This is a genomic window from Amycolatopsis sp. NPDC104863 (assembly GCF_055582965.1).
The window spans coordinates 439,735-497,405 of record NZ_JBVJOW010000010.1 but is presented as its reverse complement, the minus strand read 5'-3'; the positions used below and the strand labels follow the sequence as shown (position 1 = coordinate 497,405).

46 protein-coding genes and 2 tRNA genes (1 of these 48 running past the window's edge) are annotated in these 57,671 nt (G+C 71.1%); 33 read left to right on the top strand and 15 right to left on the bottom strand.

The genetic code is table 11. The features are described from left to right. The 7 genes from gatA to ACZ63J_RS43600 form a co-directional block, all read left to right on the top strand. On the top strand, positions 1 to 654 hold the 3' portion of the coding sequence (gene gatA / locus ACZ63J_RS43630; RefSeq protein WP_465408073.1) for an Asp-tRNA(Asn)/Glu-tRNA(Gln) amidotransferase subunit GatA. It extends 864 nt beyond the left edge of the window; only the last 654 of its 1,518 coding nucleotides appear in the window; the start codon falls outside the window, past its left edge; its stop codon occupies positions 652 to 654. Next, positions 651 to 2,156, top strand: a complete 1,506-nt coding sequence (gene gatB, locus ACZ63J_RS43625; protein WP_465408075.1) for an Asp-tRNA(Asn)/Glu-tRNA(Gln) amidotransferase subunit GatB — start codon at positions 651 to 653, stop codon at positions 2,154 to 2,156. The genes gatA and gatB overlap by 4 nt, the downstream gene beginning before the upstream one ends. A 2-nt stretch (positions 2,157 to 2,158) precedes the next feature. Further along, positions 2,159 to 2,692, top strand: a complete 534-nt coding sequence (locus tag ACZ63J_RS43620) for a hypothetical protein (protein ID WP_465408077.1) — start codon at positions 2,159 to 2,161, stop codon at positions 2,690 to 2,692. 354 nt (positions 2,693 to 3,046) lie between these two features. Next, positions 3,047 to 4,102, top strand: coding sequence for a Gfo/Idh/MocA family protein (locus ACZ63J_RS43615; protein ID WP_465408079.1), 1,056 nt, complete (start codon positions 3,047 to 3,049; stop codon positions 4,100 to 4,102). Continuing rightward, positions 4,099 to 5,016 carry a DUF6807 domain-containing protein gene (locus tag ACZ63J_RS43610; protein WP_465408081.1) on the top strand — a complete coding sequence of 306 codons (918 nt, stop codon included), beginning with the start codon at positions 4,099 to 4,101 and terminating at the stop codon, positions 5,014 to 5,016. The genes ACZ63J_RS43615 and ACZ63J_RS43610 overlap by 4 nt, the downstream gene beginning before the upstream one ends. 10 nt (positions 5,017 to 5,026) lie before the next feature. Then, positions 5,027 to 5,725 carry a cupin gene (locus tag ACZ63J_RS43605; RefSeq protein ID WP_465408082.1) on the top strand — a complete coding sequence of 233 codons (699 nt, stop codon included), beginning with the start codon at positions 5,027 to 5,029 and terminating at the stop codon, positions 5,723 to 5,725. Positions 5,726 to 5,752: 27 nt separating this feature from the next. Further along, the gene (locus tag ACZ63J_RS43600) at positions 5,753 to 6,889 is read left to right on the top strand and encodes a Gfo/Idh/MocA family protein (protein WP_465310256.1); all 1,137 of its coding nucleotides are present in this window, start codon (positions 5,753 to 5,755) and stop codon (positions 6,887 to 6,889) included. Here ACZ63J_RS43600 and ACZ63J_RS43595 read toward each other — a convergent pair whose 3' ends face one another. After that, positions 6,890 to 7,345, bottom strand: a complete 456-nt coding sequence (locus ACZ63J_RS43595; RefSeq protein WP_465408084.1) for a hypothetical protein — start codon at positions 7,343 to 7,345, stop codon at positions 6,890 to 6,892. Positions 7,346 to 7,349: 4 nt separating this feature from the next. Beyond that, positions 7,350 to 8,558, bottom strand: coding sequence for a PQQ-dependent sugar dehydrogenase (locus tag ACZ63J_RS43590; RefSeq protein WP_465408086.1), 1,209 nt, complete (start codon positions 8,556 to 8,558; stop codon positions 7,350 to 7,352). A gap of 65 nt (positions 8,559 to 8,623) precedes the next feature. Between ACZ63J_RS43590 and ACZ63J_RS43585 the strand changes: the two genes are divergently transcribed. Together ACZ63J_RS43585 and ACZ63J_RS43580 are read left to right on the top strand one after the other, a co-directional pair. After that, entirely contained in the window at positions 8,624 to 9,532 is a 909-nt protein-coding gene (locus tag ACZ63J_RS43585) for a 2-hydroxyacid dehydrogenase (protein WP_465408087.1), read from the top strand. A 44-nt stretch (positions 9,533 to 9,576) separates the two neighbouring features. After that, on the top strand, positions 9,577 to 10,152 hold the full coding sequence (locus ACZ63J_RS43580) for a DoxX family membrane protein (protein ID WP_465310259.1): 576 nt from the start codon (positions 9,577 to 9,579) through the stop codon (positions 10,150 to 10,152). Positions 10,153 to 10,441: 289 nt separating this feature from the next. On the opposite strand, the gene ilvD is transcribed toward ACZ63J_RS43580, so the two are convergent. Both ilvD and ACZ63J_RS43570 read right to left on the bottom strand, forming a co-directional pair. Continuing rightward, a complete protein-coding gene (gene ilvD / locus ACZ63J_RS43575) occupies positions 10,442 to 12,286 on the bottom strand; it encodes a dihydroxy-acid dehydratase (protein ID WP_465408089.1) in 1,845 nt (614 codons plus the stop codon). Positions 12,287 to 12,378: 92 nt separating this feature from the next. Next, complete coding sequence (locus tag ACZ63J_RS43570) at positions 12,379 to 12,825, bottom strand: PH domain-containing protein (protein WP_465310261.1); 447 nt, start codon at positions 12,823 to 12,825, stop codon at positions 12,379 to 12,381. Between the two features lie 414 nt (positions 12,826 to 13,239). Here ACZ63J_RS43570 and ACZ63J_RS43565 point away from each other — a divergent pair, with 414 nt between their 5' ends. The 4 genes from ACZ63J_RS43565 (at position 13,240) to ACZ63J_RS43550 (ending at position 16,955) form a co-directional block, all read left to right on the top strand. Next, positions 13,240 to 15,036: an acetolactate synthase large subunit gene (locus ACZ63J_RS43565; protein WP_465408090.1), complete on the top strand. Its 1,797-nt coding sequence runs from the start codon at positions 13,240 to 13,242 to the stop codon at positions 15,034 to 15,036. Between the two features lies 1 nt (position 15,037). Next, positions 15,038 to 15,544 carry an acetolactate synthase small subunit gene (gene ilvN, locus ACZ63J_RS43560; protein ID WP_003080760.1) on the top strand — a complete coding sequence of 169 codons (507 nt, stop codon included), beginning with the start codon at positions 15,038 to 15,040 and terminating at the stop codon, positions 15,542 to 15,544. Positions 15,545 to 15,577: 33 nt separating this feature from the next. Further along, entirely contained in the window at positions 15,578 to 16,591 is a 1,014-nt protein-coding gene (gene ilvC / locus ACZ63J_RS43555; RefSeq protein ID WP_013223583.1) for a ketol-acid reductoisomerase, read from the top strand. A gap of 85 nt (positions 16,592 to 16,676) precedes the next feature. Then, on the top strand, positions 16,677 to 16,955 hold the full coding sequence (locus tag ACZ63J_RS43550; RefSeq protein WP_410671181.1) for a DUF397 domain-containing protein: 279 nt from the start codon (positions 16,677 to 16,679) through the stop codon (positions 16,953 to 16,955). On the opposite strand, the gene ACZ63J_RS43545 is transcribed toward ACZ63J_RS43550, so the two are convergent. The 4 genes from ACZ63J_RS43545 to ACZ63J_RS43530 form a co-directional block, all read right to left on the bottom strand. Next, positions 16,952 to 17,815: a nuclear transport factor 2 family protein gene (locus ACZ63J_RS43545; RefSeq protein ID WP_465408092.1), complete on the bottom strand. Its 864-nt coding sequence runs from the start codon at positions 17,813 to 17,815 to the stop codon at positions 16,952 to 16,954. The genes ACZ63J_RS43550 and ACZ63J_RS43545 overlap by 4 nt on opposite strands. Before the next feature lie 70 nt (positions 17,816 to 17,885). Beyond that, complete coding sequence (locus ACZ63J_RS43540; protein WP_465408094.1) at positions 17,886 to 19,214, bottom strand: ankyrin repeat domain-containing protein; 1,329 nt, start codon at positions 19,212 to 19,214, stop codon at positions 17,886 to 17,888. A 147-nt stretch (positions 19,215 to 19,361) separates the two neighbouring features. Then, positions 19,362 to 20,174, bottom strand: coding sequence for a TIGR03620 family F420-dependent LLM class oxidoreductase (locus ACZ63J_RS43535; protein ID WP_465408096.1), 813 nt, complete (start codon positions 20,172 to 20,174; stop codon positions 19,362 to 19,364). After that, the gene (locus tag ACZ63J_RS43530) at positions 20,171 to 21,070 is read right to left on the bottom strand and encodes a TIGR03620 family F420-dependent LLM class oxidoreductase (RefSeq protein ID WP_465408098.1); all 900 of its coding nucleotides are present in this window, start codon (positions 21,068 to 21,070) and stop codon (positions 20,171 to 20,173) included. The genes ACZ63J_RS43535 and ACZ63J_RS43530 overlap by 4 nt, the downstream gene beginning before the upstream one ends. Before the next feature lie 86 nt (positions 21,071 to 21,156). Here ACZ63J_RS43530 and ACZ63J_RS43525 point away from each other — a divergent pair, with 86 nt between their 5' ends. The 6 genes from ACZ63J_RS43525 to ACZ63J_RS43500 all read left to right on the top strand — a co-directional run bounded on the left by ACZ63J_RS43525 (position 21,157) and on the right by ACZ63J_RS43500 (position 31,266). After that, a complete protein-coding gene (locus ACZ63J_RS43525; protein WP_465408100.1) occupies positions 21,157 to 21,720 on the top strand; it encodes a TetR/AcrR family transcriptional regulator in 564 nt (187 codons plus the stop codon). Positions 21,721 to 21,845: 125 nt separating this feature from the next. Continuing rightward, the gene (gene serA, locus ACZ63J_RS43520; RefSeq protein ID WP_465408102.1) at positions 21,846 to 23,444 is read left to right on the top strand and encodes a phosphoglycerate dehydrogenase; all 1,599 of its coding nucleotides are present in this window, start codon (positions 21,846 to 21,848) and stop codon (positions 23,442 to 23,444) included. Between the two features lie 228 nt (positions 23,445 to 23,672). Then, the gene (locus ACZ63J_RS43515) at positions 23,673 to 27,023 is read left to right on the top strand and encodes a S8 family peptidase (RefSeq protein ID WP_465408103.1); all 3,351 of its coding nucleotides are present in this window, start codon (positions 23,673 to 23,675) and stop codon (positions 27,021 to 27,023) included. 228 nt (positions 27,024 to 27,251) lie between these two features. Further along, positions 27,252 to 28,292 carry a 3-isopropylmalate dehydrogenase gene (locus ACZ63J_RS43510; protein ID WP_285484547.1) on the top strand — a complete coding sequence of 347 codons (1,041 nt, stop codon included), beginning with the start codon at positions 27,252 to 27,254 and terminating at the stop codon, positions 28,290 to 28,292. Positions 28,293 to 28,859: 567 nt separating this feature from the next. Further along, positions 28,860 to 30,464 (top strand): citramalate synthase, encoded by a 1,605-nt coding sequence (gene cimA, locus ACZ63J_RS43505; protein WP_465408105.1) that lies wholly within the window; start codon positions 28,860 to 28,862, stop codon positions 30,462 to 30,464. A gap of 31 nt (positions 30,465 to 30,495) precedes the next feature. Beyond that, on the top strand, positions 30,496 to 31,266 hold the full coding sequence (locus tag ACZ63J_RS43500) for a fumarylacetoacetate hydrolase family protein (RefSeq protein ID WP_465341969.1): 771 nt from the start codon (positions 30,496 to 30,498) through the stop codon (positions 31,264 to 31,266). A gap of 96 nt (positions 31,267 to 31,362) precedes the next feature. On the opposite strand, the gene ACZ63J_RS43495 is transcribed toward ACZ63J_RS43500, so the two are convergent. Continuing rightward, positions 31,363 to 32,613, bottom strand: coding sequence for an FAD-dependent oxidoreductase (locus ACZ63J_RS43495; protein WP_465408107.1), 1,251 nt, complete (start codon positions 32,611 to 32,613; stop codon positions 31,363 to 31,365). A gap of 95 nt (positions 32,614 to 32,708) precedes the next feature. Between ACZ63J_RS43495 and gltX the strand changes: the two genes are divergently transcribed. From gltX to ACZ63J_RS43475, 4 genes are all read left to right on the top strand, one after another. Next, positions 32,709 to 34,199, top strand: coding sequence for a glutamate--tRNA ligase (gene gltX / locus ACZ63J_RS43490; protein ID WP_465408109.1), 1,491 nt, complete (start codon positions 32,709 to 32,711; stop codon positions 34,197 to 34,199). Positions 34,200 to 34,389: 190 nt separating this feature from the next. Beyond that, a complete protein-coding gene (locus ACZ63J_RS43485; RefSeq protein ID WP_465408110.1) occupies positions 34,390 to 35,214 on the top strand; it encodes an HAD family hydrolase in 825 nt (274 codons plus the stop codon). Positions 35,215 to 35,273: 59 nt separating this feature from the next. Next, positions 35,274 to 35,345, top strand: a tRNA-Gln gene (locus ACZ63J_RS43480). 102 nt (positions 35,346 to 35,447) lie between these two features. Beyond that, positions 35,448 to 35,523 (top strand) — tRNA-Glu (locus ACZ63J_RS43475). A gap of 411 nt (positions 35,524 to 35,934) precedes the next feature. Here the strand turns inward: ACZ63J_RS43475 and ACZ63J_RS43470 are convergent. Then, positions 35,935 to 36,366 (bottom strand): recombinase zinc ribbon domain-containing protein, encoded by a 432-nt coding sequence (locus tag ACZ63J_RS43470; RefSeq protein ID WP_465408112.1) that lies wholly within the window; start codon positions 36,364 to 36,366, stop codon positions 35,935 to 35,937. Between the two features lie 71 nt (positions 36,367 to 36,437). Between ACZ63J_RS43470 and ACZ63J_RS43465 the strand changes: the two genes are divergently transcribed. Together ACZ63J_RS43465 and ACZ63J_RS43460 are read left to right on the top strand one after the other, a co-directional pair. Continuing rightward, positions 36,438 to 36,911: a hypothetical protein gene (locus ACZ63J_RS43465; RefSeq protein WP_465408114.1), complete on the top strand. Its 474-nt coding sequence runs from the start codon at positions 36,438 to 36,440 to the stop codon at positions 36,909 to 36,911. 232 nt (positions 36,912 to 37,143) lie between these two features. Further along, complete coding sequence (locus ACZ63J_RS43460) at positions 37,144 to 37,545, top strand: VCBS domain-containing protein (protein ID WP_465408116.1); 402 nt, start codon at positions 37,144 to 37,146, stop codon at positions 37,543 to 37,545. Between the two features lie 33 nt (positions 37,546 to 37,578). Here the strand turns inward: ACZ63J_RS43460 and ACZ63J_RS43455 are convergent, their stop codons facing one another. Both ACZ63J_RS43455 and ACZ63J_RS43450 read right to left on the bottom strand, forming a co-directional pair. Then, positions 37,579 to 42,042, bottom strand: coding sequence for a trypsin-like peptidase domain-containing protein (locus tag ACZ63J_RS43455; RefSeq protein ID WP_465408118.1), 4,464 nt, complete (start codon positions 42,040 to 42,042; stop codon positions 37,579 to 37,581). Further along, positions 42,039 to 42,392 carry a CU044_2847 family protein gene (locus ACZ63J_RS43450; RefSeq protein ID WP_465408120.1) on the bottom strand — a complete coding sequence of 118 codons (354 nt, stop codon included), beginning with the start codon at positions 42,390 to 42,392 and terminating at the stop codon, positions 42,039 to 42,041. Before ACZ63J_RS43450 ends, ACZ63J_RS43455 begins: the two co-directional genes overlap by 4 nt. Before the next feature lie 153 nt (positions 42,393 to 42,545). Here ACZ63J_RS43450 and ACZ63J_RS43445 point away from each other — a divergent pair, with 153 nt between their 5' ends. Next, positions 42,546 to 45,617, top strand: coding sequence for a hypothetical protein (locus tag ACZ63J_RS43445; RefSeq protein ID WP_465408122.1), 3,072 nt, complete (start codon positions 42,546 to 42,548; stop codon positions 45,615 to 45,617). A gap of 119 nt (positions 45,618 to 45,736) precedes the next feature. Here ACZ63J_RS43445 and ACZ63J_RS43440 read toward each other — a convergent pair whose 3' ends face one another. Continuing rightward, positions 45,737 to 46,192: a VOC family protein gene (locus ACZ63J_RS43440; RefSeq protein WP_465408123.1), complete on the bottom strand. Its 456-nt coding sequence runs from the start codon at positions 46,190 to 46,192 to the stop codon at positions 45,737 to 45,739. A gap of 84 nt (positions 46,193 to 46,276) precedes the next feature. After that, positions 46,277 to 47,065: an IclR family transcriptional regulator gene (locus tag ACZ63J_RS43435; protein ID WP_465408124.1), complete on the bottom strand. Its 789-nt coding sequence runs from the start codon at positions 47,063 to 47,065 to the stop codon at positions 46,277 to 46,279. A gap of 238 nt (positions 47,066 to 47,303) precedes the next feature. On the opposite strand from ACZ63J_RS43435, the gene fae reads away from it, so the two are divergent. From fae to ACZ63J_RS43405, 6 genes are all read left to right on the top strand, one after another. Then, positions 47,304 to 47,858 carry a formaldehyde-activating enzyme gene (gene fae, locus ACZ63J_RS43430; RefSeq protein ID WP_465408126.1) on the top strand — a complete coding sequence of 185 codons (555 nt, stop codon included), beginning with the start codon at positions 47,304 to 47,306 and terminating at the stop codon, positions 47,856 to 47,858. Then, on the top strand, positions 47,855 to 48,964 hold the full coding sequence (locus tag ACZ63J_RS43425) for a mandelate racemase/muconate lactonizing enzyme family protein (protein ID WP_465408128.1): 1,110 nt from the start codon (positions 47,855 to 47,857) through the stop codon (positions 48,962 to 48,964). Before fae ends, ACZ63J_RS43425 begins: the two co-directional genes overlap by 4 nt. Next, entirely contained in the window at positions 48,952 to 50,442 is a 1,491-nt protein-coding gene (locus tag ACZ63J_RS43420; RefSeq protein ID WP_465408129.1) for an aldehyde dehydrogenase family protein, read from the top strand. The genes ACZ63J_RS43425 and ACZ63J_RS43420 overlap by 13 nt, the downstream gene beginning before the upstream one ends. Before the next feature lies 1 nt (position 50,443). Then, a complete protein-coding gene (locus ACZ63J_RS43415) occupies positions 50,444 to 51,370 on the top strand; it encodes an NAD(P)-dependent oxidoreductase (RefSeq protein WP_465408131.1) in 927 nt (308 codons plus the stop codon). Between the two features lie 14 nt (positions 51,371 to 51,384). After that, positions 51,385 to 52,521: an iron-containing alcohol dehydrogenase family protein gene (locus tag ACZ63J_RS43410; protein ID WP_465408133.1), complete on the top strand. Its 1,137-nt coding sequence runs from the start codon at positions 51,385 to 51,387 to the stop codon at positions 52,519 to 52,521. Between the two features lie 64 nt (positions 52,522 to 52,585). Further along, the gene (locus ACZ63J_RS43405) at positions 52,586 to 53,125 is read left to right on the top strand and encodes a DUF6328 family protein (protein ID WP_465408135.1); all 540 of its coding nucleotides are present in this window, start codon (positions 52,586 to 52,588) and stop codon (positions 53,123 to 53,125) included. Positions 53,126 to 53,138: 13 nt separating this feature from the next. On the opposite strand, the gene ACZ63J_RS43400 is transcribed toward ACZ63J_RS43405, so the two are convergent. After that, positions 53,139 to 55,958 carry a helix-turn-helix transcriptional regulator gene (locus ACZ63J_RS43400; protein ID WP_465408137.1) on the bottom strand — a complete coding sequence of 940 codons (2,820 nt, stop codon included), beginning with the start codon at positions 55,956 to 55,958 and terminating at the stop codon, positions 53,139 to 53,141. Between the two features lie 254 nt (positions 55,959 to 56,212). On the opposite strand from ACZ63J_RS43400, the gene ACZ63J_RS43395 reads away from it, so the two are divergent. Continuing rightward, positions 56,213 to 56,404 (top strand): hypothetical protein, encoded by a 192-nt coding sequence (locus tag ACZ63J_RS43395; protein WP_465310389.1) that lies wholly within the window; start codon positions 56,213 to 56,215, stop codon positions 56,402 to 56,404. The last annotated feature ends 1,267 nt before the right edge of the window (positions 56,405 to 57,671 follow it).

Here is a 57,671-nt window from a genome sequence, read left to right as displayed (position 1 = left end):
GCGGTCGAGCAGCTGCGGGCGCTCGGGGCCGAGGTCGTCGAGGTGTCTTGTCCTCATTTCGTCTACGCGCTGCCCGCGTACTACCTGATCGCGCCGAGCGAGTGCTCGTCGAACCTCGCGCGGTTCGACGCCATGCGCTACGGCCTGCGCGTCGCCGACGACGGCACGCACAGCGCCGAAGAGGTCATGTCGCTCACCCGCGAGAAGGGCTTCGGCGCCGAGGTTAAGCGGCGGATCATGCTGGGCACCTACGCGTTGTCGTCCGGCTACTACGACGCCTACTACGGCTCGGCGCAGAAGGTGCGCACGCTGATCACGCGTGACTTCGCCGCCGCGTTCGAAAAGGTCGATGTCCTCGTTTCGCCCACGACGCCGACCACGGCGTTCAAGATCGGCGAGCGTGTCGACGACCCGATGGCGATGTACCTCGCCGACCTGTGCACGATCCCGTCGAACCTGGCCGGCAACGCCGCGATGAGCGTGCCGAGCGGGCTGTCCGACGAGGACGGGCTGCCGGTCGGCCTGCAGATCATGGCCCCGGCGCTGGCCGACGACCGGCTCTACCGGGTCGGCGCCGCCTACGAGGCCGCTCGCGACGCCGCCGCCGGTGGAGCGCTCATCCACAAGGTCCCGGAGCTGGGAGGAACGAAGTGACTGCCGTGGCCGAGTTGATGGACTACGCCGACGTCATCGAACGCTTCGACCCGGTGCTCGGGCTCGAAGTGCACGTCGAGCTGAACACGAACACGAAGATGTTCTGCGGCTGCCCGAACGAGTTCGGCGGCGAGCCGAACACGAAGGTCTGCCCGACCTGTCTGGGTCTGCCCGGCGCGCTGCCGGCGGTCAACGGGAAGGCCGTCGAGGGTGCGATCCGGATCGGTCTCGCGCTGAACTGCGAGATCGCCGAGTGGTGCCGGTTCGCCCGGAAGAACTACTTCTACCCGGACATGCCGAAGAACTTCCAGACGTCGCAGTACGACGAGCCGATCGCCTTCAACGGCTACCTCGACGTCACGCTCGACGACGGCGAGGTCGTGCGCGTGGAGATCGAGCGCGCGCACATGGAGGAGGACACCGGCAAGTCGCTGCACGTCGGTGGCGCCACCGGCCGGATCCACGGGGCCGAGCACTCGCTGCTCGATTACAACCGGGCCGGCGTGCCGTTGATCGAGATCGTCACGAAGACGATCGAAGGCACCGGCGAGCGGGCTCCCGAGGTGGCGCGGGCGTACGTGTCCGCGCTGCGTGACCTGCTGCGCGCGCTCGACGTGTCGGACGTCCGGATGGACCAGGGTTCGCTGCGGTGCGACGCGAACGTTTCGCTCATGGCGAAGGACGCGACCGAGTTCGGGACGCGCACCGAGACGAAGAACGTCAACTCGCTGCGCAGCGTCGAACGGGCCGTTCGCTACGAGATGACCCGGCAGGCGGCGATCCTGGCCGACGGCGGGTCGATCAAGCAGGAGACCCGGCACTTCCAGGAGGCCGACGGCTCCACGTCGTCCGGCCGGACGAAGGAGACCGCGGAGGACTACCGGTACTTCCCGGAGCCCGACCTGGTCCCGATCGCGCCGTCGCGGGAATGGGTCGAGGAGCTGCGCGGGACGCTTCCGGAGATGCCGTCCGAGCGTCGCAAGCGGATCCAGACGGAGTGGTCACTTTCCGACGAAGCCCTGCGTGACCTGCTGAACGTCGGCGCCGTCGACCTGGTCGCGGCCACGGTCGAGGCCGGCGCGTCGCCGGACGAGGCGCGCGGCTGGTGGGTCAACACCCTCGCCCAGGAGGCGAATGCCCGTGAGGTCGAGCTGGCCGATCTGCCGATCGCGCCGAAGCAGGTGGCCGAGGTCATCGGACTGGTGTCGTCCGGCGAGCTGACGAACAAGCTGGCCAAGGAAGTTGTCCAGGGTGTGCTCGCCGGTGAGGGCGAGCCGCGCGAGGTTGTCGAGAAGCGTGGGCTGAAAGTCGTCTCGGACGACTCGGCGCTGCTCGCCGCGATCGACGAGGCCCTGGCCGGGCAGCCGGACGTCGCGGAGAAGATCCGCGGCGGCAAGGTGGCCGCGGCGGGCGCGATCGTCGGCGCGGTCATGAAGGCGACCAAGGGGCAGGCCGACGCCAAACGGGTCCGCGAGCTGATCATCGAGCGCGTCGGCTCCTGACGTTGTCGTCGTTTTCCGTCAAGAGCGTCACCTGGCGCGAGTGGCTCGGCCTGGCGGCCGGGCTGCTCGCGCTGGGTTCGACGTTCCTGCCGTGGACCACGCTGAGCACCAACAGACCGGACATCGAAGACGTCCTCGCGCAGCTTCAGCACAGTGACGTCGTCCGCGACGCCTGGCACTCGGGATTCTTCGCCTGGTGCCCGCCACTGCCGTTGCTGCTGGCCGGACTGGTCGTGGTCTTTTTCGGGCGAATCCGGACCATGCGGGTCAGCGGCCTGCCGCACCTGTGGCTGGTGGTCGCCGCGGCGGCGCTGCTGCTGATGGTGCTGGGCTGGGTCACGCTCGACTGGCAGTTCGACGCCGACCAGCGCGGCATCTTCGACGCCGCCGGGATCGCCATCAGTCCGGGCTTCGGGCGGTTCCTCGGTTTGTTCGCCGCGCTCGTCTCGGGTGTGGCTGCTTTTCTGGACATGAGGGCGATGCGGGCGGAGACCCGGCAGCCGCGGAAACGCGAGCCCCGCAGCAAGACCCGCTGATCGCCGGGCGGCGCGGACGCGACGCTCCGCGATGCCGGCCTGGCCCACCCGGTCGAGCCACCCGGTCGAGCCACCGGGCGGGAACCCGCCCAAGCAGCTCGGCGGGGTCCGCCGCTCCGCGATCCCTGCCCCGATGGGTGGCTGAGTCGTCCGTTCGGTCGACCGTCCTGGGTGACAACGTTGACAGTTCGACTCGGGCGTTGCGCGAGAAAGCGCTTTCTGAGACGGTCGAAGTGGCGGTCGCGAGCGTCGGACCCCGTGGGGCGACAGAGCCGCGGGATGGGGCGCCGAGATCCGCGGTACGCGGCGGCCGGGTGAAGCCGCGGCGGGAGGTGCTGGGGAGGAGGTCCGGAGTTGGCTCAGGGAAAGCGTTTACGCGTTGCCATCGTCGGGGCGGGAGGCATTGCCGACAGCCATCACGTCGCCTACCGGGCTCATCACGACGACACAGACCTCGTGGCCGTCGCCGACATCGATGAGACCCGGGCCGTCGCCTTCTGCGCCGGGACCGAGCACGCCAAGCCTTATCGCGATCTCGGTACTTTGCTCGTCGAGCAGGAACCCGATCTTGTGTCGATCTGCACGCCGCCCGGGCTGCACGTCGGGCAGACCAAGCTGGCGCTGGAAAGCGGCGCCTGGGTCTGGTGTGAGAAGCCGCCGTGCCGGTCGCTCGCCGAGTACGACGAGATGGCCGGGGTCGAGCGGGATGGCGGGCCGTACGTCTCCTTCGTGTACCAGCAGCGCTCCGGCTCGGGCGCCGGGCACTTCCGGGAGCTGCTCTCCCGGGGCGCGCTGGGCCGTCCGCTCGTCGCGCACTGCCAGACCACCTGGTTCCGCGATGCCGGCTACTACTCCGTGCCGTGGCGGGGGCGGTGGGAGACCGAGGGGGGCGGGCCGGCCATGGGGCACGGCATCCACCAGATGGATCTGCTGCTCCACCTGCTCGGCGACTGGGCCGAGGTGCGGGCCATGGTCGCGCGGCTCGTGCACGACGTCGAGACCGAGGACGTCTCCACCGCGCTCGTCCGGTTCGAGTCGGGGGCGCTGGCGACCGTCGTCAACAGTGTCGTTTCGCCGGACGAAGTGAGCCGGATCCGGATCGACTGCGAGCGGGCCACCGCCGAGCTCACCCACCTCTACGGCCACGGCAACGACGACTGGCGCTATACGCCCGACGTCAGTGCGCCGCCGGCTGACGACGTTCGCAGTTCGCACGCTGCCGCCCTGGCTCCGGTTCTTGCCGCTTTTCGGCAACGGCGGCGGCCTCCCTGCAGCGGGGGTGATGGGCGGCGGGTGCTGGAGTTCGTCGCGGCGTTGTACAAGTCCGCGCACACCGGGGTCGGGGTGCGACGCGGGGAGATCGGGGCCGGGGACGCCTTCTACCGGTCGATGGCGGGGGACCCGCGGTGAGCGCGCCCATCACCGTGACGCACCGGCACGGGGACCACGTGAGCGTCGAGGCGGCCGGGGTGCAGCTGATGTCCTATGTGTACAAGCCCGATCCCGTGGCCTACGAGTCCCGCAAGCCCTACACCCACCCGCTGCGCACCCTGCGCGGCCGGCGCGTCAGCGGGTACCGGCCCGCCGACCACCGCTGGCACAAGGGCTTGCAGATGACGGCGAGCCACCTCTCCGGCCAGAACTTCTGGGGTGGCCACACCTACGTCCCCGGTGACTGGTACCAGGACCTGCCCGACCGGATCGGCTCGATGCGGCACGACGACTTTGCCGCCTTCGCCGTCGACGGGGACCGGCTGAGTGTCTCCGAACGGCTCACCTGGGTGGCCAACGGCGGTGCCGCTTGGGCGCGGGAGCGGCGGGACATCGTCGTTCACTCGGTGGAGCCGGACGAAGGCGCGTGGGCCATCGACTGGGCGATCGAGCTGACCAACGTCCGCGACGCGCCGCTCGTGTTCGGCAGCCCGACCACCGCCGGCCGGGAGCTGGCCGGCTACACCGGGCTGCACTGGCGCGGGCCGCGGGACTTCAGCGGTGGGCGCGTCCTCGGGCCCGGTGAGCTCGGCGGGGATGCCATGATGGGCGCGCAGGCGCCGTGGCTTGCGTTTGTCGGTGAACACGACGACGTCGACGCGCACTCGACGCTGCTCTTCGCCCACGCGCCCGAGAACGACCGGGCGATCCACGAGTCGCACTGGTTCGTCCGTTCCGAGGGCACGCCGACGGTGGCCATCTCGTGGGCGTTCTTCGAAGAGTTCGCCCTGCCGCCGGGGGAGAGTTTCACTTATCGCTACCGGATCGTCGTCGCCGACGGGGCTTGGGACCGCGACCGGGTGACGCGGTACCTCGAGAGTCACGGATTCTGAAGGGCCGGCCATGGACGAATTCCCCCTACCGGGTGGCATCGGGGTCTCGCACCTGCGGGCCTACGACTGGGAAGCCGAGGACGGCGTCTGCGGCGGCAGCCCGCACCTGCACCTCGCCTGCACCGAGGCCTACGTCGTCACCGGCGGCCAGGGCGCGGTCCAGACACTGAGCGTCGGCGGTTACGCCGAGACGCCGCTGGAAGCCGGGGTGATCGCGTGGTTCGCGCCGGGAACCGTGCACCGGATGGTGCAGGGCGGCGGCCTGCGGGTAACCGTGCTCATGCAGAACAGCGGGCTGCCCGAGGCCGGGGACGCCGTGTTCACTTTTCCGCCCGAGGTGCTCGCCGATCCCGTCGCCTACGCCGAGGCGGCGGTGTTGCCGAAAACCGACGACGCGGCACGGCGACGCCGTGACCTGGCAGTTCGTGGCTATCTGCCGTTGCGGGAGGCCCTCCTGGACGGGGACGCCGAGCCGCTCCGGGCGTTCCACCGGGCGGCCGTCGCGCTCGTGTCGCCGAAAATCGGCGACTGGGTTCCGCGCTGGCAGGCGGGGGCGCTCAAGGCCGCCGAGCTGACCGGCGCCCACCTCAAGGCGCTCGCCGACGGCGACGGGAGCCACCTCGAACAGTCGGGGGTGCGGGTCGCGACGCCGTCGAACCCGGACGGCTTCGGCATGTGCGGACGGCGCGCCGAATACGACATCCACTGAGACAGTCCTCGACCAGGAAGGCCGGCCATGAACCAGACCAGTATCGGAGTGCTGCTCAACGGGGTCACCGGCCGGATGGGCTACCGGCAGCACCTGCTCCGGTCGGTGCTGGCCATCCGCGACCAGGGCGGGGTCGAGCTGCCCGACGGCAGCCGCGTGCAGCTCGAGCCGATCCTCGCCGGGCGCAACGCCGCGAAGCTGAAGGACCTCGCCGACCGGCACGGCCTTACGGCGTGGACGACCGACGTCGGCTCGGCGCTGGCCGACGTCCAGATCTACTTCGACGCCCAGCTGACGTCGGCCCGCGAGCCGGCCGTGCGCGCCGCGATCGCCGCGGGCAAACACGTCTACGCCGAGAAACCGCTGGCCGAGACGCTGACGTCCGCGCTGGAGCTCGCCGGGCTCGCGCGGGACGCCGGGATCTGCCACGGCGTCGTGCACGACAAGCTCTTCCTGCCCGGCCTGCGGAAGCTGCGTCGGCTCGTCGAAGGTGGGTTCTTCGGACGAATCCTCTCGGTGCGCGGCGAGTTCGGGTACTGGGTGTTCGAGGGTGACTGGCAGGAGGCGCAGCGGCCGAGCTGGAACTACCGCGCCGAGGACGGCGGCGGCATCGTGCTCGACATGTTCTGCCACTGGAACTACGTGCTGGAGCACCTCTTCGGCCGCGTTTCGGCCGTGACCGCAAAAGCGACCACGCACATCCCGCGCCGGTGGGACGAGCAGGGTGACGCCTACGCGGCGACGGCGGACGACGCCGCGTACGGCATCTTCGAGCTCGAATCGGGGGCCATCGCGCAGATCAACTCGTCGTGGGCCGTGCGGGTCTTCCGCGACGAGCTGGTCGAGTTCCAGGTCGACGGCACCGAGGGCAGCGCGGTCGCGGGCCTGCGGCGCTGCCGCGTCCAGCACCGGTCCGCGACGCCGAAGCCCGTCTGGAACCCGGACCTCCCGGCCACCGAGCCCTTCCGCGACCAGTGGCAGGAAGTGCCGGACAACGCCGAGTTCGACAACGGCTTCAAGGCGCAGTGGGAGGAGTTCGTCCGGGACGTGGTCGCCGGACGGCAACACCGCTACGACTTCTTTTCGGCCGCGCGCGGGCTGCAGCTGGCGGAAGCCGGGCTGACGTCGTCGGCCGAGGGCCGGCGGGTGGAGCTGAAGCCCTAGTCAGACCCGCGGGAACCGGGGCGCTTCAAGGACGCGGTAGTGGAAGCTGTTGCCACCCGCGTGGTCGGTCAGGACGCGGAAGCCGGCCTCGTGGAGAACGCTGCTCAAGGTCCGGACGATGATCTCGCCGACGTTCACCACGTACGGGAACAGGCCGCTGCGCACGTCCTGGGTCAGGACCTTCTCGGTGAACTCGGGCGTGCCGGTGACCGGGGCGACCCAGTCGAGCGTGACGCCGAACGGTTCGACGTGGTTCACCCAGATGTGCGCGCCGTACGGCAGGCCGTGCGGGTCGCCGCTTTCCGGCACCACGGACGTGGTGAACCCCATCCGGGTGAGCTCGGCCCGCGCCTGTTCGGCGAGCTCCCGCCAGCCGGCGACGACGTCGTCCGGGGCCTTGTAGACCGGGCCGTCGTGCAGGTGCTGTTCCCGGTAGAACCGGAAGGGATCGGTCACCGCGTCAGTCCTTGCCGTTTCCGCCACCGGAGGTCGCCGGGGTGATCAGCACGACGCGGTCGTCGCTCGACACCGGGGCGCCGCCGTCCTTGTTGACCGTGCCCGCCACCGCGAGCTGCGGGTTGATCATGCTCATCCCGGCGAGGCGCCCGTAGGTCACCGGCGGTTTGCCGGTCTTGCCGTCCATGACGACCAGGGGCTTCCCGGTGACCGCGCCTTCCTTCGACACCGGGACGTCCTGCAGGTTGCCCGCCAGCGACGTGGCGACCCCGACGTAGCCGGTCGAGTCGACGAAGTCCGCGCAGCCCGCGACGCCCGGTTTCTCCGTCCACGTCCACGCCGGCACCGTGAGCGGCTGCCCGGCCTGCACCCGGTAGAGGGCGTCCTTGTCGGCGAGCCGGTCGGTGACCCAGATCCGGCCGCCGTCGGCGGACGCGCACAGCCCGCCCGGCGCGTGCAGGCCGGCCGCGAGCACGAGCGAGCCGTTCGGGTTGCCCGCGGCGGCCTTGCCGGAGGTGTCGATCCGCAGGATCTTGCCGGCGAGGGAGTTCGGGTCGGCGGCGGCGTTCGGGTTGCCCGCGTCTCCGGTCGCGACCAGCAGCGCGCCCTGGCCGTCGGTGCTGATGGTGCCGCGGTTGCCGGTCGCGCCCTTCGGGATGCCGGTGAGCACCGGCTTGGCCGGCTGGCCCTTCGCGAAGCGCACGACGCGGTTGTCGGCCGCCGTCGTCACATAAGCGAACACGAGCTGGTCCTCGACGTACGACGGCGAAAGTGCGAGGCCGGTCAGGCCGCCGTCACCGGCCGCCTGGACGTCGAGCTTCGCGAAGTCGGTGGCGTCCTTGCCCGCCGTCGCGAGCATCACCCGGCCGCTCTTGCGCTCGCCCGCCAGCGCGCTCGGCGTGGAGCCGTCGCCGGGCAGCCCGGCGACCGCGGCGACGGTGTCCAGGCAGGTCGTGATCACCGCGGGGTCGAAGTCCTTGCAGCCCTGGGGCGGCGGCACGGGGGTGGCCGGCTGGCCGGGACGCGCCTGCTTGCCGTCGCCGCCGGAGTCCGCGCCGGGGCCCTGGACCTCGGGCGGCGACTCGGGGCTGGCGACCGGCGCGGGGCTGAACGTCTGGCCCGCCGCGGTGTCGTCGAACCGCGCGCACCCGGCGGGCAGCAGGGCGCCGCAGGCGAAGATCGCCAGCAGGGCCGTCCGGTAGCGGGTTCGCATGATTCACCAGCCTAGGGCCCGGTGCGTGAACCATGGGTGAGCACTCCTCGATTACGTTGGGGATCATGACGCTGACCGTGCTGGTGCCCGACGACGAGGGCCTGACCGTGCTCGCCGAGGTCCCGCGGGTCCTGCCCGTGCGCTACCAGTGGGGCGAGCCGGTGCCGCCGGAGGCCGCGAAGGCCGAGGTGCTGATCCCCGGCAAGCACCCGCCGGGCGACGAGCTCTGGCGCGCGCTGCCGAACCTGAAGCTGATCCAGCTGCTGGCCGCGGGCGCCGAGGACTGGGTCGGCAAGGTGCCCGACGGCGTCCTGCTCTCCACCTGCCGCGGCGCGCACGGCGGGAGCACCGCCGAGTGGGTCGTCGCCGCGCTGCTGTCGATGTACCGGAAGCTGGACGTCTTCGCCGCCGCGCAGCGCGAGGGCCGCTGGGAGCGGCAGACCGCCGACACGCTGCAGGGCAAGCGCGTGCTGGTCGTCGGCGCCGGTGACCTGGGACAACACCTGCGGCGACGCCTGGAGCCGTTCGACGCGCGCTGCACGATGGTCGGGATGACCGCGCGGGAGGGAGTGCACGGCGTGCGCGAGCTGCCGGGGCTGCTCGGCCTGCACGACGTCGTGGTGCTGATGGTGCCGCTGACCTCGCGCACCCGCGGCATGGTGGACACGGAGTTCCTCGCCGAGATGCGGGACGGCGCGGTGCTGGTCAACGTCGCCCGGGGCGCCGTGGTGGACACCGGTGCCTTGGTCGCCGAACTGACCACGGGCCGGTTGCGTGCCGCTCTCGACGTCACCGACCCCGAGCCGCCGCCCGCCGGGCACCCGCTCTGGACGGCGCCGGGGCTGCTGCTGACGCCGCACGTCGGCGGGGCCGTGCGCGGGGTCCGGGGGCGCTCGTACGCCGTCGCCGCGGCCGAAATCGCGCGGTACGCCGGGGGCGAGCTGCCGGACAACCTCGTGCACGGGGAGTACTAGCGCGGCGGCTCGCCACGCCGATGCGGATCCCCTACCCTTCGCGCGTGAGCAGTGGAGACGATTTTTCGCAGCAGCCCACCAGCCTGCTGTCGGGCGTCGAGGACGACAGCGCCGACGACGGCCCTCGGCAGGGCGGGCTCGGGCTCGGCCTGCTGATCCTGCGGCTGGCGCTCGGCGTGACGATGGGCGCGCACGGCCTGCAGCACCTGTTCGGCCTGTTCGGCGGGCCGGGCATCGGCGGGTTCGCGCGGGTGCTGGAGACGTTCGGCTACCACAAGCAGACGACGCTGCTGGCGTGGATCGCCGGCGTCACCGAGGTCGGCGGCGGGGTGCTGGTGATCGTCGGGCTGTTCACGCCGCTGGCCGCGGCCGGCCTGCTGGGGGTCGCGGCGAACGTCGTCTACGCGAAGTTCCACGGCGGGTTCTTCGAGCAGCAGGGGCAGGGGTTCGAGTTCGAGCTGCTGCTGGGCGCGTCGGCGCTGAGCCTGCTGTTCACCGGCGCCGGGCCGATCTCGCTGGAGCGGAACACCCCGTGGCGGCGACGGCCGTTGCCGCTGGGGCTGGTTTCGCTGCTGCTCGCCGCGGCGGCCGCGGTGGTGGTTATCGTTTTGACGCGGTGACGACGACGGCTGTCTCAGCTGGTGTACACCCGAGGCGGCCAAAGTGGTCTGCGTTCGGGTTTCGGCAAGTGCGGCTTCGGCCAGTTCAGGCCGACTGGCCAGATCTTCGTGCTTTCGGCGGCCTGCGAGACAGCTGCGCCCATCGCGAGCAGGCGATGCCCGCGGCCGCGGTGGTGGTCATCGTCCTGACGCGGTGAGGCTGGGGACAACCCCCGGTTCCCGGCCCGAAACTGTCGGTGCCTGCCGGTAACGTTGAAACCGGGGGTCCCCCTCGCGGCCTGGGCCGGATTTACTTGTTCACGTCGCGGACCGCACCCGTGTCGGCCGAGGTTGCCATGCGGGCATACGCGCGCAGGGCCGCCGTCACCGGGCGCTGGCGCTCCTTCGGCTGCCACGGGCGCTCCGCGGCCTCCATCTTCGAGCGGCGCTCGGCCAGGATCTCCGGGTCGACCAGCAGCTCCAGCCGGCGCTCGTGGATGTCCAGCAGGATCCGGTCGCCGTTCTCCACCAGGGCGATCAGGCCGCCCGCCGCGGCCTCCGGGGAGATATGGCCGACCGAGATTCCCGACGAGCCGCCCGAGAAGCGGCCGTCCGTGATCAGGGCGCACTTCTTGCCCAGGCCCGAGCCCTTGAGGAACGCCGTCGGGTGCAGCATCTCCTGCATGCCCGGGCCGCCGGCGGGGCCTTCGTAGCGGATCACCAGGACCTCGCCCGGCTGGATCTCCTTCTTGAGGATCGCCGACACGGCCTCCTCCTGGCTCTCCAGCACCCGCGCCGGGCCCTCGAAGTGCCACAGATCCTCGTCGATGCCCGCGGCCTTGATCACCGCGCCGTTCTCGGCGAGGTTGCCGCGCAGGATCGCCAGGCCGCCGTCCTTCGTGTACGCGTGCTCGACGTCGCGGATGCAGCCGCCCGCCGCGTCCGTGTCCAGGGACGACCAGCGGTTCTCCGTCGAGAACGCCTGCGTCGTGCGGACTCCGCCCGGGGCCGCGTGGAACAGCTCGAGGGCAGTGGACGAAGGCGACGCGGCCCGGATGTCCCAAGTGGAAAGCCAGGAGTCGATGTCGGGGGAGTGCACCGACCGGACTTCGGTGTTCAGCAGCCCGCCGCGGTACAGCTCGCCCAGGATGGCCGGGATCCCGCCCGCCCGGTGGACGTCTTCCATGTGGTAGTCCGAGTTCGGCGCCACCTTCGACAGGCACGGCACGCGCCGGCCGATCGCGTCGATGTCGGCGATCGTGAAGTCGACCTCGCCCTCCTGCGCGGCGGCGAGGATGTGCAGCACCGTGTTCGTCGAGCCGCCCATGGCCATGTCGAGCGCCATCGCGTTCTCGAACGCCGCCTTCGACGCGATCGAGCGCGGCAGCACCGAGTCGTCGTCCTGCTCGTACCACTTGCGGCACAGCTCGACGACCGTCCGGCCGGCCTCCTCGAACAGCGCCCGGCGCGCGGCGTGCGTGGCCAGCGTGGAGCCGTTGCCCGGCAGGGAAAGCCCAAGCGCCTCGGTGAGGCAGTTCATCGAGTTCGCGGTGAACATGCCGGAGCACGAGCCGCAGGTCGGGCACGCCGAGCGCTCGACGATCGACAGACCGTCCTCGTCGACCTCGGGGCTGGCCGACGCGGCGATCGCGGTGATCAGGTCGGTCGGGGCCTGCGCGACGCCGCCCACGACCACGGCCTTGCCGGCCTCCATCGGGCCGCCGGAGACGAACACGACCGGGATGTTCAGCCGCATCGCGGCGTTGAGCATGCCCGGGGTGATCTTGTCGCAGTTGGAGATGCAGACGAGGGCGTCGGCCTGGTGCGCGTTGACCATGTACTCGACCGAGTCGGCGATGATCTCGCGCGAGGGCAGCGAGTAGAGCATGCCGGAGTGGCCCATGGCGATGCCGTCGTCGACGGCGATCGTGTGGAACTCGCGTGCGACGCCGCCGGCTTCCTTGACCGCGCCGGCGACGATCTCGCCGAGGTCCTTGAGGTGCACGTGGCCGGGCACGAACTGCGTGTAGGAGTTGGCGATCGCGACGATCGGCTTGCCGAAGTCGCTGTCGGTCATGCCGGTGGCGCGCCAGAGCGAGCGGGCGCCCGCCGCGTTGCGGCCGTGGGTGGTGGTCCGGGAACGGAGAGGCGGCACGGCGAACTCCCAGGTCGGATGGTGGGCCAGGCGGAGGTTCGGGACACTCCGGCGAAACTGGTCCTACCAATTTAGAGCACGGGCGTCCGGGGTTACTCGCTGGGCGAGGTCTCCGGCTTCGCGGGCTTGATGTCCTCGGGCTCCAGCAGCCCGCTCGGATCGGCCACCAGCCCCTCGCTGACCAGCGACAGCACCGGCAGGTGCCGGGTCCGCACCGTCGGCAGCGGCACCTTCGTGTCGTCCTTCAGCACCGCCTGGACGCGCGACTTGGTGATCGCGAGGCCCTTCAGCGCCGACCACGGCACGTCGCGCTTGCCGAACATCGTCCGGGTCGACAGGCCTTCGCGGTTCGCGATGGTGCGCGTCCGGATCACGAACACGAGCAGCACGATCGGGAAGATGTAGAGCCACTGCAGGTACGGGATCTCCCCGAGAGCGATCGGCGTCACACAGATCGTCAGGAGGGCGATCGCCATGTACGACGTGCGGGGGATGCGGAAGACGGCCTTCCGGCCTTCGTCCTGCTCTTTTTCGGCCACGCCGAAATGGTGCACCGCCGCTCCGGGCCGCCCGAACCCGGGTGACGTCTGCCGGCGGAGTGTCCAGCATGCGGACTCACCATCCCGCAGAGTTGACACTCGCGAGACCTTCGGACTAGCGTCACCCGCGTGACACCGCTGACCGGCCTCGTACTTCCCAAGCGCGTCGACGCTTAGGGAAGACTTTCCGCTGCGTCGACGCGCGACCCTCGTGCGACCTTACGGTCGGCGAGGGTTTTTTGTTGCCCGAGGCAAGAGATTCCTGGCCCCACCGCACAAAACCGACCCGAACGAGTGACACCGAGACCCACGAGGCAGACCCCGATGACCAGTGCCACAAATCCGACGAAGCCGGGCCCCACGCCCGGCGCTCCCGGAGCACGTCCGAAGCCGGCGCCACCGGCGGGAACCCCGGTGCGCGTCACCGGCGCCCAGTCGCTCGTGCGTTCGCTCGAGGCGGTCGGCGCCGAGGTGGTCTTCGGCATTCCGGGCGGCACCATCCTGCCGGCCTACGACCCGCTGCTGGACTCGACGAAGGTCCGCCACGTCCTGGTCCGCCACGAGCAGGGCGCGGGCCACGCGGCCACCGGGTACGCGCAGGCCACCGGCAAGGTCGGCGTCTGCATGGCGACGTCGGGCCCGGGCGCGACCAACCTGGTCACCCCGCTCGCCGACGCGAACATGGACTCCGTCCCGGTCGTGGCCATCACCGGCCAGCAGAGCCGGGCGCTGATCGGCACCGACGCGTTCCAGGAAGCCGACATCTGCGGCATCACCATGCCGATCACCAAGCACAACTTCCTCGTCACGGACCCCGCGGAGATCCCGCGGACCATCGCCGAGGCGTTCCACCTGGCGTCCACGGGCCGACCCGGCCCGGTCCTGGTGGACATCCCGAAGGACGTGCTGCAGGAGATGACGTCGTTCTCCTGGCCGACCGAGCTGCGGCTGCCGGGCTACCGCCCCACGCTGCGCCCGCACGGCAAGCAGGTCCGCGAAGCCGCGAAGCTCGTCGCGAAGTCGCGCCGCCCGGTGCTGTACGTCGGTGGTGGCGTCATCAAGGCGGAGGCGCACGAGCAGCTGAAGCAGCTCGCCGAGCTGACGAACATCCCCGTCGTCACCACGCTGATGGCACGCGGCGCGTTCCCCGACTCGCACCCGCAGCACCTCGGCATGCCGGGCATGCACGGCTCGGTCGCCGCCGTCGCCGCGATGCAGCGCGCCGACCTGCTGATCGCCCTCGGCGCGCGGTTCGACGACCGCGTCACCGGCCAGCTGTCGTCCTTCGCGCCGGATGCCGCGATCGTGCACGCCGACATCGACCCGGCCGAGATCTCCAAGAACCGCAAGGCGGACGTCCCGATCGTGGGCGACTGCAAGGAGATCATCGGCGAGCTGATCACCGCCGTGAAGACGGAGTTCGAGCACGGCGGCAAGCCGGACCTCACCGACTGGTGGACCCAGGCCGACGACTGGCGCAAGACCTACCCGGCCGGTTACGAGTGGCCGGACGACGGTTCGCTGTCGCCGCAGTACGTCATCGAGCGGATCGGCGAGCTCGTCGGGCCGGACGCGGTGTACGCCGCCGGGGTCGGCCAGCACCAGATGTGGGCCGCGCAGTTCGTCAAGTACGAGAACCCGCGCACCTGGATCAACTCCGGCGGTCTCGGCACCATGGGCTTCGCCGTGCCGGCCGCGATGGGCGCGCAGTTCGGCGTCCCGGACACCCCGGTGTGGGCGATCGACGGTGACGGCTGCTTCCAGATGACCAACCAGGAGCTGGCCACCTGCGCCATCGAGGGCGCGCCGATCAAGGTCGCCGTCATCAACAACGGCAACCTGGGCATGGTCCGGCAGTGGCAGAACCTCTTCTACTCGGAGCGGTACTCCAACACCGACCTCGGCACGCACAAGCACCGCATCCCGGACTTCGTGCTGCTGGCCGAGGCGCTCGGCTGCGCCGGCCTGCGGTGCGAGACGAAGGAAGACGTCGACGCCACCATCCGCCGTGCGATGGAGATCAACGACCGTCCCGTCGTGATCGACTTCGTCGTCGGGAAGGATGCCCAGGTGTGGCCGATGGTCGCGGCCGGGACCGGCAACGACGAGATCATGGCGGTCCGGGGCATCCGGCCGCTGTTCGACGACGACGAGGTTTCGGTGGAGACGACCGAGGCCGCCGCCGAAGCCGCTGGGGAGGGTGAGCGCTGAGATGAGCGTCCACACGCTGAGTGTCCTGGTCGAGAACAAGCCGGGTGTGCTCGCGCGCGTCTCGGGCCTGTTCTCCCGCCGCGGTTTCAACATCGAGTCCCTCGCCGTCGGGCCCACGGAAAACCCCGAGGTGTCCCGCATGACGATCGTGGTCGCCGTGGAAGAGCTACCGCTCGAGCAGGTGACCAAACAGCTCAACAAGCTGGTCAACGTGATCAAGATCGTCGAGCTGGAGCAGTCGACCGCCGTGCAGCGCGAACTGCTGCTCGTGAAGGTTCGCGCCGACAACACCGTGCGCAGCCAGGTCCTCGAAACCGTCCAGCTCTTCCGGGCCAAGGTGGTGGACGTCTCTCCGGAGGCGCTCACCGTCGAGGCCACCGGGACGTCCGACAAGATCGGTGCGCTGCTGCGGATGCTGGAGCCGTATGGCATCCGTGAGCTGGTGCAGTCAGGCATGGTCGCGGTGGGGCGGGGCGCCCGTTCCATCACCGCCACATCACCGCGTTAAAGAAGTAAGTCAGGAAAGGAAGCAGTAACCCCCATGGCAGTGGAAATCTTCTACGACGACGACGCCGACCTCTCGATCATCCAGGGGCGCAAGGTCGCTGTCATCGGCTACGGCAGCCAGGGCCACGCCCACTCGCTGAGCCTGCGCGACTCCGGCGTCGACGTCCGCATCGGCCTGCCCGAGGGGTCCAAGTCGCGGGCGAAGGCCGAGGAGCAGGGCCTGCGTGTGCTCACCCCGGCCGAGGCGTCGGCCGAGGCCGACCTGATCATGATCCTGGCGCCGGACACGAAGCAGCGCTTCATCTACGAGCAGGACATCGCGCCGAACCTCAAGGACGGCGACGCGATCTTCTTCGGGCACGGCTTCAACATCCGCTACGACCTGATCAAGCCGCCGGCCAACGTCGACGTCGCGATGGTCGCGCCGAAGGGCCCGGGCCACCTGGTCCGCCGCCAGTTCGTCGACGGCAAGGGCGTCCCGGCGCTCATCGCGGTCGAGCAGGACGCCTCCGGCAACGCCCAGGCGCTCGCCCTCTCCTACGCAGCCGCCATCGGTGGCGCGCGTGCGGGTGTCATCAAGACGACGTTCACCGAGGAGACCGAGACCGACCTCTTCGGCGAGCAGGCCGTGCTCTGCGGTGGCGCGTCCGCGCTGGTGCAGACCGGGTTCGAGGTGCTCACCGAGGCCGGTTACGCCCCGGAGATCGCCTACTTCGAGGTGTTGCACGAGCTGAAGCTGATCGTCGACCTGATGTACGAGGGCGGCATCGCGCGCCAGCGCTACTCGATCTCCGACACCGCCGAGTACGGCGACCTGACCCGCGGCCCGCGCGTCATTTCGCCGGCGGTGAAGGAAGAAATGAAGAAGATTCTCGGCGAGATCCAGGACGGCACGTTCGCCCGCGAGTGGGTCGCCGAGGACGAGGCCGGCCGGCCGAACTTCACCAAGCTCGAGGAGCAGGGCAACCAGCACCCGATCGAGGCGACCGGCAAGAAGCTGCGCGACCTGATGTCGTGGGTGGACCGGCCGATCACCGAGACCGCCTGAGTCTTTTTTCCAGGACGCTGAAGGGGACGCCCGCTCCGGGCGTCCCCTTCAGTGCTTTCAGTGGCCGTTTCGCTACGCTTGCGACATGAGTGAGCAGCCGGTCGACGACAAGGCGCACATCCGGCACCACCTGGACTTCACCCAGGCCGAGTGGATCCGGGCCGAGCCCGAGGGGGTCACCCTCGACGACTGCGTCGAGTACGCCTTCATCGAGCACACCGACGGTGTCACCTACACCGCGATGCGGCAGTCGTCGAAGCCGGACGGCGTCATCCTCGTCTTCACGCCGGGGGAGTGGGACGCGTTCGTGAAGGGCGTCCGCGACGGCGAGTTCGACCTGCCCGAGGACCTCGCGGAGGCCTAGACCTTCGCCGCCAGCTCGGGGATCTGGCCGAGGTCCCCGGCGATGCCGAGGTGGTCGCCGTAGTCGCGGGACTCGACGACCAGGCCGTCACGCACGCGCATCGAGAAGATGTTGGCGATCCGCGCCGGCTTCCCGGCGTATTCGCCCTGGTAGGCGAACTCGCCGATCAGCACCTCCGGATCGGCGCCCTGGTAGGTGACCAGGTCCGCGACCGCGAACCGGGGGTTCAGCGCCTTGCCCGCCGCGAAGTGCTCGCGCAGCTCGTCCCGCGTCCGCACCACGGCCGATCCCGGCAGGAACGGGTGCGTCACGTGTGTTTTCTCCGCGTACAGGTCCGGGAGTTCGTCCCAGCGGCCGCCGGCCACGCCGTGCACCAGCTTCTCGAACACCGTGTCCGCGCTCTCCGGCGTGACCGGTGAAAGCTCCCGGGGCGGCGCCTGTTCGTACGCCTTGACCAGCTGGTCGACGCCGTCGTTGAGCACGGCCAGCCGCAGGTAGTCGTGGTAGTCGCGGGAATGGACGATCAGACCGTCGCGCACGCGCAGCACCTGGATGTTGGCCGTCGTGGTCGTCCGGCCGGTCTCGACGGACTCGGCGTCGTAGTCGTATTCGGCGACGATCACCTCAGGATCCGTGGTCTCGTGGACGACCACGTTCTTGCGCTTGAGCCGGACGGACGCGGCGAGGGTGCCGACGAACCGCTCGTGGACGGCCGCGCGGCCTTCGAGGCGCGTCGGCCGCGGGACGGCCTGGGGGTGTTCGACGACGGTGTCCTCGGCGTAGAGCGCGGACAGCTCGGCGAAGCGTCCTTCGCTGATGCCGTCGGACAGGGCGTCGAAGACGTCGCGGGGGCTGGTCATGGGTCCTCCCAGTGGGCAAAACGGAGTCTGTAGTCCGTCTTCGAAGATACGGACTACAGACTCCGGTTGTCTACAGGGTGCGCAGGAGGTCGTGCGCGGCCGGCTGCTCGCACACTTCGGCCCACTTCTCCGGGGTGCTGTCGAAGAGCGCGTCCCGCGCGCCGAGGTCGGCGCCGTGCTCGACGAGGACGCGGATCGCGTCCAGGTGCCCGGACTGCGCGGCGAGGTGCAGGGCCGTGACGCCTTCGCCGTGGTTCGGGCCGCCGAAAGTGCCGAGGTGGTTCACGGCGGCGCCGAGTTCGAGGAGCGTCCGGATGGCGACGACCCGCCCGGTCGCGGCCGCCCAGGTCAGGGCCGTGCCGCGGTAGACGTCGGCGTCCACGTCGGCACCCCGGGCGACGAGCGTGCGGAGTGCTTCGGCGCGGTTGTTGCGGGCGGCCCAGGCCAGGGCTTCGTTCTTGGCCTCGGCGGGGTCGTCGGTCGGCTGCCACTTCGGGAAGCCGCTGTGGGGCCGGTAGAAGCCCCGGTGCGCGCCGGCCGCGGGCTGGCCCGGTCGCAGGAGCTCGTCGAGGAGGTCCGCGTCGCCGAGCCCGGCCGCGACGCGCAGGTTGCCGGGCGCCCGGCTGTGGGGCGCCAGCTTCTCCGCGGCCTCGCGGTGCCCCCAGAACAGCGCGACGACCAGGGGAGTGCCGCCGTCACCGCGCGCGGAGACGTCGACCGGCGCGCCCGCGTCGAGGAGCATGTCCAGCAGGAGCGGGAGGTTGGCGTACGCGGCTTGGTGCAGCGGCGTCCAGCCGTGGACGTTGCCGTGTGCCGGGTCGGCGCCGTGGTCGAGCAGGATCCGGCTGAGCCGCTCGTCGTGGGTCGCCCCGGCCATGCCGAGCAGGTCGTTGCCGTTGGTGCCGCGGGCGGTGACCAGGCCGGGGAACTCCGTCAGGAGCGCCTCCAGCGCCTCGGGATCCCGCGCTTCGACCGCGCGGTAGGCCCGGGCGAACGGCTCTCCACTGTCCACAAGGGACTTGATGTGGTTCTGGAGTGCGCGCCAGGAGTCAAAACCGTGTTCGCGCGCGACGACCGTGAAGGCGCCGGCCTGGGTCAGCGGCTGCGCCCAGCGTTCGAACGGCTCGCGAGCGCCGGGTGTCTCGTCCTCGGCCGAGGCGAGCAGGCCGAGCGCCCGCTCGGCGTAGTAGTGGACGTCCTGGTGGTACGGGTGCTGCAGCGTTTCGCCGTGTTCGGTGACGCGCCGGACGTACGCCTGCAGCTTCGGCCAGCTCGGGAAGCCGTGGTCCCGGGCGATCCGGAACTGCGCTTCGGAGAGTTTGACGCCTTCGGCGCGTGCGAGGTCCTTCGCGCGCTTGCGCAGCTGGTCCAGGCTGGGTTGGGCGGGCAGCGTGCCCATCGTGCCTTCCTTCCCTCGTCGCCCGTGGTCCGCCGGCACCGGGCAGGAAAGAAGGTGCGGAGCTGGTGGTGCGGTGGAGCGGGGGTGGGCTCGGCCCTTTCCGCGGACGGGGCGCGGCCCTCACCGCGCCCCGCCACCCTACCTCGGTCACGGCCGCAGGGCGGCCAGCCTGCGGTGGGAGTCCTTCGAAGGGGCCAGGATCTGGACGCAGACGTGGTCGGCGCCCGCGTCGAGGTGGGCCCGGATCCGGTCGGCCGCCGCCTGTTCGCCGGTCGCGACGATCGCGTCGACCAGGCGGTCGCTGCCGCCGTCGGCGAGGTCTTCGTCGGTGAAACCGAGCCGGCGCAGGTTCGTGCGGTGGTGCTCCGCCGGCGTCACGTACCCGGCGACGTGCTCTCGGGCGACGTCCGGCGCGGCGTCCAGGACCACCGCCTGCTCAACGGCCAGGTACTTGCCCGGGCCGAGCCGTTCGCGCGCCATCGCCGTGTGCTCCGGCGGGACGAAGTACGGGTGGGCGCCGTCGGCGCGCTCGGCCGCCAGATCCAGCAACTTCGGGCCCAGCGCCGCGAGCACTCTCAGCGGGCGTGGGGACGGCGGGGGCAGGCCGGGCAGCTCCGCCGCGTCCATCCCGGCCAGGTACTCGCGCAACGCCATCAGCGGCCGCGCGCCCGGCCGGTGTCCGCCCAGCCCCGCGATGAACCGGCCCGGGTAGGCCTCGCCCAGGGCCCGGATCGCGCCTTCCGCGGCGAGCGGCGAACGCTGGTCGAACCGCGCGACCCCGGTCGCCACCGTGAGCCGTGACGTCGCCGCGAGCAGCAGCGCCGCCTGCGTGAACGCCTCCCGGCCGGCGTACTCGCCGAACCAGACGGCGTCGAAGCCCAGCTCTTCGAGCTCCACGGCTGTCTCACGGACCTCGGAGACCGGTGCGCCGTCGAAGAACCGCCAGATCCCGACGCTCATCGGAGCACCGCCGGGGCCAGCTCGGCCAGAATGTCCACAGTGGACTCGAAGGTGGCCGCGGACGGTGTCAGCAGCACGTGGTCCGCGCCCGCGTCGAGCAGCTCGTCCAGGCGCTTCGCGATGGTTCCGCCGTCACCCCAGAGGACGAGGTCGTCGACGAACCGGTCGCTCGGCCCGCCGATGTCGGATTCGGTGTAACCGAGCCGTTTCCAGCCCGCGAGGTAGGCCGTGACAGCGAACTCGCGCGACTGCGCCACCCGCCGCCGCACGCTCTCCCGCGCGTCCTCGCGGGTGCCGAGCAGCACCGTCTGCTGGGGGATCAGCAGCTTGTCCGGCCCGAGGACCTCCCGGGCGTACGGCGTGTGCCCGACGGGCTGGGCGAACGGGTGCGCGCCGTCGGCGTGGTCGCGCGACAGCTCCAGCATCTTCGGCCCGACGGCGGCCAGCACGCGCGGAAACGCCACCGTGGAAGGGTTTTCGGCCGCGGCGGTGTCCATTTCGGACAGGTAGGCGCGCATCCGGTCGATCGGCCGGTACTCCTCGCCGCGCTTCGCCGCCTGGAACGCGTGCCCGATGCCGACCCCGAGCACGAACCGGCCGGGGTGGGCCTGGGCGAGGGTGGCGCCGCCCTTTTCGGCGGTCACCCCGGGCCGCGCCCAGACGTTGGCGATGCCGGTGCCGAGCACGACGTCCGGCACCGACGCGAGCAGGTCGCCGAACGCCGCGAACACTTCGCGGCCGCCCGGTCCTTCGCCGCTCCAGACCGAGCGGTAGCCGAGCCCGGCCAGCCGCCGGGTGGCCGCGCGCTCGACGTCCGCGGGGGTGTTCAGGGGTGCGCTCGGAAGCCAGGCGCCGATCGCGCCGAGCCGGGCGCGGGTGTCTTCGACCAGGGTCATCCTCGTCCCTCCAGTAATGTGAGGCTGCCTCCGGTTAATATACGGAGGCTACCTCCGATTGGCTACCCGGTAGGGTCGGAAGGGCGATGACCGAAGTCAAGCCGATGCGCGCGGACGCCCGCCGCAACTACGAGCGCCTCCTGGAAGAGGCCCAGCGCGCCTTCGCCGAACACGGCGTCGAGGCGTCCCTGGAAGACATCGCGCGCCGCGCCGGGGTCGGCATCGGCACGCTCTACCGCCACTTCCCGACCCGCGAGGCCCTGCTCGAAACGCTGTTGCGGGCCCGGTTCGACGGCCAGGCCGAGCGGGCACGCGAGCTGCTCACCCACCCCGAGCCATTGCGTGCGCTCCAGGCCTGGCTCGCCGGCCTGGGGGACACCACCGGGACCTTCCGCGGCCTGGTCGAACTGACCGCCGACGCGCTGAACGACGAAACGTCACGCTTGTACGCTTCGTGCCACACAATGCGCGAGGCCGGTTCCCATCTAGTGGAACGTGCGAAGCGGGCGGGCGAGCTGCGCGAGGACGTCACGACGAACGAGCTGCTTCTGTTGCTCCACGCGGCTTCCTGGGCGGGCGCGCACCTGCCCGGCGAGGAAGGCATGCAGCGCCTGCTGGCTCTTGTTTTCGAGGGATTACGAGCGAGTTAACACCATGGGAAGCCAGGGGGCGGTCCAGCGGGTTAAACTCCGCCTCGACCGGGGCACAACGACGTGCTGAGTCCGTCTGTCGACACACAGCGTCCTGGAAGTGACCAGATAGTGGGAGCCGCATCGTGAGCAAGCCCAGCAAACCCGTCGTTCTCATAGCGGAGAAGCTCGCCCCCTCCGTGCTGAGTGTGTTCGGTGACGAGGTGGAGGTCCGGCACGTCGACGGCACGGACCGATCCGCGCTGCTGGAGGCGGTGAAGAGCGCCGACGCGCTGCTGGTCCGGTCCGCCACCAAGGTCGACGCCGAGGTCTTCGGCGCCACCACGCAGCTCAAGGTCGTCGCCCGCGCCGGGGTCGGCCTGGACAACGTCGAGGTCCCCGCGGCCACCGAGCGCGGTGTCCTCGTCGTGAACGCCCCGACGTCGAACATCGTCTCCGCCGCCGAGCACGCCGTCGCGCTGCTGCTGGCGGTCGCGCGCCGGGTCCCGGCCGCCGACCAGAGCCTCCGCGGCGGCGAGTGGAAGCGCAGCTCCTTCTCCGGCGTCGAGCTGCAGGGCAAGACCGTCGGCGTGGTCGGCCTCGGCAAGATCGGCCAGCTGTTCGCGCAGCGCCTCGCCGCGTTCGACACGAAGCTGATCGCCTACGACCCCTACGTCTCGGCCGCGCGCGCCGCGCAGCTGGGCATCGAGCTCGTCACCCTCGACGAGCTGCTGACCCGCGCCGACGCCATCTCCATCCACCTGCCGAAGACACCGGAGACCAAGGGCCTCATCGACGCCGAGGCGCTGAAGAAGACCAAGCCGGGCGTCATCATCGTGAACGCCGCCCGCGGCGGGCTGATCGTCGAGCAGGACCTGGCCGACGCGCTGCGCGCGGGTCACGTCGGCGGCGCCGGCGTCGACGTCTTCGTCACCGAGCCGACCACCGCCAGCCCGCTGTTCGAGCTGGAGAACGTCGTCGTGACGCCGCACCTGGGCGCGTCCACCGCCGAGGCGCAGGACCGCGCGGGCACCGATGTCGCGAGGTCGGTGCTGCTGGCCCTGCGCGGCGACTTCGTGCCGGACGCGGTGAACGTCTCCGGCGGCGGCGCCGTCGGCGAGCACGTCCGCCCGTACCTGTCGCTGGTGCAGAAGCTCGGCATGCTGCTCACCGCGCTGAACCCGAAGGCGCCGAGCACGGTCGACGTCGTGGTCAAGGGTGAGATCTCCGCCGAGGACACCGGCGTGCTGCAGCTCGCGGCGCTGCGCGGGGTCTTCACCGGCGTGGTCGAGGACCAGGTCACGTTCGTGAACGCGCCGCAGCTCGCCGAGAAGCTCGGTGTCGGAGTGCAGCTGACCACCGAGTCGGAGAGCCCCAAGTTCCGCAGCCTGGTCACCGTCCGCGCGGTGCACGCCGACGGCCAGGTGCTGACGGTCTCCGGCTCGTGCACCGGCCTGGACGAGGTCGAGAAGCTCGTCGAGGTCAACGGCCGCGGGTTCGACCTGCGCGCCGAGGGCACCGTGCTGCTGGTCGAGTACCCGGACCGCCCGGGTGTGATGGGCCGCGTCGGCACGCTGCTCGGCGAGGCCGGCATCAACATCGAGGCCGCGCAGATCAGCCAGACCACCGACGGCTCCGACGCGGTCATGCTGCTGCGCGTCGACCGCCACATCGACGCGCACCTGCTGGAGCCGATCGGCGCCTCGGTGGGCGCGCACACGATCCGCGCCGTCGACTTCAACTGACCCGAAACGGTGAAGGCCCCTTCACCCCGAAGGGGCCTTCACCGGGCAATCACATTCACATAACGGAGTCCTTTGCCTACGTAAGTAGGTGATTTGGGGCATTAGGTTCTCCCCGCGAGGTCGAACCACGCGCCGTCGAGGGCACGGCGCGGTTGCCGTGCTTCACCGTCGGGGGTGCCAGGAGCGGCAGGCAGGTTCGGGTCCAGACCTCGAGTAAGGGGACGACCCATGAGCAGATCCCGCTTACCCGCTCGTGTCACGACGGCGTTCTTCGCCGTCGTGCTGGCCGCCGCGCTGGGCGCGCCGGTCGCGAGCGCCGCAGACGCACCGCTCGCGGACGGCGTCGCACCGGCGAAGATCGACGACGCGAAACTGCAGGGCAAGCTTTCCCCCCGCCTGGGCGCCGCGCAGGGCCGCGTGACCGCGTTCGTCGAGCTGGCGAAGAAGCCCGCCGTCGACGCGTTCACCGCCGCGCAGCCGCAGGGCAAGGAACAGGCGAAGCGGGCCGCCCGCGCCGCCAAGAACGACACGACGGCGGCGGTGAACTCGGTGCTCGGCCAGCTGCGCTCGGCCGACGCCCAGCCGCAGGTCGTCACCCAGACCGCCAACGCCGTCCCCGGTGTGGTCGTCACCGCCGACGCCGCGAAGCTGCGTGAAGTCGCGAAGCGCGCGGATGTCGTTTCGGTGCGCACGGTCGTGCCGAAGACCCGCACCAACGCCAGCGCCGAGCAGCTGACGAACACGCTCGCGGCCTGGCAGCAGACCGGCAAGTTCGGCGACAACGTCCGCGTCGGCGTCATCGACGACGGCATCGACTACACCCACGCCGACTTCGGCGGCCCCGGCACGCAGGCCGCGTACAAGGGCGTCGACAGCACCAAGCCGACGCCGCTCTTCCCGAGCGCGAAGGTGGTCGGCGGCACCGACCTCGTCGGCAACGACTACGACGCCGCGACGCCGGGCAAGACCACCCCGAAGCCGGACCCGAACCCGCTCGCCTGCGGTGAGCACGGCACGCACGTGGCCGGCACCATCGGCGGCTTCGGCGTCACCGCGGACGGCAAGACCTTCAAGGGCGACTACCAGAAGCTGGACGCCAAGAAGGTCGACGCGATGAAGATCGGCCCGGGCACGGCGCCGAAGTCGCTCCTCTACGCCATCAAGGTGTTCGGCTGCGCGGGCTCGACGAACGTCACCTCGCAGGCCCTGGACTGGGCGCTCGACCCGGACGGCGACGGCGACTTCACCGACCACCTCGACATCGTCAACCTCTCGCTGGGCTCCGACTTCGGCGCCCCGGACGACCCGGACTCGCTGTTCGTGCGCAAGCTCGCCGCGAACAACGTGCTCCCGGTGATCTCCGCGGGCAACGGCGGCGACATCAACGACATCGCCGGCTCGCCGGGCAACACGCCCGAGGCGCTCACCGTGGCCAGCACCCGCGACGCGGGCGTCCTGCGTGACGCCGCCGAGGCGAAGGCCCCCGCGAACGCCGCGGGTCAGAAGACCGGCCAGTACAGCCAGAACTACACCGGCTACGACACGCTGGACCTGACCGCTCCGGTCGTCACGCTGTCGGCGGCGAACAACGCCGGCTGCGCGCCGTACTCCGCCGCGGACAAGGCCAAGGCCGCCGGCAAGTTCGTCTGGCTGGAGTGGGACGACAACGACTCGACCCGCGCCTGCGGTTCGGCGGCCCGGGCGAACAACGCCCAGGCGGCCGGGGCGAAGGGCGCGCTGCTGTCGTCCACTTTGGAGCACTTCAGTGCGGGCATCGCGGGCAACGCGGCGATCCCGATGTTCCAGTTCACCGGGTCCGCGACCAAGACGCTGCGCGCGTCGCTGACCGCGGGCACGCTGCAGCTCCGGCTCTACGGCGCCGGGCGCGCCTCGGTCCAGACCTACGACAAGACCATCGTGGACACCCCGAGCTCGTTCACCTCGCGCGGCACCCGCGGCCCGGCGCTCAAGCCGGACGTCGCCGCGCCGGGTGACACGATCACCTCGGCGTTCCGCGGCAGCGGCAACGGCCGGACGGTCCTGAGCGGCACGTCGATGGCCGCCCCGCACACCGCGGGCATCACCGCGCTGGTCCGCCAGTCCCACCCGGACTGGTCGGTCGAGGAGGTCAAGGCGTCGGTGGTCGACACCGCCGGCCACGACGTCTCCGACGGCGCGGGCCACACCTTCGCGCCGCAGCGCGTCGGCAGCGGCCGGATCGACGCCAAGGCGGCGCTGGACAACCAGGTGCTCGCCTACGTCCAGGACGACCCGGGCGCGGTGAGCGTCAGCTTCGGGACCGTCGAGGCGGCCGGGCCGGTGACGCTGTCGAAGACGATCAAGCTGGTCAACAAGGGTGTCACGCCCGCCGAGTACACCGTGGCCTACCAGGCGGTCAACGCGCTGCCGGGTGTCGAGTACACAGTGGACACGCCGTCGGTGAAGCTCTCGCCGCGCGGCACCGCGAAGGTCAAGGTGACGCTGAAGATCGCCGACCCGAAGGCCCTGCGCAAGGTCATGGACCCGACCATGCAGGCCACCCAGGCCGGCCTGGCGCGGCAGTTCGTCGCCGACGCTTCCGGCCGTGTCGCCTTCACCCCGAAGAGCGGGGCCAAGGTGCCGCTGCGGGTTTCGGTGTACGCCGCGCCCAAGCCGGTGTCGACGATTTCGACGCCGCAGTCGGTGAAGTTCGGCCCGGACGCCACCCAGGCCGTGCTGAACCTGACCGGCAAGGGCGTCGACCAGGGCTCCGGCGTGCAGAAGTACCGCTCGCTGATCAGCGTGCTCGAGCTGCAGGCGGAGTCCCCGCAGCTGCCCGAGTGCGACGCCGACGTGGTCACCGACTGCACGGTGAACAAGACGGCCAAGGGCGGCGACCTCCGCTACATCGGGGCGGCTTCCACCGCGCCGCTGGCGAAGGAGCAGGGTGAGCCGGAGAACGCGATCCTCGCCTTCGGGCTGTCCACGTGGGGCGACTGGGCGAACATCGGCAGCAACACCTCGCCGTTCGTCGACATCGACACCACCGGGGACGGGGTGCCGGACTTCGAGACGTACGTGACCAAGGCGACGGCCACGGACGTCCTGCTGGCCGTCACGGTCGCGCTGACCCCGGGCTTCCCGCAGGTGGACGTCCAGGCCGTCAACGGCCAGCTCGGCGACGTCGACACGAACGTGTTCGACACGAACGTGCTGACGCTGCCGGTTTCCCTGGCCGCGCTGGGCATCGACGCGAACGCCGACAGCCACCGCGTCTCCTACACGGTGGGCGTCAGCGGCTTCTACGTCGCTCCGGGCACGACGAACGGGCTGATCGACTACGTCGGCACGCCGCTTTCGTTCGACGCGCTCGCGCCGGGTTATGCGGTGCAGGGCGGCGGTGACGCCGCGCTGGGCTACGTCGCGAAGCCGGGCACGGCGCTGGTCGTCACCCGCAACGCGGAGTCGGCCGCGGCGGACAAGGCGCTCGGGCTGCTCGCCATCGAGCACCACAACGCCGCGGGGAACCGGGCGAACGTGGTCAAGGTGGACGCGGCCGCGGCCACCGCCCGTCAGCCGATCGGGGCTGGTCGGCGCTAGTCCGCGGCAAGATCGATTTTTGCAGGAACAGGGCGTCCCCGGTGGTTTTCCGCCGGGGACGCCCGCCTCGTTGTTCACCCGAACGGGTGTCTCACCCTGCGGGAGGATGCGGCATAAGGGTGGTGCGGCTACGGCGGTTTGTCTACGGCCGGTAACCTTCCGGCTGCTGGCGTTTTGTTGCGGTGGGCCATCGGTGCATCCGGTGGCCACGTCGACGGAGGTGTGTGGATGCGGCTCGCGGTGATCCCAGGTGACGGGATCGGGCCCGAGGTGGTCTCCGAGGCGCTGAAGGTGCTCGGCGAGGTAGTACCGACGGCGGAGATCACGAACTACGACCTCGGCGCCGCGCGGTGGCACGCGACCGGTGAGCTGCTCCCGGAGTCGGTGCTCGGCGAACTCCGTCAGCACGACGCGATCCTGCTGGGCGCGGTCGGCGACCCGACGGTGCCGAGCGGAATCCTGGAGCGCGGCCTGCTGCTGCGCCTGCGCTTCGAGATGGACCACCACGTCAACCTGCGCCCGGCGCGGCTGTACCCGGGTGTCCGGGGGCCGCTGGCCGACGCGGGCGACGTCGACATGGTCGTGGTGCGCGAAGGCACCGAAGGCCCGTACGCGGGCACTGGTGGCCTGATCCGCAAGGACACCGAGCACGAGATCGCGACGGAGGTCAGCACCAACACCGCGTACGGCGTCCGGCGCGTGGTCGCCGACGCGTTCGCCCGCGCCGAGGCCCGCCCGCGCAAGCACCTGACGCTGGTGCACAAGACCAACGTGCTGTCGTTCGCCGGCTCGCTGTGGTCGCGGATCGTCGAAGAGGTCTCGCTGGAGCACCCGGAGGTGACGGTCGCGTACTCCCATGTGGACGCGGCGACCATCCACCTGGTGACCGACCCGTCCCGGTTCGACGTGATCGTGACGGACAACCTGTTCGGCGACATCCTCACCGACCTCGCGGCGGCGGTGACCGGCGGCATCGGCCTGGCGGCGAGCGGCAACCTGGACATGACCCGCCGCAACCCGAGCATGTTCGAGCCGGTCCACGGTTCGGCGCCGGACATCGCGGGCCAGGGTCTCGCCGACCCGACGGCGGCGGTGCTGTCGGTGGCGCTGCTGCTGGACCACCTCGGCCAGAAGGAAGCGGCGCGGCGGATCGAGGCCTCGGTGGCGTTTGATCTGGCGACGCGGGACCAGGCTTCGCCGGGAGCGACGACGGCGATCGGCGACCGGCTGGCGGCGTTGGTTTCGTCGAACGTGCGTACTGCCGGCTGATCTCTTACTCGGAGGAGCCCCGCACCGAATCCGGTGCGGGGCTTTTTCGTGCGTGGGGTCGTGAGGGCTGGGAGGGTCCGTTCGTACCGCTTCGACGCGTGGACGGGGCGGCTTGCGCTCGGGCGCGCCGGTTCGCGGTGCGAACGGTCTGCCCGCCGTGACGTGCTGTCCGGCGGCGCGAACGGTCCATTCGCACGCCGGCGCGCGAACAACGGACCGCGGCTTGTCCACACCACCGCCGTGATTTGGACAACCACGACCGCGGAACGGTTTTCCGGCGGTCCTGTCCGTGATCGCCGATAGACTGGACCTAGGGGCCGCCCCATGGGAGGGCGGGGACCGCGGGCAGGGGTGCGCGGGGACTTTCCCGGATGGTGGGAGCTTGACCCAGGTTGTGGACTTTCGCCAAAACCCTGTGGCATGATGCGACCGTGACCAGCTTCGCGATCATTATCATCGAGCGCGCCGGACGATAGCTCCACAAGAGCCCCCGGCGCGCAACCTCTCGCACCCATGCGGGAGGTTTTTTTGTTGCCTCGAAACGCCCGAACTCGCTAGGAGAAGACCGTGACCCGCCAGGAGCCCGCCGATACCCCGCTCGGCGATGCCTTCCACCTCTACGACACGACCCTGCGCGACGGTGCGCAGCGTGAGGGCATCTCCTACTCCGTCCAGGACAAGCTGGCCGTCGCGCGGCTGCTGGACGAGCTGGGCGTCGGGTTCATCGAGGGCGGCTGGCCGGGGGCGCTGCCCAAGGACACGGAGTTCTTCGCCCGCGCCGCTAAGGGCGAGCTGAAGCTGAACCACGCGGCGCTCGTCGCGTTCGGCGCGACACGCAAGGCCGGCACCACGGCCGACGTCGATCCGCAGGTGCGGGCCCTGCTCGACAGCGAAGCACCCGTCATCACTCTCGTCGCCAAGTCCGATCTGCGGCACATCGAACGCGCTCTCCGCGTCGACGTCGACGAGGCCTGTGCCATGGTCCGCGACACGGTCGCGTTCCTAGTCAAGGAAGGCAGGCGGGTCTTCCTCGACGCCGAGCACTTCTTCGACGGCTACGCACATTCCCCCGAAACCTCGCTCAAGGTCCTCGACGCCGCCGCGCACGCGGGCGCCGACGTCCTCGTCCTCTGCGACACCAACGGCGGACAGCTGCCGCTGGGCCTCGCCGAGACTGTCAAAACCATCAAGGAAAAGACGGGATTCCGGCTCGGGATCCACTGTCAGGACGACACTTCCTGCGCCGTGGCGAACTCCGTCGCCGCGGTGCAGGCCGGCGTGACGCACGTCCAGTGCACCGCCAACGGTTACGGGGAGCGGGCCGGCAACGCCGACCTCTTCGCCGTGACGGGAAACCTGGTGACCAAGCTCGGGATGGAGGTCCTCCCGACCGGAGGCGCCGCCGAGCTCACCCGGGTCTCCCATGCCCTTGCCGAAATCGCCAACCTCGCCCCCTACACCCACCAGGCCTACGTAGGGGCGTCGGCTTTCGCTCACAAGGCGGGACTGCACGCGAGCGCGATCAAGGTGGATCCGTTGTTGTACAACCACATCGATCCGTCTTCCGTCGGCAACGACATGCGGGTACTGGTCACCGAGATGGCCGGCAGGGCCAGCCTCGAGCTCAAGGGACGTGAGCTCGGGGTCGACCTTGCCGGCCGGCCCGAAGCGCTGACGAGCGCGATCACGAAGGTCAAGCGCCTCGAATCCGAAGGCTGGTCCTTCGAAGCCGCCGACGCCTCCCTCGAACTCCTGCTGCGCGCCGAGGCCGACGTTCCGGCCGAGGCGCCGTTCGAGCTCGAGTCGTACCGCGTGGTGCTCGACCACCGCCCGGACGGCGAGGTCATGGCCGAGGCGACGGTCAAGGTGCACGTCGGCGGCCAGCGCGTCATCGCGACCGCCGAGGGCATCGGGCCGGTTCACGCGCTCGACGCCGCGTTGCGGAAGGCGCTCTCCCCGCACCTGTCCTGGTTGGACAGTGTGGAGCTCGCCGACTACAAGGTGCGCATCCTCCAGGGCCACCCCGGCACCGACGCGGTGACGCGCGTCCTGGTCGAGAGCACCGACGGCGAACGCGAGTGGACCACCGTCGGCGTGCACGGGAACATCGTCGAGGCCAGCTGGCTGGCCTTGTGTGACGCGCTGGTGCACAAGAGCACGACCGTGGCCTGAGTCACGCGCTGGGCGCACGTAGACTGACCGCGTGCGCCTAGCCCGTATTGCTCATCCCGGTGGTGTCGCGTTCGCTTCGGTCGAAGGGGACGGTGACGACGCCCAGGTCCTGGAGATCGCCGAGCACCCGTTCGGCAACCCCAACTTCACCGGCAAGCGGTGGCCGCTGGCCGACGTCCGGCTGCTCGCGCCGATCCTGCCGTCCAAGGTGATCGCCGTCGGCCGCAACTACGCCAAGCACGCGGCCGAGTTCGGCAACGAGGTGCCCAGCGCCCCGATGCTGTTCCTCAAGCCGTCCACCACGGTCGTCGGCCCGAACGCGCCGATCCGCCGTCCCTCGAACGTCGGGCGGGTGGACTTCGAGGGCGAGCTGGCCATCGTCATCGGCCAGCCGGTGAAGAACGTGCCCGCCGCCCGCGCGGCGAGCGTGATCCTCGGCTACACGGTCGCGAACGACGTGAGCGCCCGCGACCTGCAGAAGTCCGACGGCCAGTGGGGCCGCGCCAAGGGCTTCGACACGTTCTGCCCGCTCGGCCCGTGGATCGAGACGTCGCTCGACGCGTCCGACCTGGCGCTGCGCTCGGAGGTGGACGGCGAGCTCAAGCAGGACGGCCGCACGTCCGACCTGGTCCACAAGATCCCCGAGCTGGTCGAGTTCGTCTCCGGCGTCATGACGCTCCTGCCCGGCGACGTCATCCTCACCGGCACGCCCGAGGGCGTCGGCCCGATCGAGGGTGGCCAGAGCGTCTCGATCACCATCGACGGCATCGGCACCCTGACCAACCCGGTCGAGAACGTCTAGCTGTGCCGTTCGTTACTGATCCGACCACAGTCACGGCCGGATGGCTTTCGTGGCAACGGCACGTGCCGTTGAAGGGCCGGCCTGCTTTTGGCCGGATCAGTAACCCCTGGCCACCGGCTCCATCGGCCGCCGGGCGAACGCCGGGGCGTGCTCCGGCCGCAGCCCGAGGCCGAGGAGCCGGGCCGGGACGTACGACAGCCGCGGGAACCGCGCGAACGCCTTGATCATCGGCGCCGGCGGGCCGTTGCGCTTGCCGCTCATCACGCCGCGCACCACGGTCCGGTGCATGAGGCGCTGCAGCCCCTGCACCAGCAGCGTCGGCGCGAGGCGTCGGGCGCGCACCTTCGCCAGGGCGGCCGGCGTCGGCCGGCCCCGGCGCAGCGGCTCGGCCAGCAGCGTCGCCGCCGCGACCGCGTCCTGCACGGCCAGGTTGATGCCGACGCCGCCGATCGGCGACATCGCGTGGGCCGCGTCGCCGATGCAGAGCAGCCCGTCGACGTGCCACGCGCGCAGCAGGTTGAGCCGCACGTCGAGGAACTTGACGTCGTCCATCGTCTCGAGCTCGTGCACGCGGTCGCCGAACTCCGGGCAGATCTGCGTCACGTTCTCGCGGAACGCCTCGATGCCCTGTTTCCGCAGGTCCTCGCCCTTCGGCGCGAGGTAGGCGACCTGGTAGAAGTCGGGCCGGGGGAGCGGCACGGCGAAGCGGCGGTCACGCATCTTCGGCAGCAGCATGCCGCCTTCCTCCCCTTCGCCCCGCGAGAGCCGGAACCACCAGACGTCGAACGGGCAGTCGTACTCGCGCGGCGTCAGGCCGGCCTCACGCCGGGCCAGCGACCAGCGGCCGTCGGCGGCGATTACCAGGTCGGCGCGGATTTCCCCGGTCTCCCCGGCGCTCGTGCGGTAGGTGACTCCGGCGACGCGGCCGTGTTCGCGGACCAGTCCGGTGCACTCGGTCTCCATGCGCTGGACGAACGTCGGCTCCTTGCGCGCGCTCTCGGCGAGCAGGTCGAGGAAGTCCCACTGCGGCACCATCGCGATGTACGGGTGGGGGACCTTCAGCCGGGTGAAGTCGGCCAGCTTCATCAGCGTGCCGTCCTCCTCCGGGAAGCCCGCCGCGCGCAGCTCGCTGTGCGGCAGCGCGTGGAACCTCTCGCCGAGGCCCAGCTCGTCCAGCAGGGTCAGCGTCGACGGGTGCACCGTGTCGCCGCGGAAGTCCCGCAGGAAGTCGGCGTGCTTCTCCAGCACTGTCACCTCGACACCCGCCCGGGCCAGCAGCAGGCCCGTGACCATCCCGGCCGGCCCGCCTCCGATGACGACGCACCCCGTGCGCTCCATCTCGATCATCTCCCCATCTATTCATCGCTTGTTGAATAAGCTGAGGATGCACCCGGCCGGTCCCCGGCGTCAAGCGATGTGAGGGCGGATACGCTGATCGGGCTATGAGTGAGACATCGGTGGTTCGCGCGCGCTTCTGTCCTTCGCCGACCGGCACCCCGCACGTCGGGTTGATCCGCACGGCGCTGTTCAACTGGGCCTTCGCCCGGCACAACCAGGGTCAGCTGGTGTTCCGGATCGAAGACACCGACGCCGCGCGCGACTCGCAGGAGTCCTACGAGCAGCTGCTCGACGGGCTGCGCTGGCTCGGCATCGACTGGGACGAGGGCCCCGAGGTCGGGGGCCCCTACGGCCCGTACCGCCAGAGTGAGCGCCGCGCGATCTACGCCGACGTCGCCGCGAAGCTGCTCGAAGCGGGGGAGCTGTACGAAGCGTTCTCGACGAACGACGAGGTCGAGGCGCGGCGCAAGGCGGCCGGCCTCGACCCGAAGCTCGGCTACGACAACTTCGACCGCGACCTCACCGACGAGCAGCGCGCGGCCTACCGCGCCGAGGGGCGCGCGCCGGTGCTCCGGCTGCGCATGCCGGACGTCGACCTGGCGTGGACCGACCTGGTCCGCGGCGACATCAGCTTCCCGGCGGGCACCATCCCGGACCCGGTGCTGGTGCGCGCCAACGGCGAGCCGCTGTACACGCTGACCAACCCGGTCGACGACGCGCTGATGAAGATCACGCACGTGCTGCGCGGTGAGGACCTGCTGCCCTCGACGCCCCGCCAGCTGGCGCTCTACGCCGCGTTGGAGCGCGTCGGCGTCGCGGAGTTCACGCCGCAGTTCGGCCACCTGCCGTACGTGATGGGCGAGGGCAACAAGAAACTGTCCAAACGCGACCCTTCTTCGAACCTCTTCAACTACCGCGACCGCGGGTTCACCCGCGAGGGCCTGCTCAACTACCTGGCGCTGCTGGGCTGGTCCATCGCGGACGACCGCGACGTCTTCGGCGTCGAGGAGATGGTCGCCGCCTTCGACGTCACGAAGGTCAGCGCCAACCCGGCCCGCTTCGACGTCAAGAAGGCCGAAGCCATCAACGGAACCCACGTGCGGGCCTTGCCGGCGGCGGAGTTCGTGAAGCGCGTCACGCCTTATCTCGTCACGGCCGGTGTCCTTCCGGAACCGCCGAGCGAGGAGCAGGCGGCCCGGTTGAGCGCGATCGCGCCGCTGGTGCAGGAACGCGTCACGGTGCTGTCGGACGCGGTTCCGATGGTGCGCTTCCTCTTTGTTGCGGAAGACGAGTTCGCGCCGGAGGAGGACGCCGCGGCGAAGAACCTCGGCGAAGCCGCGCAGCCGGTGCTCGCGGCGGCGATCGCGGCCCTCGAAGCGCTGCCGTCGTGGGAGACCGCGGCCATCGAGCAGGCGCTCAAGGACGCCCTTGTGGACGGTCTGGGTCTCAAGCCCCGCAAGGCTTTCGCGCCGGTCCGCGTCGCGATCACCGGGCGGACCGTTTCGCCGCCGCTGTACGAATCGATGGAGCTGCTCGGCCGTGATGTCTCACTGGGACGTCTTCGGCGCGCACTGGTCGAACCTTATTCTGGTTAGGACGGCGCCACGGACCGCAAGCCGCCTGCCTGCCGCGACTTGGCGCCGGCCGACGGCTGAATAAGGTTCGCTGGATAACCAACAGAAGACGGTTCGCCAACTGGGAGTAGAGCCGGTGCGCCGGAACGGGCCACCGGCAATCACCTCTTTGGCAGCGTCGCGAACGCTGCGGTTGCCCTAGCCTCACTGGGTGGATTTCGCCCTGGCACCCCGGACCCCTTCGCGAACCGCCCCCGCCGCGGCGGCGTCCGAGCCCTGGGCGCCGCCCGAGCTCCGGCTGGTGTGCCTGGACATCGACGACACCTTGATCGACTGCACCGCCGCGATCCGCCGCGTCCTCCACATCCTCACCGGCCGGGGTGACCTGTGGCCGCTGTGGGACCTGATCACCGAGGAGCACGTCGCACTGGTCGTCGCGGGTGAGATCGACTACGCGACGATGCACCAGCGCCGCACCGACTGCTTCCTGGGGGAGCTGGGAATCCTCGCCGACGCCGAGCAGGTGAGCTCCTTCGAGCGTCGCCGAAGAGAGCTGCTCGACCATTCGTGGCAGCTGTTCGACGACGTCATCGAGTGCCTCGACTGGCTCCGCGCCGCGGGCTTGCTGCTCGCCGCCGTGACCAACGCGTCCGGGGTGCACCAGCGCAAGAAGATCGCGGACCTCGGCCTCGCCCCGTACTTCGACCACGTCGCCATCGCCGGCGAGCTCGGGGTGGCAAAACCCGATCCGGTGATGTTCCACACGGTGTGCCTCGGCCTGGGCTGTCCTCCCGCCCAGGCCGTCCACGTGGGCGACAAGCTCGACACCGACGCGATCGGCGCCCGCGACGCGGGCCTGGGAGCGGTCTGGCTCGACCGCGACGGCATCGGCGAGCGGGCCCCGGAGGGCGTCCACACGGTCAGTGGTCTCGCCGAGCTGCCTGAGCTGCTGGTTTCGGAGTACGCGACGATCGGCGTCCCGGCGCAGCGGGTCAGTGGGACCCCCGCCTTCACGGTCCGGAACGGGGTGCTCTAGTATTTCTTCTCGTGTGGTGCTGAGCCGGACCGGTTCTTCAGGTCGGCAGGGTACCTCACTGGGGTATGGTGTAATTGGCAGCACGACTGGTTCTGGTCCAGTTAGTCTAGGTTCGAGTCCTGGTACCCCAGCTGCGGAGAGTGACCCCCCTGCAGGTCGAGAAATCGCCTCTGGTAAGTTCTCTCCGGTAAGAAAAACAGAAAAGCCCCTGGGAAACCAGGGAAAGATCCTAAGCCCCCGTCGTCTAGCGGCCTAGGACGCCGGCCTCTCACGCCGGTAGCGTGGGTTCGAATCCCATCGGGGGTACCAGCAGCATCAACCCGAACGCAGCTTGGCCCAGGCCGGCTGCGTTTTTCGGTTCTGTGGATGTCATGGCGTCGGAGACCCTTTCCGCGGCTTCCGCCGTCTTGGGTAGCTGATCACCAGGTAGTTTAACCGTGATCGTCACCTCATCGCCAAGCCCGTGGACCTGAACACTGAGCTGAGTGGCCTCGAGCAGCCCGTACAGCAGCTCCTGCGGGGCCTTCGCCAGGTTCACGGCGAGGTAGGGGAGTGCGTCGAGCCGACTGAGGTCGGCCGCAGCCGGCGCCGCCTTCTCTTCGGCCGCGTCGAGCTCGGCGATGGCCTGGAGAGCAACCTTCTTCTGGCTCTCGAGGTCGTTGTAGCTTTGGCGGAGCCCTGCAGCGAACGGGTCGTCCGGATCGCCTTCGCGGGCTTGTTTCATGATCGAGTCCTGCTGGCGGGCGATCGTCGCGAGGACCTTCTGGCGGCGAGCGCGCTCGGCTTCTCGTTCGGTGACAGCGTGATCGTCGACGGTTCCCAGTTCGGATCGAGGATCGCGCGCCGTTCGGGGCCGAAGAGCCGGTCGGCGTAGAACCGGCAGATGGCTTCGAAGAGCTCGTCTTCCCGGACGCGGATCGACGCCGGCAGGCCGGGGTGCAGGTGCGGTGTCGCCCGGTTGTTCTTACGCGGCCAGCAGAGGTAGTACGCCGCCGCCCTGCCTTTCGTGTCGCCGGTCATGCGCCGACCGCAGCTGTGGACGACTCGCCCGCGAAGGACGTATTTGCGTTTGGTCTGCGGATGGTTGTTGAGCGTGTCGTCGTCGCGTGAGCCTTGCTTCTCGGAACGGTTGCCGTTGATCGCGTCGAACATCCACTTCGACCGGTCCGATCGGGTTACCTTCTCGCGAGACCGAGGCCCTGATCGATTGGGTGCTGCGTGCCTTGGACCAGCATCCCCGCTTCGTCGACTTGCTCATCGCAGTGACCTACCGCGATGGTGCCGTGACAATGGACCGGGCGCTGATCTCGGCCCTTTCCGAGCTGGATCTCTCGGGACACCCGGCGGCGGCCTTGGGACGGGCGATCCTCGGACTGCGCCGCGGGCTCGCGCTGGAGGCCGTTCGGGACGACGTGCTGAGTGCACTGGCCGCGCAGGACTGTAACCTGGCCCCCTTCTTTCGCGCTGTCGAGTCGGCACCGTTGCCGACGGCAGAGAAGATTCGAGGACTGGTGGACCTGTACGACGCGAGCCCGGACGAGCCCCGACGCCGGTCCTTCGACGTGTCGACCGTGCACGGAGTGCTTCGTGGTCGCATGAGCGAGCTGATCGACCACGAACGCTGGGAAGAACTCGGGTTCGCTCCCGAAGTACGTGCAGTGACTCGGCGAAGCAGCCGCCCGGCAAGCCGGTACTGACGAGCGCGAGTTCGGTGAATTTCCGAGCGTCGCAGAAGTGTGTCGCCGGCGAGATGCCTGTCGGACACGCTTTGCCCCAGGGCATGATGGCCTCAGCGCAGCGAGTCCTGGGCTGCCAGTCGTCCGCGACTTCTTGAAAGCCTTGACGGTGGTCGCCGCGACCGGGACCGGCTTGCTCGGTGCGTCTCCGGCCACCGCGTTGGCTTGCGCCCCGGCGCCCCGGGACAGTGGCGTGGCGCCCGGCATCGACGTCTCCGTGGTCGCCGACTACTGGCCGGGCGTCGATTCGCCGGCACCCCAGCCCCCCGAAACCGGAGTGGAGATCATGGAACGCATCACCGTCACCTCGCCCGACGCCGGCCAGCACACCGTCCGGCTCAACCTGTCCGGCAGCGACGGCGCCGCCGTCATCGTCCGGCCGCGGCTCGACGCCGAGGGAGTCGCGAAACCGATGTGGGTCGGCAACATCTTCGCGTGGGGTTCGGACCGGACCGGAAGCGGTCACAACCCCAAGGAGAACCCGCAGTACGACGCCCGGCTGCTGTCGCACCGCCGGTTCACGCTGCCCGGCGCGGTGTGGGCCGACCTCGAGTACAGCGCCGCCGAACCGTTCGAGATCGACGTCATCGGCTGACCGGAAAGCCGGCCGCACGTACCGTCAGTGCCGCTACAGCAGGCGGAGGGCGCGCAGGGTGGCTTTTGCCTCGGGGCGCCAGCGATTCTGGGGGTCGCTCCGGTCGATGATCTCACGCAGCTTCCGCACCGCGGTGCCGCGCTCGCCCAGCTCGGCGAGCAGCGCAGCCGTCTTGGCCAGCTTGACCAAAGACCAGTCCGGGTCGTCCAAGATGCTGTTCAGAGTGGTGACAGCCGAGCCGCGATCCTTGTCCGCCAGGACCTTCATCGCCTGGGCGCACACGTCCGGGTGATGGTGTTTGCTCCTGGCGATCTCGGCGAGGGCCGAGGTCATCCGGGCCGACGCGGGCAGGGTCTCGAGCAGGTTGAGGGCGTACATCTGCAGCAGCCTCGGGTTTTCGAGCTGGTTCGGCTCGACGGCACAGCGCACGAGCCGGTCCAGCCCGAGGTTGTTGCCCAGCCGGACCCGCTGGTGGGCCGCTCCCGCCTGGCGCAGGACCGGGACCGCCGGGTCGGTGCTGACTGTGCGCAGGAACGCGTCCAGCTCCTCCGGCCCGTGGCATTCGGCCAGGACGGCTGCCGCACGCCACATGTCGTCCTCGTGAACCGTGCTGTCCCTGGCCAAACCGGCCAGCAGCGCGGCACCGGCCTCGGCCGAGTCGGCCGCGACGACGAGCAGCTCGGTCGCCCACGGGCGGAGTTCGGCCGGTCCCGTGGCCGCCAGGTCCTGCAGCAGTGCGCGGACGACGGCGGAGCCGGCTGCCTTCGCCAGAAGGTGGACAGCGTCCTCGAGCGGACCCCGCAACCGCAGCTTGCCCATGATGAGGCGGCGCAGCAGGCGGGTTCCGTCCTCCCGGAACCCGCGGTCGAGCAAGGCGCGCACCGCCGCGATCATCCCGGCCTCGTCGTCGATGGTCATCGCCAGGTCGTTGAGGATCAGTTCCGCCTCCGCGGGCGGCCAGCTGTCGGCGAGCAGAGTGGCGCCGGCGAGCCGGACGTAGGCGTCCAGCGAGCGATCGTGGGCCAGCTCGGTCAACACCGCGACGCTGAAATCGAGCTGGCCTCGCTCGAGCAGCGTCCGCGCGGCGTGCAGCCGGGTCGCACCGTCCATGCCCCGCGCCAGTTCGAGCAGCGCGTCCAGGCCCCGGTCGGTTTCTCCTAGATCGAGCAGTGTGGTCGCGGCGGCGAACCGGTCGGCCGCGGGCGTTGCCGGGTCGGTGGCGACCTCGTTCAGCACCTTCGTGCCGGTCTTGTGCTCGCCGTACTCGGCGAGGGTTCTGGCGGCTTCAGTCCGGACTTCGGCGCCCAAGCCGGTGGCTTGGGTGGCGACCTCACGCAATGCGTGTGCCGCGGTGGCGACGTCGCCGACGTCGAAGAGCAGCTGCGCGGCCCGGATCCGATCACTGTCCGATATGGACCTCCGGGTGCTCAGCCTGCGCAGTGTCCGGAGGCCGAGGCGTGGTTCGCCCAGCTGCACCAGCCGCCACGCGCACAGCGCCCGGTCCCGGTCGCCGGCGGTGAGGGAAGACGTCCTGGTGGCGACCGCGGTCACGGCCGCCCGCATCGACAGCCGCGCGAGACGCACCGCTACTCCGGCCCTGGTGCGGACCGCCAGGCGGATCGTGGGCCGGGCGTCCGGGCCGTGCCCCGTGTCGGCCAGCACATCCGCCGCGGCCACCCGGACCGAGAGGTCGCCCAGGCGATCGCCGACGATGCCGAGCAGCACGGCGACGCCTCGTTCGCGGTCGCCCGCGTCGATCAGCTCGCGTGCCACGCGTGGCCGCTGGTTCGGCGGTACCGAGGAGATCAGGTGCCGCAGCACGTCGAGCCCGTACCGGTCCCCGGCGTAGAGCAGTGCCTGCGCCGCTTCGGCTCTGCTGTCCAGATCCGCGTCGGCTGCGTCGGCGAGAGACCGCAGCACGTCGACGGCGGTCTGCTCCTCCCCGCAGCCGACGAGTGCCGCGGCCGCGATCACCCTGCTGCTCGCGGACTGGCCGGCGGAGGTGGCCAGCTCACGCAGGATCCCAACGCCGGCCGCAACCTCGCCCGCGTCGATGAGCGCCTCCGCGGTCCGCCGGCGGACGAAGCCCGGCGTGAGCGGTCCGGTGCCGATTCGGCGCAGCGCCGGGACCCACCGGTTCTTCTCGCCGAGGTGGATCAGTGTCTCGACCGCCCGGGTCCGGCTGGAGACGTCCGTGACGGCGTCTTCGGCGATCTCGTGCAGCACCGCGAACCCGGCCGCCGGGTCCGAGACGCGGCCGAGCGTCCGCGCGGCGTGCAGTTCCGCCGCGCGGATCCGGCACAGCTTGTGCCCTCGCCGGTCGCTCATCAGCGACCGCAGCCCGTCGGCGAGAGTCCGCCTGCCCGGCAGGGTGCGCAGAACGGCGGTGACGTCGCCGTCCGCGAAGTTCGGGTTGCGGAGGTGCCGCAGCAGGCTGGTGACGACGGTCTCCTCGGTCGCCGCGGCGACCGGCACGCCCGCGGCGAGGATCCGGCCGGCCAGCACCGCGCGGGTACGGCCGCTCCGGGCCAGTTCCGCCACCAGCGCGTCGGCGTCGGCGCCGGGCTGCCGCGCCCACAGGTCGAGCACGAACATCGCCGCGTGGTGCTGTGCCGGGTCCAGCGCCTCGTCCACCCACTGTGCCGCGGACCGGAAGGCATCGGCTCGGGCGGCGAGAAACTCCGCGAAGCTGTGGTGCAGGAACCGGAAGTCCTCGCCGTGCTGGACGAGCACGCCGGTGCTGAGCACCAGGTTCGTGACGAGGCCGGGCCAGTCCGGGACGGCGTCGACCGGCACCGGGATGGGAGACCGCGTGGTCAGGTAGCGGACGGCTTCCCCCAGCAGGGACCGGCCCGCGCCGCCGAGATGGTGGCGGGCGAGATGGGCCAGCAGGGCACGGCGTTCGTCGAACAGCCAATCCGCGATCGCTTCGCCGCGTGCCGTGAACGTGCCGAGGCGGTCACGCAAAGCCTGCCTGGTCCGGACTTCCGGCTGCCGCTCCTGGAGCAGGTAGCCCACGAACCGGTCGTACAGGCCGTAGCCGCTCGGGGGCAAGTGCTTACCGTCGGCCGTGAAGACGGTCGCCGCGATCGTGGCCAGCAGCGGTACCGAGACGATCGCGCCGAGCCGGGCGTGGTCGATCCGATCGAGGAAGTGGTCTGCCGCGTGGTCGTCCTCGGCGGCGAACCAGCGGCGAGCGAAGTCGCCGAGATCCTCGTGCGTGAATCGGCAGAGCTCGTAGTCGGCCGTGCCGGCGACGCGCAACGGCGCCAGCTCCCGGCCGGGCAGCGGCCTGCTGGTGATGACCAGCCGGTACGGCAGCGCCGGGTCGGCCAGTTCTTCCGCGAGCGCGGCGATGATCCGCCGGCGCTCGTCACCGACGAGGATTTCGTCGAGCCCGTCGACGAATACCAGCCACTCCGCCGCCGGTACGTTCCCCACCGGCCGGATCTGGGGGCGCATACCAGTCGCCGCGGTGATCGCCGCTCGCACCGTCGACCCGGCGAGTTCCCGTGCCGCCAGCTGGACTGGCACGACCAGGCCGTAGGGTGCCGCCGCCGGATCGGTGGTCAGGCTGTCCGCCGCGTCCAGCCACCAGCCGGCCGACGCGGCCGCGAAGTGGCGGACGAGCGTCGACTTGCCGATGCCGGGTTCCCCGGTCAGCACGCACTTCCGGTGTTCGCGAAGGACTTCGGCCACTTCACGGACCGCGGGATCGGGGCGCCCGGCCTGCTCCTCCGCCGGGTCGGCCGGCGGCTGAACCCGCTGCCGTACGTAGAGGCTCGCGAGGCCGGGTGCGTCCGGCACGCGCAGCGGATACGGGGTCTCGGTGCCGGTCCGCCGATACGTCCGCAGCAGATCTTCCAGCGAGAGCGGAAGAACGGGCGCGTCCGGCACCAGAGGCGGCAACGTCGTTCCACACTCCGCGAGCGTCTCGTGGATGGCGGTCACCGGGATGATCCAGCCGCCGAGCACGCCGTCCTGGTCCCGGGACGCCTTCACCATCCCGGCGACGAGCCTGGTGACCGGATCGAGTACCGGGCTGCCGCTGAACCCGGGCACCACCTGGTCGCCGATGATCCGCCGGTAGCCGCCCGACTCTCCGGCGACGATGACCAGCAGGCTGTCGGGCTGCACGCCCGGCCCGGGGGTGGCGGTGGAGAAGCCGAGCCCTTCGAGCCGGTCGCCGGGCGCCGGACCGGTTACGTCGAGCGACAGCCACGGGTGGTCGGCCGGCTCCTCGAGCGTGAGGATCGCGAGGTCGGGAAACGCGTGGTAGCCGCCCGTTCCACGGTCGGCCGGGACGAGCCGGGTGTTCGCGACCGCCGCCCGTGTCCCGTCCGGGAGCACCACGTCCGGGCTGTCCACCGCGACATGGGCGCAGGTGAGCACGATCCGCGGAGCGACGAGGAAGCCCGTTCCCAGAAAGCCGGACGGCCCGCTCAACCGGACCACGCCGCGTCGTGACCGGTCGGTCGTGGCGGGCGGCCGGTTCATGCGATGCCGGTGGCGGCGGGGTCGTCGCCGTCGTCCCGGGTTTTGTCCCACTTCATGCGAACGGTGAGGCTTGCTTCGCCGTTCGCCTCGGCGAGGATGCCGATCAGCTTCCCCGACTTGATGCCGAGCTTGAGTCCGAACGACACTTCGAACTCGTCGGGACGCTGCGGCACGCCCGCCCGCACGGTCCTCGCGGCCCAGCCGCCGATTCGGGTCAGCGCTTCACCGGCCTGGTCCAGCTGCAGCCGGTCGGCGACCGAGACGTCGGTACCGCCGGTCGAGCGAACCTCGGCGTGGACGATCTCGCCGTCCGGGAGCTCCACTTCGACGATCCGTGAATTCCGGTCCATTCCACTCCCATGATTGTGCGGCGGGCTCACGAGGATACCCACCCCGCGCCCGTCAACGAGCGGGGACAGGTGAAGGCCTTCGAAATTCTTCTGACCAGCCGAAATGGTTGCACGATCGGGTGAAAACTGTCGGCAAGAGGTAACGAATACTGCGTGTTCACCGACCTTCTCGGGTCGACCGCCGGCGCTCTGTCGCGAAGGAATCGTGAACCGCACGTGAATGCTCGTAAACTCGGCCCTGCCCTGGATACCGCGGCGGGTTGTGAGGCGTTGCCCCTGCTCAGCTGCCGCGCCGAGCAGCTCGGGGTCCTGCAGATTCCCGGGCCGCCGGGCCGGGCCGGAAGCAGTTCGACGCCGTACCTTCAGCGTGGCCTGGATCAGGAACTGCTCGATGCGGCCGCCGGAATCGCCCGGGGCGAGACCGTGATCATTTCCTTGATCGGCGAGCGTTCGACGGGGAAGAAACGCGCGATGTGGCAGCTGATCAACCACAGCGCCGAGGGGAAATCCCAGCCGCTCCTGGCGGACTGGCACGTCTGGCCGGGCACGAGCCCCAGTGACCCGGTCACCCTGCTCGCCGAGATGGCCAAGCTGCCGCCCAAATCCGTGATCTGGCTGGGGCCCGGCGAACGGTACTTCTCCGACGAAGGTGCCAAGACCGGGAATGACGTCGCACGCGCGTTGCGCAGGCTGCTCGGCGACCCGGGGCACGGACCGTTCCTCCTGTTGTGCACCTTCACCCCGCGGGGCTGGCAGACCGTCACGGCGATGCCGTCCGCGACCGGCGTCGACGAGTACCAGCAGGCCAGGATGCTGCTCCTGACCGGTCGCCACATCGCCGTGCCGGACAGCTTCACGGAGTCCGAAGTCGGGCGAGCCATCGAAATGGGGGATCCCCGCCTCGCCGAGGCGGCCGTCCGGGCCACCGACGGGCACGTGATCCAGTACCTGACCGCCGCGCCGTGGTTGAACGTGGCTTTCACGACGGCGAGCCCGCCGGCGCGTGCCGTGCTGAAGTTCTGCATCGCGGTCCGGCGGATCGGGCACGGCCGCTCGATTCCCCGCCGGCTGATCGAACTCGGCGCGACCGGGTTCATGAGCCGGCCGGTGCGGGCGGCGCTGGACGACGAATGGTTTTCCCCCGCCTTGGCCGAGCTGACCCGGCGAGGTGCGGGAGGCCTGAGCCTGCTCGGAGACCAACCGGCACCCGGGCATGCCGAGGACGGCCGCGGTCGCTGGTTCCAGCTGGACGAATACGTCGAGCGCCGATGGCTGAAGGGTGAACCGGCGGCCGAGGCCGATGATCACCTGTGGTCGGCGCTCGTGGCCGCGGCCGCCAAGGACAGCCTGATCGGCTTGGCGGACGAGGCGCGGCGGCGAGGTCTGTTGCTGCAGTGCAACCGGCTGTACCGGCGCGCGATCGACGAGGGTGTCCCGGGCGCGGGGAAGGGGCTCGCCGAAGTGTTCCGCCAGGTGGGGAGAATCGACGATGCGCTGAGCGTGTACGACCGGCTCATCGAGGGCGGCTGCGACGAGGCGAGGATGGAGGCGGCGGAGATGCTGATCGCCGCCGGCCGCCGGGTCGAAGCCGTGGAACTGCTCGGGCGTGAAACGCGAGCCGATGATCGCACGCGGCTGCTGTTCGCGATGGCCCTCGCGGAGAAGAAGCCGGCTTCGGCGGTTGCCCACTACCGAGAGCTGGCGGAAGGGGGTGATGCCGACGCTGCCGGGGTGGCCGCGGACATGATGACCGACGAGCGACGCGAGGGCGGCTTGTGGGACGGCCGCACGGGGAATCGTTTCGAGCCCGCGATCGACTGGCTCACGGCGCTGCTGGACGAAAAGGACGTCGACACACGAAGCAAGATCGTCGAACTGATGATCACCCGGGACGAAGAGGCCATCAGTGGCGCCCTCGAGTGGCTGGCCGATCGCGGACGCGGCGGAGACCATCTTGCCTACGTCCATGGTGCCCGGCTGCTGGCGGAGCACGACCGGGCCGAGGAGGCGTTGTCGTGGTGCGACACCGCGGTCGCCTACGACGATGGCGCGCGGGCGGTGGTGGCGATGATCTACGCCAAGGCAGGCCTCCTGGATGCGGCGTTTCAGCACGCGGCCACCGCGGCTGTACACGATCCGGCGGTGCTGACCCGGATCGCCGAGCTCCTCGGGCAAAAAGGCCTGCTGCAGCGCGCCCTCGAAGGATTTCGGCGGGCTGCGGAGCTGGGGGACACCCACGGCTGGGTGCGTGCGGCCGAGGTGGCGGCGGAGGCGGGCTGGGTCGACGAAGCGACCGGGTTCGTGCGCCGAGCCGAGCAGGCCGGCGCACGAGTCACAGGTCTGCGTGAAGCGGTGGCTGCCGCGCTCGGGCGGTCCGGGAAGACAGCCGAAGCGATCGAGTGGTACCTGGAAGACGCCGACCTGAGCGATCCGCAGGTGCTCGTTCCGGTCAGCGATTCGCTGCTCAACGACAGGTCGTTCCACGTGGCGGCCGAGAAGTACGCGCGACGGGCCCGGGTCGGTCGCGGGGAGGCGATGAGCTGGGTCGCCGAAGGTCTGCTGGCGGCCGGCTACCGGGAACGGGCGGCCCGGTCGAGCTACTTGACCAACACCGGAACCACGCTGCTGGACAACGTCTATCCGAAACTGGTGGTGGCCGCCGAATTCTGCCTGCCGGCGGCCGCGCTGGCCGGGCACGCGCCGGCTTGGCTGCGCACGGTCGACGTGCTGCTTGATCTCGGGCGGTACGAGTCAGCCGAGCGGCGCCTGAGCCAGGCGGAGAAACGCGCCGGGATCTTCAGCGAAGTCCACACCGCGATCATTCTGGCCTGCAAGCACGGAGACAACGCCGGAGAGGCGGTCGCCCTGGTCGAAGATCAGGTGAACCGCGCGGTGACCGACGCGGTCGTGCGCACGGCGACAGCCCTCTTCAAATACGAGAAAGTCGAGCAGGCCGAACGGCTTTTGGTGCGTGGCCGCGATGCGGGAGACCTGGCTTCCCGGGTCGCACTTGCCGACTACTTCGTGCGATGCGGTCAGCTCACCAAGGCGCTGGACGAGTATTTTGTCGCCTTGGTCCACGGGTGCGACGTGGGAGAAAAGATCAAGCGCGTCCTCCGTCAGGATCGGAACGAGCTGCTGCTCCAGGAGTTCCTCCGATACGGGCTGACGCCTCAGGGCAAGCTCGCGGATCGGTGGCCGGCGGTGTGGTCCGTTCACCCGTGACGAGACTCCCCGGCCGCCGCCGGGCGGTGGGCTCGAGCGTGGTCCGGGCACCAACATGCCGCAGGTGCCCGGAAAACGGATACAGGACAGTTCCTGGCTGCGGCGGCCAGGCCACCCCGTCAGTCCAGGCAGAACTCGTTGCCTTCCGGATCGGTCATCACGATGAACCCGCCGCTGAGCGGGGGCTCGGGCTCGAACCGGCGCACCCGTGACGCGCCCAGGGCGACCAGGCGTTCGCACTCCGCTTCGAGGGCCGCCATCCGCTGCTCGCCCTGCAAACCCGGGGCCGCCCGGACGTCGAGGTGGACGCGGTTCTTCGCCGTCTTGTTCTCCGGGACCTGCTGGAAGAACAACCGCGGGCCCTCGCCGTCCGGGTCTTCGATCGCGGACCGTGAGTTGCGCTGGTCCTCCGGCACGCCGATGCGCGCGAGGAACTCGTCCCACGCGGCGAGCGGGTCGCCGCCCGCGGGCGCGCCGGGTGGGGCCGGGTGTTCGTAGTCCAGGACGTCGCGCCAGAACGTGGACAGCGCTCGCGGGTCGTGCGCGTCGAACGTGACCTGGACCTGTCGGCTCATCGGGGTGCTCCATGGGGCTGGGGACGCTGACCCGGTCCACTTTGGCAGCAAAAGCGGACAGCCGCGGTCCTCGATCCCGGTGGATCAGGTGAGGTGGGCGGCCGGCGGCGGGTTCGGGCCCTCCCAGCCGAGGTGGGCCGACACGCGGGCGGCCGCCTTGGCCGTCGTGCGGCCCGCCGCGTCCAGGTCCGAGCCGAGTCGCGACGTCGGCGCGGAGATGTTCACCGCCGCCACCACCCGGCCGCGGAAGTCGCGGATCGGCGCCGAGACCCCGACCAGACCCTCTTCGAACTCCTCGTAAACCCGGGCGTAACCGTCCCGGCGGCTCTGCCCGATCTTCGCCCACAGCTCGGGCAGCAGCTGCGCCTGCGCCGGGAACCGGACGTACAGCTCGTCCGGGGTCGCGTCGAGCAGCAGGACCCGTCCGGCCGACGTGCAGTGGGCCGGGACGCCGCGGCCTTCCCAGCCGTGGACGCGGAACGAGTGCCCGGACACCGACAGCAGCGTCAGGACCTCCTGGTCGCGCAGCACGCAGAGGTGGCTGGTCTCCTCGAGATCGGCTGACAGCTCGCGCATCACCGGCTCGGCGGCGCGGGCCAGCCGGTCTTCCACCGTTCGGGCGACGAGGGAGAACAGCCGCCAGCCGAGCCGGTAGCCGAGCGTGTCCGGGTCACGCTCGACCACGCCTTCTTCGGCCAACGCCTTGAGCGCGCGCGAAACCTGGCTCTTCTCCCGGCCGGTGAGCTGGGCGAGCCGGACCACGCCCAGCTCGCCGGCCCGCTGGGCCTCGGGGGAGGCGAGCGCCTCCAGCAGGCCGAGGTCGCGACGCAGGCCGTGGCCCTGCTGCCGGGCGGCGTCGTCCGGGGTGTTCACCAGACCAAAGTTACCAATCCGGTCAAAAGCAGGCCCCCATCGAGCGGCACGTGGCCGTTGCTGCGCAACTGGTTGGCCGTGGCTGTGACCGGATTGGTAACCATTGGGCAGAGCTAACCACGCGGTGTGGTTGGCGCCAGCGCAACCCCGGTTGCAATCTCGGGCCGTCCCTTGCCCGCCGTTTCGGGGCGCTCTTACCGTCGATTCCGGCCGCACTCCCCTCGATCTGGAGCACCCCATGACTTTCGCGTCCACCGCCCTCGTCGGCGAGGCCTTCGTCGGCGAAGGCGCCAACGCCGCCCACACGAACGTCGTGCTGGGGCGGCGCGGCGGTCCGGTGGAAGCCGCGTGGGCGACCGCGCTCGCGACGCCGAGCGCGGGCCACGTGCCGTTCGTGACCGTGCTGCGGCCGTCCGTGCCCGTGCAGCCGCCGACGTTGTTCGTGCCCAAGGCGGCGGCCGGCACCGACCTGCACCAGCGCGCCACCTGGGGCGCCGCGCAGGCCGGGCTTGCCCAGGGCGTCACCGACGCCGTCGAGGCGGGAGACCTGCCCGCCGGGGAGACCGGCGACCTGCTGCTGATCGCCGCGATCTGGGTCAACCCCGCCGTGGACGACCTCGACGAGGCGTTCGCGAACCAGCGGCTCGCCGCGGCCCGGGCGATCCGCGCCGCGGTGCTCGGCACCCCGCACGTCACCGACGTCCTCGACGCCGCCCGGGCCGGCGCCGCGAACCCCTTCTACACCCCGGATCCGGACGTCCTGCGCCGGACCGAGCCGGCGGTGGCCCGGTGAAGATCACGGCCATCACCCTCGACCGGCTGCGCCTGGAGCTCGACCCGCCGCTGAACGCGGCCTGGGACCCGGACCCGCGCCGGCACTTCGACGCCACGATCGTGCGGGTGCACACCGACGAAGGCGTCACCGGCATCGGCTCCGGCGACACCATGGCCGGCTTCGCCGCCGTCGAGCACCTGTTCCTCGGGGAGGACCCGCTCGACATCGTCCGGCACGTCAAGGCGATCGAGACGGCCAACTTCCACGGCGGCTGCTTCTGGCCGCTGGAGGTCGCGCTCTGGGACATCATCGGCCAGGTCGCCGGCCTGCCCGTGGCGACGCTGTTCGGGAACTCGGCCCGGTCGGTGCCCGCCTACGCGTCTTCGGCCGAGCTCAAGCCGCCGGAGGAGCGGGTCGAGACCGCGCTGCGGGCCCGGGAAGCCGGGTTCCGCGCGATGAAGATCCGGATCGACCGCGACCGCGCCGACGCCGGGGTGGCCGCGGTCGCCGCGGTGCGTGACGCGCTCGGCCCGGGCTTCGAGATCATGGTCGACCTCAACCAGTCCTGGCGGATGGCCGGGGACACGGCTCCCGCGGCCGACCTGGCGCAGACCCGGAAGCTGGTGCGGCGGCTGGCCGAGCTGGACGTCTTCTGGGTCGAAGAACCGTTGCCCTACGCCGATGTCGCGGGCTTCAAGACCCTCCGCGCGGAGAACCCGGGCGTGCGGATCGCGGCGGGGGAGATGCACCACTCCGTGCCGGAGCTGCTGCGCTACCTCGAAGACGACGTGCTCGACGTCTACCAGATGGACGTCGTGCTCGCGGTCGGCATGCACCGGGCCCGGACGCTGGCCGAGCTCGCGCAGCTGAAGCACCGCGCGTTCACCCCGCACAGCTGGACCAACGGCATCGGCGTGCTGGCCAACCTGCACGTGGCGGCCGGCGTCGGCGGCGGCCCGTTCTTCGAGTTCCCCTGGGACCCGCCGGGGTGGACACCGGAGCGTCGCGACTTCATGCTGGCCGAGCCCGTGATGATCACGTCGGCGGGGGAGCTGGAAGTGCCCCGGCGGCCGGGGCTCGGGATCGAACTGGACGAGGAGGCGGTGCGGCGGTGGCGGATCTGACCCACCAGGACTGGGTGGCGGCGGCGGGCCGGCTGACCCCCGAGACGAGACCGTTCGTCGGCGGCCGGTTCGTCGAGTCCACTTCGGACGGAACGTTTCCGAGCGTGTCCCCGCGCGACGGCCGGGTGCTCGCCCACCTGCCGGCCGGCAGCGCCGAGGACGTCGACCGGGCCGTGCGCGCGGCCCGCGAGTCCTTCGACGATGGCCGCTGGCGCGAGCTGCCGCCCCGCGAGCGCAAGCGGATCCTGCTGCGCTGGGCCGACGCGATCACGGCGAACACCGCCGAGCTCGCGCTGCTCGACACGCTCGAGATGGGCAAGCCGATCAGCGAGTCGCAGCGCGTCGACGTCGCCAAGGCGGCCGAGACGATCGCCTGGTACGCCGAGACGATCGACAAGACCTACGACGAAGTCGCGCCCACCCCGGGAAACGCGCTGGCCTGGGTCACGCGGGAGCCCCTCGGGGTCGTCGGCGCGGTCGTGCCGTGGAACTACGCGCTGCTGATCGCGTCGTGGAAGCTCGGCCCGGCGCTGGCCACCGGCAACTCGGTGGTGCTCAAGCCCGCCGAACAGACGTCGCTGGCGTCGCTGCTGCTGGCCCGGCTGGCGAGCGAGGCCGGGCTGCCAGACGGTGTCCTCAACGTCGTGCCCGGCCGCGGCGAGGTCGCCGGCCAGGCGCTCGGGCGGCACCCGGACGTCGACAAGATCGCCTTCACCGGCTCGGCCGAGGTCGCGCGGCTCTTCCAGGTCTACGCCGGGGAGTCCAACGGCAAGCAGGTCGCGGTCGAGGCCGGCGGCAAGTCGCCGCAGCTGGTGCTGCCCGACGCGGACCTCTCCGCCGCGGCGTCCGCGGTCGCGTGGGGCATCTTCTACAACGCCGGCCAGACCTGCAACGCCGGTTCGCGGCTGGTCGTGCCGGCCGCGCTGAAGGACGAGCTGCTCACCGAGATCGTCAAGCTCACCGGGGAGACCTTCCGGATCGGCGACCCGCTCGACCCGGCGACGGTGTTCGGCCCGCTCGTCGACGACGTCCAGCTCGACCGCGTCCTCGGCTACCTCGACACCGCCCGCGAGGAGGGCGGGACGATCGTGCTCGGCGGCACCCGCGACGGCCTGCACCTCGAACCCACCATCGTCGACGACGTCCGGGCGGGCTCGACGATCGCGCGCGAGGAGGTCTTCGGGCCGGTGCTCGCGGTGCAGACCTACGACGGCACACCCGAAGAAGGCGTCCGGCTGGCCAACGACACCGACTTCGGCCTGGTGGCGTCGGTCTGGACGCGCGACGTCACGACCGCTCACCGCGTCGCGCGCCGGCTGCGCGCCGGCACGGTGTGGATCAACACCTTCGACGCCAGCGACGTGATCACCCCCTTCGGCGGCTTCAAGGCGACCGGCGCCGGTCGCGACAAGTCGCTGCACGCGATCGACGCCTACACCGCCCTCAAGACCACCTGGCTCGACCTTCCGGAGACTTAGCATGAAGATCGGATTCATCGGCCTCGGCGCCATGGGCGCGCCCATGGCCCGCCACCTGATCCTCGCCGGCCACGACGTCACGGTGCATGACGTCCGCTCCGAAGCGGCGCTGGAGCACCTCAACCTCGGCGCGCGCTGGGTGGACGACCCCGCCACCTGCGCGGTCGACGCGGACGTGCTCGTCACGATGCTCCCGACCCCCCGCGTGGTCGAGGACGTCCTCCTGCGCGGCGGCGCGGCCGAGGCGCTCGCGCCGGGCGCGCTCTGGATCGACATGTCCACTTCGACCCCCGCGGTGGCCCGCCGGGTGGCGGAGGAAGTCCTGGACGGCCGCGGGGTGCGCCGGCTCGACGCCCCGGTGAGCGGCATGGCCCGCGGCGCCGAAGCGGGGACCCTGCAGATCTTCGTCGGCGGTGACGCGGGTGACTTCCGCGCCGCCCTGCCGCTACTGGAAGTGCTCGGCGATCCCGAGAAGATCCTGCACGTCGGCGCGGCCGGCCACGGGTACACCGTCAAGCTGATGATCAACCTGCTGTGGTTCGCCCACGTCGTCGCGACGTCCGAAGTCCTCGCGATGGGCGTGAAGGCCGGGGTCGACCTCGGCGTGCTGCGCTCGGCGCTGCTGGCCAGCCCAGCCGCGTCGCACTTCCTGGAGCGGGACGTGCTGTCCGTGCTGGTCGACGGCGACTACGACGACTCCTTCGCGATGGTGCTGGCGTGCAAGGACCTCGGCCTCGCCGTGGACCTCGCCCGCGACGTCGGGGTGCCGGCCGAGCTGTCCGCGCTCGTCGAGCAGGTCTTCCGCCGGGCCAAGGCGGTCTACGGCGACCGCGCGGGCGAGATGAGCCCGGTCCGGCTCTACGAATCGTGGGCGGGTGCGGACTTCCGGCTGCCCGATCCCCTCGACCCCGCCGTCCCGGCCGTCTGAAGGGAAGAGTCGCCGTGCGCCTTACCGTCGAGCCGACCGGCCGCACCGAGTTCGGCCCGGGTGTCGTGGCCGGACTGCCGGGCTTCGTCGAAGCACTGGGCCGAAGCCGGGTCTTCGTCGTCACCGACCGCGGCCTGCGGGCCACCGGGATCGTCGGGCGGGTCGAGCGGATCCTCGCGGCGGCCGGGCTCGAGCACGGCGTCCACGAGGACGTCGGCCCGAACCCGTCGACGGCCGAGCTCGACCGCGGCGCCGCCCGCCTGCGCGAGTTCGGCGACGCCGCCGTCCTCGCCCTCGGCGGCGGCTCGGCGCTCGACGCGGCGAAGGGTATCTCGCTGCTTGCGGGGAACCCAGGGTCCGCCGCGGCGGACGCGGACCGGTTGTGGGAGGCCGAGCCGGGCCTGCCGCTGATCGCCGTGCCCACCACGGCGGGCACCGGGGCCGAGACCAACGGTTTTGGTGTCACCGAGGACATCTGCGCACGCCGGAAGGTCTACATCGGACACTCGTCGGTGAAGCCGCGGATCGCCGTGCTGGACCCGGAGCTCACCCTCGGCCTGCCCGCGCGGGGCACCGCCGCCACCGGTCTCGACGCGCTCGTGCACGGGATCGAGTCGCTCGCCTCGCTGGGCTCGACGCCGTTCTCCGCGGCCTACGCCGCCCAGGCGGTCAGCCTGGTCGGGCGCTGGCTGCCGGTGGCCTACCGCGACGGCGATGACCTCGAAGCGCGCGCCGGGCTGATGCTCGGCGCGCACCTGGCCGGCCACGCGCTGACGCTGTCCGGGCTCGGGCTGGTCCACGGCATCGGGCACGCCGTGACCGCGCACACCGGCACCCCGCACGGGGTTGCGCTCGCCGCAGTCCTCGAGGAGGTCATGGCGTTCAGCGCTCCGGCCGCCGAAGCGGCGTACGAAGCGACCGCCCGCGCACTGCACGTCACCCCGGCGGCCGGCTGGAGCGACGCGGCGATCGAAGCGGTCCGGGAGATCTCGGGCGCCATCGAGATCAAGCGCCCGCTGCGCGAGCTCGGCGTCACCCGGGACGACCTCCCGGCGATCGCCGCGGCCGCGGTCGCCGACGCCGTCACCAAGAACGCGCCGCGCCCGCCGTCGGAGGCCGAGGTGACCGAGCTGCTGCACGGCGTCTACTGATCGGCTTCCAAGATCCGTCGGTCGACCGATGTCTCCCCGCGCTCCCCGGAGCACTGTCGGTGACATGAAGGTGAACGAATTCGACAGCCTCGCCGTGGACCCGTCCCTCGCGCCGGTGGACGCGCACGACGAGTGGAACCTGATCGCCCGCCGGGAGACCCCCACCCAGCGGCTGGACCGCAACTACGCCGAAATCCTGCAGGAGGTGCGGGTGGCGCAGACCGGGGTGCAGCTGCTGCTCGCGTTCCTGCTGACCGTCGCCTTCACCCCGCGGTTCACGACGCTGACCGGGTTCGAACGGAACGTCTACGTCGGCGCGCTCGTCCTCGGGGCCGCGGCCAACGCGTTGCTGATCGCGCCGGCCGCCTTCCACCGCCTGGTTTTCCGGCGGCGGCTCAAGCGGCAGCTCGTGCGGGCGTCGAACCGGTTCGCGTTGTTCGGCCTGACGCTGCTGATGCTGGCGATCAGCTGCGCGCTGCTGCTGATCCTCAGCGTCACGGTCGGTTCCGTGGTCGCCGGCTGGATCACCGCCGGGGCGATGGGCTGGTTCGGTTTGTGGTGGTACGTCGTGCCGCTGTGGAGCCGGTCCCGGAGCCGGGTCTGATTCTCGGCCCTTCTCAGCCCGACGCGGACTGGTGGCGGGCCGCTTCCCGGGCGATGTCGATGCGGGAGTGCACACCGAGCTTGGTCAGGACGTGTGAGACGTGAGTGGCGACCGTACGCGGAGACAGGAACAGCCGGGCCGCGATCTGGGGGTTCGACAGGCCTTCGACGACCAGCCCGGCGATCTTGCCCTCGGTCGGGGTCAGGCTGTCCCAGCCGTGCGTGACCTGGCGGTGCTTCACCGTCGGGCCGCGCCGGATGCCGAACGCCCGGAACCGCGCGCGCAGCCTCGCGACGTCCCACTGCGCGCCGAGCTCCGTGTAGAGGTCGAGGGCGTGGGTGAACGCGGCCCGCGCGGAACCGCGGTCGTCGGCCTCGGCGAACGCGACCGCGGCGGCTTCCAGTGCTTTGGCGCGGGGGAGCGGGCGGCTGGCGTCTCGGTAGCCGTCGGCGGCCTGCAGCAGGGTCGCCGCGTCCCGGTGGACCAGGCCGGCGCAGTACTGGGCGAGGGCGCTGCGGTGCGGCAGGGCGGAACCGGCGAGGAGCGCGCGAGCCCGCGCTTCGATGCCGGCCGCGGTGTTTTCGTCTTCGTTCGCGACGGCGAGGCGGGCGGCGTCGCCGAGCAGGTCCTCACCTTCGTCTTCGCCGGTCAAGCCGGCGGTCAGCGCCGCGAGCGCGTCGGCCGTCGCGCCGGCCTGTTCGAAGTCGAGACTGCGCGCGCGGGCCAGGGTTTCCACGACGCGGCCGCCGATGCGTTCCGAGAACGGCGCCGCGACGTCGAGGTGCCGCCGCGCCGCGGCCGCTTCACCGCGGTGGAAGTGGATGATCGCCGCGACGCCGTGGTCGCAGCAGGCCACGCTCGGGTCCTTGAGGTCGTCCGGGACGACGTCGACCTCGGCCAGCGCGTCGTCCCACCGGCCGCTGCCGAGCAGCAGCTGGCCGAGCGCGCTCTGCACCTGCGTCAGCCGCACGACACTGCCGGTGCGGTCGGCGAGCTCGCGCGCCCGGGCGGCGGCGGCGAGCGCTTCCGGGTAGCGGTCGAGCGCGCCGAGGGTCACGGCCTGGTTGATGCGCAGCAGCAGCCCGAGGTCGAGCAGCGCCGGATCACCGTGGGCGGTGGCCATCGCGCGGTCGAACAGCGGCAGCGCCGCCGTCCACTCGCCGCGCATCATCGCGACGAGGCTGAGCACGTGCAGCGCCCACCCGTTGGCCCAGCGGTCTTCGCCGGCTTCGGCCAGCGCCGCGGTGGCGACGCGGGCGGCGGTGTCGACCTCGCCGAGGTCCCGGTGCGTGCGCGCGGTGAGCACGAGCAGCCGGGCCCGGTGCCGGGCTTCGAGGCCCGGCCCGGTCACGGCTTCCTTGAGCGCGGTGAGGGATTCGGCCGAGCGCCCGGTCATCCCGCGGCACTGCGTCACCGTCGTGTGCAGGTCGACGAGCAGGTCGGGGTCGGTGGCCCGGGCGAGCGCGCGGCAGGCGACCCGCTCGGCCTCGGCGATGTCGCCGACGCGGTAGAGCGCGTCGGCCAGCCGGCCGGCCAGCACCGCGATCGTGGTGTCGCCGGGCGCGACGTCCCGCAACGCCCGCCGCAGCAGGGTGACGGCGACGGCAGGAGCCTGGCCGATCAGCGGCGCGGCCGCGCGGAGCAGCCAGCCCACCACCCAGTCCGGCACCGGCTCGGCTCCGTCCTTTGTGGACACCGTGGGCAGCAGCTGCCGGGCCACCCGCTCGACCGGCGCGCCGGCCTCGGCCAGCGCCCGCGCGGCGGCCTCGTGCCAGGCGATCCGGACCGCGACGGGCATTTCGTCGTAGAGAGCCGTGCGGATCAGCTGATGCCGGAAGGCCAGGTCTTCCCCGGCCGCCACCAGCACGCCGGCGTCGCGCGCGTCGTCGAGCGCGGGCAGCAGGTCGGGCAGCCGGGCGCCCGACACGGTCGCCAGGTCCGCGACCGAGAAGCCGGCCCCGAGCAACGCCGCGGCCCGCAGCACGGTCCGGGCCGGTTCGGCCAGGAAGCCCAGCCGGTCGGCGATCGCCTCGGGCAGCGAGTCCGGCGCGGGCCCGCCGGTCAGCTCGGCGATCCCGGCTTCGTCGACGGCCAGGCACGAGCCCCGGGTCAGCGCGCCGAGCAGTTCGGTGAGGTACAACGGGTTGCCGGCCGCGCCGTCGGCCAGCTCTTCCAGCCGCGCGCCCGGCTTGCCGCCGGCCAGCGTCGCGACGAGTTCGAGCACGGCGGCTTCTGGGAGCCTGCCGACGCGCAGGCGTTCGGCGGGCTCGACGATCCGGCGCAGCGCCCGCAGGTCGTCGCGGCGGGGCACCGGGCGCAGCACGCCGATGAGGAGCAGGGGGAGCTGCCGCACCGAGCGGGCGAGCCGGCTCCAGGTGGCGACCGTCGTCCGGTCGGCCCAGTGCAGCTCGTCGACCACGAGCACGACGGGCCCGGTCTGGCAGAGTTCTTCGACCAGGGCGTGCAGCTGCTCGGCGGCCGCGGCGGCGAGGTCGACGCTCTTGCCGGCGGCGGACTCCCCGCGCAGCAGCCCGGCGATTGCGCCCCGCCGCGGGTCCGGCGCGGCCGCGCTGATGCGCAGGGCGTCCAGCAGGGGAAGAAGGGGGAGGTCCTGGCCAAGTTCGTCACCGGCGCCTTGGTAGACCTGGCACCCGGCCTCGGCGGCGAGAGCGCAGCCGGCGCGCACGAGCGCGGACTTGCCGATGCCCGGTTCGCCGTCCACGAGGACCGCCCGCCCGCGCCCGGCGGCCACGTCATAGACCCAGCCGGCCAGCCGGGACAGCTCGCCGTCCCGGCCGACCAGAAGCTCAGCACCGTCCGTGAGCGCGTGCACACAGACGATAATAGAAGGGAAACTCTTGTTTAACAAGAGGTGTACGCGGAGCGACCGACCCGTGGGTTGGTCGCCGGTGATTTCCGTGCGGGAAACATCCATTTGGCCTGGTGTTCGCAAAACTGTTCCAGGTCCGGCTGTCCTCCTGGCGTTGGCAGTCCATTAACCGGCCATTCGTCTCCGGTTAGGGCTGTTCTGCAATCGTCGCCCAGCCCGAAAAGTCAGTCTCGTACGATTGACCACCCGGAGGAATGATGCGGGTTCACCGCGCGGTCGCCCTCGGCGCCGCGGCCGTGCTGAACATCCTCGCAGCTGCGGCTGTCCTCGGCGCCACCACGGCGTCCGCCGCCACCAGCGGCCCGAGCACCAGACCGGTCGTCACCGTCGTCAGCCCGGACGAAATGGGGTACAACGGCGTTTCGCCCGACGAAATGGGATACAACTAAGGGACTTCGTCCGCAACTCCCCGGCGGACGGACAATCGGAAACCCTGCGGCCGCAACCAATTCTGGTTGCGGCCGTTGTTGTGTGTCCGGTGGGTTCGAGATCTTGGCGGGGCTGGGTTTTGTGGACCTTGGGTGGCCTTCGTTCCGTGGGTGGTGGGGGTGGTTTTCGCTTGTTTCGCGGGTGGTGGGGTGGTGGGTCCTTCGCTTCGGGTGTGGTGGGGTGGTTGTGCCTCGGGCGCTTCGCGGGGTGGGGGGGCTCGGTCGCCCTCGCTTGGTGCGGTGGAGGCCGGGCGTCCTTCGCTTGGGGTGCGGCAGGGTGGTTGCGCCTTCGGTCCTTCGCGGGCGGTGGAGGCCGGGCCTGCGGCCCCTCGGGGTGCGGCGGAGGTCGGCCCTGCGGCCCTTCGGGTGTGACGGAGGGGCCTTCACTTCTGTCGCGGCGGAGATGCCTTCACTTCGCGTGCGGCGGCGTGGTGTCCCTAGCCCTTCGCGGGCAGTGGGACTGGATCTCTGGCTGTGCGTGTGTTGCGGGGGCCGGATCTCCCGCCCTGCGTGTGCGGCCGAGGGGGACTTCACTTCGCCCGCGGCGGAGGGGCCTTCACTTCGCGTGCGGCGGCGTGGTGCCCCTAGCCCTTCGCGGGCGGTGAGGCTGGATCTCCGGCCCTTCGTGTGCGGCGGAGGGCCTCGCTCCGGGTGCGGCAGGCGCCCGTCTTCCTTATGTCGCGTGCGCCGCGTGGTTGGGCGCTCAGCCCGTGCGAGCGGTAGAGGTTGGGCCGCCGGCCGTCGTGTGCGGCCGATGGGCCCTTACTTCACGTGCGGCTGGGTCGAGTCTCCCTCAAGACACGAGCGGCCCCTCGCATCGCGTGCGGCAGGGGTAGGTCTCCCTCATATCGCGTGCGGCGGAGGCCGGGTGTCCTTCGCTTCGCGTGCGCCGGCGCGGTCCGCCTTCAGCCCTCGTGCGGCGGAGGCCGGGTGCCCTTCGCTTCGCTTGCGCTCGCGTGGTCTGCCCTCAGCTCCCGCGTGCGGCCGAGCCCGGTCCCCTCACTCCACCGACTGCCGCGTGGCCATCCCCAGACAAACCCGCCACCGCACTCTTCCCCCAAAGCGGGCCTGGGGGGGGGGGGGGGGGGGGGGGGGGGGGGGGGGGCGGGGGGGGGGGGGGGGGTGGGGTGGGGGGGGGGGGGGGGGGGGGGGGGGGGGGTGGGGGAGGGGGAGGGGGGGGGGGGGGGAGGGGGGGGGGCGGGGGGGGGCGATATCACTGACGCAGTTG

What these genes read in the sequence shown, in the direction of transcription:
- ACZ63J_RS43415 (WP_465408131.1), top strand. Translation starts at nt 50,444, where the DNA reads ATGAAGATCGGATTCATCGGCCTCGGCGCCATGGGCGCGCCCATGGCC.
- ACZ63J_RS43585 (WP_465408087.1), top strand. Translation starts at nt 8,624, where the DNA reads ATGACGCTGACCGTGCTGGTGCCCGACGACGAGGGCCTGACCGTGCTC.
- ACZ63J_RS43510 (WP_285484547.1), top strand. Translation starts at nt 27,252, where the DNA reads ATGCGGCTCGCGGTGATCCCAGGTGACGGGATCGGGCCCGAGGTGGTC.
- ACZ63J_RS43455 (WP_465408118.1), bottom strand. Translation starts at nt 42,042, where the DNA reads ATGAACCGGCCGCCCGCCACGACCGACCGGTCACGACGCGGCGTGGTC.
- ACZ63J_RS43605 (WP_465408082.1), top strand. Translation starts at nt 5,027, where the DNA reads ATGGACGAATTCCCCCTACCGGGTGGCATCGGGGTCTCGCACCTGCGG.
- ACZ63J_RS43440 (WP_465408123.1), bottom strand. Translation starts at nt 46,192, where the DNA reads ATGAGCCGACAGGTCCAGGTCACGTTCGACGCGCACGACCCGCGAGCG.
- ACZ63J_RS43545 (WP_465408092.1), bottom strand. Translation starts at nt 17,815, where the DNA reads ATGACCAGCCCCCGCGACGTCTTCGACGCCCTGTCCGACGGCATCAGC.
- ACZ63J_RS43525 (WP_465408100.1), top strand. Translation starts at nt 21,157, where the DNA reads ATGACCGAAGTCAAGCCGATGCGCGCGGACGCCCGCCGCAACTACGAG.
- ACZ63J_RS43590 (WP_465408086.1), bottom strand. Translation starts at nt 8,558, where the DNA reads ATGCGAACCCGCTACCGGACGGCCCTGCTGGCGATCTTCGCCTGCGGC.
- ACZ63J_RS43450 (WP_465408120.1), bottom strand. Translation starts at nt 42,392, where the DNA reads ATGGACCGGAATTCACGGATCGTCGAAGTGGAGCTCCCGGACGGCGAG.
- ilvC (WP_013223583.1), top strand. Translation starts at nt 15,578, where the DNA reads ATGGCAGTGGAAATCTTCTACGACGACGACGCCGACCTCTCGATCATC.
- ACZ63J_RS43540 (WP_465408094.1), bottom strand. Translation starts at nt 19,214, where the DNA reads ATGGGCACGCTGCCCGCCCAACCCAGCCTGGACCAGCTGCGCAAGCGC.
- ACZ63J_RS43535 (WP_465408096.1), bottom strand. Translation starts at nt 20,174, where the DNA reads ATGAGCGTCGGGATCTGGCGGTTCTTCGACGGCGCACCGGTCTCCGAG.
- ACZ63J_RS43395 (WP_465310389.1), top strand. Translation starts at nt 56,213, where the DNA reads ATGCGGGTTCACCGCGCGGTCGCCCTCGGCGCCGCGGCCGTGCTGAAC.
- ACZ63J_RS43495 (WP_465408107.1), bottom strand. Translation starts at nt 32,613, where the DNA reads ATGATCGAGATGGAGCGCACGGGGTGCGTCGTCATCGGAGGCGGGCCG.
- ACZ63J_RS43550 (WP_410671181.1), top strand. Translation starts at nt 16,677, where the DNA reads ATGAGTGAGCAGCCGGTCGACGACAAGGCGCACATCCGGCACCACCTG.
- fae (WP_465408126.1), top strand. Translation starts at nt 47,304, where the DNA reads ATGACTTTCGCGTCCACCGCCCTCGTCGGCGAGGCCTTCGTCGGCGAA.
- ACZ63J_RS43600 (WP_465310256.1), top strand. Translation starts at nt 5,753, where the DNA reads ATGAACCAGACCAGTATCGGAGTGCTGCTCAACGGGGTCACCGGCCGG.
- ACZ63J_RS43515 (WP_465408103.1), top strand. Translation starts at nt 23,673, where the DNA reads ATGAGCAGATCCCGCTTACCCGCTCGTGTCACGACGGCGTTCTTCGCC.
- ACZ63J_RS43470 (WP_465408112.1), bottom strand. Translation starts at nt 36,366, where the DNA reads ATGTTCGACGCGATCAACGGCAACCGTTCCGAGAAGCAAGGCTCACGC.
- ACZ63J_RS43405 (WP_465408135.1), top strand. Translation starts at nt 52,586, where the DNA reads ATGAAGGTGAACGAATTCGACAGCCTCGCCGTGGACCCGTCCCTCGCG.
- ACZ63J_RS43530 (WP_465408098.1), bottom strand. Translation starts at nt 21,070, where the DNA reads ATGACCCTGGTCGAAGACACCCGCGCCCGGCTCGGCGCGATCGGCGCC.
- ilvN (WP_003080760.1), top strand. Translation starts at nt 15,038, where the DNA reads ATGAGCGTCCACACGCTGAGTGTCCTGGTCGAGAACAAGCCGGGTGTG.
- gltX (WP_465408109.1), top strand. Translation starts at nt 32,709, where the DNA reads ATGAGTGAGACATCGGTGGTTCGCGCGCGCTTCTGTCCTTCGCCGACC.